The following is a 52,102-nucleotide window of genomic DNA, read 5'->3' on the forward strand; positions in this document are numbered from 1 at the left end:
ACCGATGCCTGAGAAGTTATTAACTTTGGCTGAAGCTCGGTGGTAATCAGGTAAAATAAAGTCGTGACCTAAGAAGTGAATGGCTAATCCAGTTATTACAATACTCGTTAAGAATAAATAGAATGCTATATATAACAATCCTTGAAGACGGTCATGTAAGCTATTCTTTTTAAATGGATTTGGCATGAAAACCCCCACTTTTTTAGAATAGTACACACGTAGGAGTACGAGTACACCGACAAAATAACCAACAATATAATGCCATTGGAACATTTCATTACGGATTGATTTAGCAATTGTTATAGCTTGTTGTTGTGATATGGAAATATTATCATTTTGCAATCCAGATTGAAGGATCGTTGCGATATGTGTTTTGTCCATCCACGTTGAGCGTAATACAATAGTTAATAAAATAAATAGAATAGAAAATGCTAATAACCAATGTATTAAGCGATGTAGTTTTGGGAAATGAGGTTGCTCAGTCATATAAATAACCAAAAATAAAAACATTATTTCGTAATTATACCATGGCTATAGCGAATAAATCATGAAATTGCAGGTTTATTGATTTAATATATCGTTTTTTGGCATAGAAATATCAAATTATATAAAGTAAGCCGCTAATTTCGTTGTTTTATTATGCAGGGTGAGTGCAAACTAAACAGTTAATGGCTATATGGAATAAATGTATTGATAAAATATACATCTGATTAATGATGGAATGCAAAGTATGCCATATAAGAATTAACGGTGTGATTCAGTCCAACATATCTCTTAGTAACCATGCGAAAATGATTTATCCAGATAGCCAAGCTAAAAAATACTCACCATTATGGCGCTATCGAGTAAAATTTATTCTTCGTGCAATGTACTACCATAAAGCTTTCCAGCATATCACTTCTGAAATTGATCCTTCTTTACTAGATACTTTATGTCAGCGTAATCCTCGTTTTTTAGAAAAGCCATTTCGTCCTTACGTGATTTATGGAACAAATTCTACTGAGCGGGCAAAATTTGTTGTAGAGCATTTTAAGTTTGTCTCTCAACTACCAGCCCATATTCGTGACGCTATCTATAAAGATCGTCATGGATTAACATTATGTAACTTTACTGTAGATGATGTTGATTACTGTTTTAAATTGACATTCTATGCTCGTTATCAAAAAGAGGGTGATATGAGTTTAACGCTCTTTAATGATGCGGATGAAAACTTTTATACCCTGACATTTGCGATTCGGAATGTAAAAGGGAAGCGTCAATTAGTGATTGGTGGTTTACAAGGCCCTGCGAGTAGCCCTGAAAATAACCAAAAAATAAAATTACTGACTAAAGCATTATTCGGACAACGTCCAAAAGATTTAATGATTAAAATGGTCACACTGCTCGCTAATGCTTGGCAGGTAGATACACTACTTGCTATAAAGAATAGTTCCCATACCTATTCAGCAAAGCGTTATGCTACTGGCAAAATCAAGATGGATTACGATAAGCATTGGTTAGCATTAGGTGCTGCTGAGTTCGATGAGCATTTATATCAATTAACGCTTGAAGATATTCGCCGTAATCCTGAAGATATTTCACGCCCTAAACGTGCAATGTATCGTCGACGCTATGAGTGGTTAGATAATACAAAAGTGTTGATTGAACAGAATCTAAAATAATTATATGTGTTAATTTATCTGTTACTTATTAAAAATGACACTAACAAACGGCTACCTATTTAGGTGGCCGTTTGCTGTTGTGTTTATAGATTATAGTAACAAAAGCTAAATAATGCTTAGACTAACCGCTATATAGCGCTTAGTTTTGTCTGTGAGAATGCTATTTTTACGATATATCAATATTATCAGTGGGTTCTCATATTGACATGATATATTTCGCATTATAGGTAAATTGAAATAGCACGCTATTCATAACAATAGGTTTATAAGATCATGAACAACCCAACAGATTTTTACACACTAAAGCCAGAAATCATTTCACGTCCAGAGTCAGAAGGCTCATTAGCGACTAAATCATCAATGTTTATCAAACAGACTCGCGTGTATATCCTGAACGTTCAAGAATTCGTTGATAATGACGATAAGAGTGAAAACCCATTTGGCGTTGAACGATATGCGCTTTGGCCTCGTTTAATAAAAAGTAAAAAGCGTTTAGAAGATCGTGGTTACATCTTTAATTTTTAACAATATTAAAAGATCGAGCAAAAGAAAAGAGGAAAAGATGGAAAAAGAAAAAAGATGGGACAGCCATAAAATTACGCTAGATATGACGGGTAATAAGTCCGTTATTATTTTCTGTGAATGCCTATGAGGACGATAGGGAATCTACTCACTGTGTGTAGAAATCTTAAAGAATAAAGATATGGGTGTCCTGTATTTTTTATTCTAAAAACAGCTCAGTTGATTAACCATATGAATCCGTATTTACTCGGTTTATTAACAACGGTTCCAATGGAAGGAACGGCACTATTTCGACAAGTTACTAAGGGAGATTTCAAGTTACTCGATCCTTATGAGGTACTTGAAGGGCTTAAATTACTGTTAGAAAATTTAGACCATGATAATTTGTTGATTGATAGCACGCATGGATCGAATTTATTGTCGATAAAAGGGACGTTGGGTGAGGTTAAATCGAGTACATTAGATCATATTAATCGTCATTTATTAATGAAAGATAACGATCTTATTGGCAAAGCATATCTTGGTCAGTTTTAGTTATACATAAAAAGGGCAAATGTTGCCCTTTTTACCAATTAAACAGTTACATTATTTCTTTTCTTTGTTGCCTTGAAATATCAAAGAGTAAGATATAGGTGCTCTATTTTTTTAGAGAAACAAAAGTGATCCAATATTTTGTTAAATGCCTATTGGTGAATCTTTGCTAATTTTAATTGTATTATCAATGATATTATCGTTATTAATATGAAAAGGTAATAATGGACGAATCAGTGTTTTGTCGTAACTTAGTCTCATACTCATGTCTGCATGACAAAATCCTAAATTAATTAACATTCTATTATCAGTATCAGAAAAACGATCTAATTGAGTCCCCAAGTTGCTAAGATGACGGTATTGCTTAGCTTCACTCTCAGACAGTAATGGGTTTATAGTTTTGAAGTTTTTAACCTTACTAGATATAGACCAATAGCCGCCATTATATTCACCTTCAATATAATTTCGCATCAACATCCGTTTACGTAATGCTCTTTGTTGGTTAATCATAATGTCAGTCATCCTAAGGGATAAACCAAACTTACTTTTTATCGTTTTTAGCCAACCATGCCATGGCAAAGAAAGCAATGCTCCTGCATCACAACAGAATACTGAATTATATTCCTTTTCTGCTCCGTGTTTCCATATCATTTCTAACCCCATATTATCATAGAGCCCACCATCACATAGGTTTAAGTGTTCACGAAGTTTCAATATTTGTTCAGCAGAGATATGACTATAAGGTGTGTCATTCCATGTCCAATCTTTACCACATAATCGTATTGGTGCTAAAAATGGTGGGAATCCACTGGATATAGCAATAGCTTGTGCTAAGGTAATCCCGTGATCTGAAGCTGAGCCAATTTTATAGTCTCGAATTTCACATTTTGAAATTCTGACACTAGCACCAGTATCAAGGTTGGTGCCATAAAAAATAAACTCTGGAGCTAAAGGGTTATTGGGTATATCACAAAGACGAGTTTTGCCAAACAACAAAGCTTCATATTTTTTTCTTACCTCTATTACTGCTGTTGTTGTTGGGTTTAGAGTGTGTAGAAGAATCAGAAATTTATTTGTAATTGTTTGAGAGCAAAATATAATGAGGGGGTCTGCAATGACTTCTTTAAAGTTAGTTGCACGATACCGGCCTTTACTAGCATCTATTTCCTCAAAAGTTAACTTTTCCCACTTTAGCATTAATAAACCAGCGGCAATAGAACCGCCAGAAACTGATGTGATTGTATCTAGCTCAGTCAATAAACCATCTTCATTCATGCGCCATAGAGTACCTAATGCATAGAGTGTTGCTCTAAAACCACCGCCAGATAAAGCTAAGCCTTTTTTAAATTTGTTATTCATTATCTAACACCTCATTATTAACTTTTGTCTCATTATTCACTAATAACGGTCCTACTTTATTAGTGAAAATACCACCACCTCTTTTAAGTAAAATACCAGTACTCAATATATCCATATAATTAAGTCTCTTATTATTTTATATTCTGCATAATATGTTACATTTTTTCTAAATTGAAAAAGTGATCATTCACAAAAAATGATACTGAGGCTTGCATTTGATATGGGCGTTTTGGATTAAGAAAATCAAACTATAATAACCATTGTGTTAATAATATACAGGATTAGTTTTATTGATATAGGTCAATCTTTTTTATTCTTTTTTGGGTGATTCTTGTTCTCTATGGTTGATTGGTAATCAAATGCATTTTGCATGGAGGCAAGCAATGGAAAGTATTAATTTAAATGTTAGATTTGTTTTTTTATCTATATCTTTAATCGTTTGTTTGAATTCTAATTCTTACGCGAATGAAGTTTTTAGCAGTCAAAGTTTATCTCCAGAAACTAAAACGAGTACATATTCTCTTCCTGCTTTAAATGCTATTTCTAATGCAACGTCAATATCTGGAATATCATCAGGTGCCTTTATGGCTTCTCAATTTCATGTTGCATACTCAAATGATCTTGTTGGCGTAGGGATTGTTGCTGGTGGACCATGGAATTGCGCTGCTAGCAATCCGCTTTTCCCTGCAATTGTGAATGCGACAACAACTTGTATGAATCCGTGTAAGGCTGGTATTTGCGGTCCATTTCCTGATTCAAAATTTTTATCAGCTATTGCAGAAATGGATGCTAAAAAAGGTAATATTGATCCTATTGATAATTTAAAAGATGATAATGTATATATTTTTTCTGGGTCTCAAGATAAAACTGTTATTACTAAAGTCGTTGATACTACCTTTGATTTCTATAAAAAATTAAAAGTGAAAAATATAGAATACATGAATAATTTGGATGCAGGGCATGCTTTTATTACTAATAATCCTGAGGATGCCGAATGTAATAAAACTGCTGATCCATATATTAATTATTGTAATATGTCACAAGCGAGAGATATTTTAAAACATATTTATAAAGGGTTAAAATCACCTGCAATAAAAATAAGTGGCGAATTAATTAAATTTAACCAACATGAGTTTCTTACAAAAGATCAAATAAACCGATCAAGTATGGACGACAATGCATTTGTTTATATTCCTAAGAGTTGTACAACAAATCAATGTAGAGTTCATGTCGCTTTGCATGGCTGTGCTCAAGGAGTATCAGTAATAGGGACAGAATTTATAACGGATACTGGCTATTTAGAAACAGCTGATACAAATAAGATTATAGTATTATTTCCACAAGTTAAATCATCTAATCTAAATCCAATGAATCCCAATGGTTGTTGGGATTTCTGGGGCTACAGTACTTATAATTTAAGTATTTATCATAAAAAATCAGCACCTCAAATGGAGGCTATTAAAAAAATGATTGACCGATTAATAAGTTAGAGCAATCAAAAAATAAACAAGAAAAAACATAGGACAGCCATAAAATCATGCTAAATATGACGGGTAATAAGTCCGTTATTATTTGCTGTGAATGCCTGCAAGGGCGATAGGGAATGTACTCACTGTGTGTGGAAATCTTAAAGAATAAAGATATGAGTGTCCTGTATTTCTTAATGATGATTTTATTACTTGGTTGAATACCATCAGTCTGGCATTATGCGCCCAAGAATACCGTCGTCAGTAAACGGTACCGAGAGTGTGAAGGTAGTCAGTGATAGAAAACAGCCAACAATTAAGTAACCGTTATGATGAACACGGTTACTTTGTGATTAGAAATTATTTCGATGAAGCTCAGATTTCATTGCTTAGAAAAGTGGTGCTAAAGTTCCATGAATTGTGGAAAGCAGACAACATCGAGTTTTATCATGAAGAAGCGTTTAACTCGTCTTTAATTACGGGCAGTGAATATCTACCTATCGATGATAGAACGGTACTTTTTGACTTTATCAGCTCAAAAAAGATCATGGACGTTGTTGATGCAGTGATACCTGAAAATCCTGCATTTATGAATACACAACTGTTCTTCAACCCCGTAAATCCCCAACAAAAAGACTTTTGGCATCGTGACTGTCAATATGACTATGATCTTGAAGACCAAATGAAAGTCATATTAGAAACGCAAGTGTTACATCTTCGAGTGCCTTTATTTGATGAACTTGGCATGGAAATCATCCCCGGTACACACAAGCGATGGGACAACGAAGAAGAGCACAATGTTCGCCAAGAAGAAAATGGTAAAGTCAGCAATGACAGCATCTCTGGCGGTAAACAAATTGGGTTAGCAGCGGGTGACTTGTTAGTGTTTTCTGCTGATATGATCCACCGAGGCTTATATGGCTTAGATCGTTTAGCATTGGATATTTTGATCTTTGACTCAGCGGCTGATTATGTCGATTACGTTGATGATGATTGCTTACCTCCCCAATCAATATTAAATAAGATTGCCGACCCAAGGCTATTTCTCAACACCCTACACCTAAAATCAATGGTGTGTGCTTAAAGATAAAAAGATGGGACAGCCATAAAATTTATTAGAAAAAGGCAGGACACCCATAAATTCCCAACTACCAATCTAAAAAACGGCCACCTAAAAGGCAGCCGTTAATATTATAAGTAGCAATAATCAGTCTTAACGAAGATCATCAGTAACAGCAAGCACTGCTGCTAGGGTGTCGTGACCAAAGCCAATACTACGCTCTGGAGACCAGCCGTATAGGCTATCTGGCTGATTGTTATGATCTTTAAATGGCATTTCAACAGTGTAAGACAAGCAGTTAAATTGCTCGCCAACCCAGTTTGAAGCTACTGTTAGGTTCGCTTCGCCGGGCTTATCTTTGCCGTAGCCGTGTTCGTCTTGGAATTCTGGCGTTACGGTTAATAGCGCTTGTTTGAATTTATTTTCAAGGTTTTCAAGGCGCGCATCGTATGATGGAATGCCTTCAGAACCAGCAACGAAGTTAAATGGGATCGCCTCATCGCCGTGAATATCAAGGAACATATCTACGCCAGTTGCTAGCATTTTCTCACGTACATAGAAAACTTCAGGGCTGTTTTCTAATGATGGTGTTTGCCATTCACGGTTAAGGTTCACACCAATCGCATTTAAGCGTAGATGACCACGTGCGCTACCATCTGGGTTCATGTTAGGCACAACATAGAATACCGCTTTATTTAATAGGGCACGACCAACAGTGTCAGTTTCATCTAACAAGCGTTGTACTAAGCCTTCAACAAACCATTCTGCCATGGTTTCACCTGGGTGCTGACGTGCAATAACCCAGATTTTTTTCTTTGGTGCTTCTTCGCTATCAGCGGCGTGTTCATCACCGATCACCAATAGGCTCACATCGCGATTATCAAGCGTATGACCTAATGTTTCTAGGCGACAGTTGTAATGGCTTTGTGCAAGGTGCAATAGATCTTGATGACGATCGTAGCTGTACGGTGCAAAGTAAGCGAAGTACATTGATTCATTTTCAGGAATAACAGTGAACGTTAAGTTGTCACCATCAAATTCTGAAGGGATACGGAACCACTCTTCACGATCATAAGAGGCCACAACATCATAGCCATTCCAACCTTCAGGGTAGGCTGAGTTAGCTAGATCTAATAACGTAATAGTATGCGGCTGTTGAGCTTCTGACTCTAAACGGAAGTGAAACCACTGATGAAGTTCAGATTGGTTATCGTTAGGAATACTGAGTTGAATGTCGTCTTTGCTTTCTGCTTTAACAACATTGATGCTACCACTTTCGAAGTTACTGAAAATTTTCATGAGGGTTACTCGTTATCTTTATAAGTACTGAATTAGGCTATCACAAACCACTGCAATCGATAATGATTTTTGTTCATCAAAATAAGGTTTCATTGTTAGGTTGAGTGAATAATCATCAATAGCGCAGTATGGCGTGATAAATCAGTAAAATCGTGGTGATCAGTTGATGTGTTAAATGTTGTTGGAATCTAATAATACTGCTTAAAGTAATTTAAAATAAAAATGCATAGATTTTATTAAAACAGTTATTAAAAAAACATTTATGTGATTAAGTTTGCTTTTTAAGTGATAAGTTATGCAGTAATGGTGGTGGGTCATATTTTATGTGGCTGGTGATTTTAAAAGTCGTGTGTTATTGGTAGCCGTTATTAGTTTTAAATATTTGTCTGGTAACAACACCGAATGAAAACCTTTCATCAACAGATCATTAAATACATGCGGCTGTTTCATGTGTTGCGCATTATTATCGCGTGTATCATTGCTTTTTCTATCGATATTATTTTCAAATTACCTTACGGCACATGGGCGCCAATTACTATTATTGTGGTGATGTCAGCGAAGTATTCAGGTGAAGTGTCAGATAAAGCCAGTCAACGAATACTTGGTACCACCATTGGGGCAATTTTAGGTTTGTCGTTGTATTTTTTCCCAATTGATAATGTTTATTGGCACTATGGTTTATTAGTCGTAATGCTCAGTGTGTCACTGTACTTTACTCTAGGAAAATACGCCTACAGTGCGATTTTAACTTCAGTGACATTGGTGTTGGTTGCGGGTAGTGGTCCTGGGGATTTACATATTGCATTATGGCGTACGACCAATGTGTTATGGGGTGGGTTAGTGGCGATTATTGCGAGTCAATATTTGTTTCCGGCTAAAGCGACCGATCATTTCAAATTAGTGTGTGGTGATTTTTTGCGTGTGTTTCATCAAAACTATTCTGAGCATAATGCACTGGTTAATAGTGATGATGCTTACCGCGAAATACAGTTATTCCAGTTACGCCAAACATTAAATAAAATTATATCACTAGAATCGAGTATTGGGCATGAATCACCTGAAATGAAATTGCCTGTCAAAAAAGCGATTGCCTGTCAGGTGAGAATGTTTAATTTATTTGAAAATATTATTCAGACCCAATGGCGCCATCAATATAGTAAAGAAAAAGTGCAAGAAATACGGGCTTTATCACAAGCAAAAGAACAGTTATCACTGATGTGTGAGTTATTGGGCGAGGACTTATTGTCACCTCAAAAGCCGTTAATGGTGATTAATAAAAAACAACTTGAGATTTTGGCGTTATACCCCAAATTAGCCCCAAGTGCAGATAGCCGAACCGATATTAGTTATTACGGTTATTTATGGCTTAATCGAGAATTGGCACGCCAGGTTGCAGAGCTTTCCGAATGGTTGTGCCAATTTGAAACGATTAAGAATGAGGTACTCTAACTCAAGCTGTAGTGGTTATTTCATCTCAGAATAATAAGCTGCGATATCTGCCAAATCTTGTGTGTTAAGGTTCTGTAATTGACCCTTCATCATGCTCGCCATTGGACCTGTGCGCATGTCATTAGTATACGCAAGCATTGCATCATACAGGTATTGCTGTTGTTGGCCTGCAAGGTTGGGATAATTCGGCTGTGGTGCAATACCATTACTACCATGGCAGAAACGGCAACTTGGGGTTTTAATTTCCCCTTTGCTGGCATCACCTTTTGGCATTGCGTAAGCGTTAGTGCTCATTGCGCTAATAAGCAATATAGCGGTTGTTAGGGGGCGAAAACCGTTAAATAAGTATGTCATTATAAGCCATCAGTTGTAAGGGATATGATTATCATAGTAAAACAATACCACAACTAATCAATGGCTTAACCTGTGTTTTCGTATAAAGAGTGTAACAATAAATGTCATAGAAAATTACAATCTATACCTTGGTGTTGATTATAATATTAGCTGTCAGGGTTATCACGTACTCGAATAAAGCGCGCAAAACGAGGGATCCCACGGTCGGTATAGCCGTTGTAGCGATATTGAATGGTGGTGCCTATCGCTGGTGGAGACAGCCGCTGTTGGTCGTTAAAGCCTGATCCTATTTTAAAGGTATTATTAGAGGCTGTTTTTACCCACACCGAGCCCATCATGCCTTGGTATTTACCATTGCCTTCTTCATAGCCAATAATTATCGCTTCTGCATCATGATGATTTTTGAGCTTTAACAAATGCTCTGTGCGACCAGAGGTATAGTTATTGGATTTATGGTGCAGCATTAAGCCTTCACCATCATGACTGCTAATAATATCAAGCCATTGCACTAAGATTGCTAAATTGTCGAGTGATTTATGTTCAACCCATTGTAAGTGTCTAAGGGGCTGATTATTTTGATCGCGTTGTTGCTCTATTAACGCCTGTAATTGACGGTAACGATCGCTAAAAGCTGCACTGTTATGAGGCAGATCAAATGCCATATAATTGACTTTTTTCCATGCTAAATCATCAGGTTCATTATCAAGTACAATACGTGTTAATGCTTGAAACTGGCCGCGTTCAATCCATAGCTCGCCATCTAATGGGGTACTTGGGAAGTTGGCATAAAACCATGCTGGCGCGTGAATGGTGTTTCCTGTTTTTGTTAGCAATTGCTGCCCATCCCAATAGGCTCGAATACCGTCTAATTTTTCACTGACTAAATAATCAGTAACCGTAAAAATATCGTGGATTTGATTCGCATCATTATAATATGTGGTATTTAATTGCTTATTAGGTAAGCTTTTAGCGAGCATCAATTGTGGCTGTGCGGCAGCAATTGGAAAACTCAATGAAAGGCTAATTAAGGCTGCAATAGGCGTTAAATGCTTATTAAAATATTGAAATTTAGTACTATCATGACAATGTGACAGCGGCTGATATTGTAATAAAGGCATGATATGTATTCCTAGTAAGCACAAGAGTTGTAACAGTAAATAAATGCCATCAATGGGTAAATTATAATGACCTATTTTTGGTGATGTTTGTGCTGATGTTGGAGTTATGTAGTGTGAATCAAGTTACAGTTACATGATTTATGTGTCGAAGGTGCTAAATAGTAATGAGATATGTGAGTAATAATTATGTTTAAAATGATAAAAAGTTACTTATTAACTGTGTTTATCGACAAGCTAGGGTAAAATTCTGCCACTATTGAACTCTTTATGTGGTCTTTGTTGTAATGCAGTCTTCTTTGTCGTGCTTTTTTACTCGCGTTAATCATTTTCTCGTCTCTAAAAATATTACTCTTTCTTTTCATTGTTATTTTATTCATGCAATGAGTTTTATGGCGCTAGGTCTATTTTCATCACTATTGATTGGCTCTATTTTAAATACGATTGGGATTAAATTTTCCATTCCACTATTGAGTGATGTCTTGTGGCCAATAGCAAAGCAAATGACAGGACCAGCCATTGGTGTGGCTATTGCTTATGCATTAAAAGCGCCGCCATTAGTTTTGTTTTCATCGACCATTGCAGGTGCTGCGGGGGCGGCAATGGGTGGACCTGTTGGGGCTTATGTCGCCAGTATTTGTGCTGCCGAATGCGGTAAATTGGTCGCAGGTGAAACTAAAGTTGATATTTTAGTGACGCCAGCAGTAACGGTATTAGTTGGCGTCATGGTTGGCAGTTGGATTGGTCCATTAGTGGGGGCGGTGATGACCCAGTTTGGACAATTAATTATGTCTACCACCCAATTACAACCGTTATTGATGGGCGCATTAGTCGCGGTATTGATGGGTATGGCGTTAACATTACCTATTAGTAGTGCTGCGATTGCTATTATGCTGAGTTTAAATGGTTTAGCTGCGGGGGCGGCGACAGTAGGTTGTGCTGCACAAATGGTAGGTTTTGCAGTTATGAGTTATCGCGTTAATGGTTGGGCAGGTATTTTTGCTCAAGGACTCGGTACTTCGATGCTACAAATGCCAAATATTGTTAAGAATTATAAAATTTGGATCCCTCCGATTGTGGCTTCTGCAATACTTGGTCCCATCGCGACTGTTGTATTTCATATGGAAAATACGCCACTTGGCGCTGGAATGGGAACATCAGGATTAGTCGGGCAGATTCAAACAGTAATCGCAATGGAAGAGCCAGGAGTGAGTAGTGGTTATATTTACGGATTGATTGTATTAATGCACTTTATTTTGCCTGCAGTCATCACGCTCTTTGTTGCGTATATTATGCGTCGTCAAGGTTGGATTAAAGACTCTGATCTAGTGTTAAAATTAGGCTGATAATTGTTGTTAGTTATGAGTCATACTCGTTATTGGCAATGATACTGATCATTAACGCTTAGCTAATGTTGTGATTTGTTGTTCGGCACATCGAAAAAAAGCATCGGCTTGGCGCTGACTGGCAATAAAAGTAAGAGGATTTAGTCCTTCAATGTGTAATTTTGTACGATAACTGTGAGCTTTGAATATTTTAGTAAATTGTTGCGGGCTGATATTGTTAGCATCATTGGCAATAGTCGCCGTATAAATAACGGTTTGATCGTCTATACGCTTAAATAAATTATGATCAACGATATAGTTAACTTGTTGATGCTGGTCAATGTTATCAATTGAGTGTTGGGTTAACTCACCACGAGATGGCGCTTGGAGATTGCTAAGATGATAGATTTTAACGTCATAATGATTATTTCTATTGGTCGACATGGCTAACACAATATTATCCTGTAGGCGTTGCTCTTTTACGGTGAGTGTACAATGTGTCTCGGTTTGGCTATAAGTTGAGTTTTCAAGCAAAGGTATAGAAAATGCCGACACGGTTAGAAAAAAGAGTTGTGTGATCATAAGAATACCCTTGGTTATATTGTATTAAAGTGGGTTAAATTAATCCTAGTTGAGTTGGATTGTTTTTATTGAATAATCTCACAAGATATTATGGTTGAAACACATTATTAAAATTGAGAACAGAACGGTAATTCACTCGAGTTTATTAATTATTAAGGTATTTTTTCCAGAGGCTTAACATTATTTGATAGGGAGTTAACAATTTATCATAAGCAAAGTGTTAATCTCATCAATAGTTAAATGTATTAGTTGTTCTTAATCCGAAAAATAAAATGGAGAAAGTGATTATGTCTGCTACAACAAGCAAAAAACCTTTGTTATTCTCTCTTTTAGCGCTTATTGCTGGTGGGGTCATTGGCTATGGTATCGGAATTAAAATAGAAAAAAGCACAAGTGCCCCGAATCTATTGACTTGCCAGCAGCAAGTGCAAGCTCAAACTGAACAAATTAAAAAGAGTGAACAGCAATACCAATTATTGGTAGCAAGTAATGAGAAACAAAGTCACCAATTAGAGCAGGTAACGAAAGATCTAACGGCAATGACAGAATTATTGGATAAGCAAAAAAAAGAATTTTTAGCTCAATTAGCATTGCTTGCCCAGAAAAAACAATTGTTAGTGGTGAATCAAAAAAAATTAGTGGTCAATCAACAAAAGCTAGAAGTAACGAAAAAGAAATTAGACACTGAAGTGATTAAGTTAAAAACAGCCACGACGAAGCAACAAGTGGTTATTGATAAATCCCAACAGTATTTTAAACGCCAAGCAGAAATGCAGGCCAATGTTAAAACAACTCAAGTTAGTATTGCAGAATTAAAGCAAGCAGCAAAAGGCTTTAAAAAAGCATGTGATGAGTTTAAGTCAGGTAATAGTTGGAATTGGGTATCACAAAAAGATTGCGATAATTATGATCAGCAATTGGGATTATTAAAAGAGAAGCAAGCGTTATTAAATTCTCAACAACAGGCGTTAGCTGTTATAAATGCTGAAATTAGTAAGAAATAAAGTGTATTTTGTTTAGGTTATCGATAATAAAGTAGCTGCCATGACAGCTACTTTTATTGCTGTTTTATAATTATTTTATATTGTGTCCAATAGGGCGAGCGAGTGAGGTAGGAAAACCACGCTCTGTCGCTAATTTTTCAGCATACGTTACAATATCGTGTAAGCTTAATTGTTGCGATACTGGAAATTCATTTTCACGGGTTTGCAGTGTCGGTTGTGGAATTAAACCTAAAGCCGCCAGTTGATCAACAATGGCATCAGCAACCGATAATGCAGATGACGCTTTTACAATTTCAGAGCGGGCATAACGCTGATGAGAATAAGAAACATCGGCCGCACGTAATGTTGGATCATTGCCTGGAATTTGTTGCGCTCCAAATAATGGTTTCCCGCCGACGGTTGCTTGCTTAAACTTACCTACAAACTGCGCCATATGATTAATTGCGCGTTGAGTGCGTTGTTCAATCTCTGGTTGTGACCAATGTTGCTGCAATTTTTCTTTAAAAGATGCATTCAACTGTGGTTGAGCACTGTCTTCATTAGATGACACTAATCCATTTTTAAATAGCGTAATGTCTTGTGTCATACCATGAAGTTGGAAAAAGCCATCAGGGTATGGGGTTAATTGTGCCATACCATTAGGGGTTCCCCGTTCGCCATGGAAAATGACTTCTGGCCATTGAGCATCACATTGCGACCAGTGAGTAATATAAGCAGCTTTAAATTCAACCATGCGCTGACGTGGAATATGAGCCAAGTCATCAATGGTTCCTGTACGGTAACCGCCAGCATTCACTAAATAATCAACATTGATTTGGTGTTGTTGATTTGTTGAATCTTGATAGTTAACTTGCCAACCTGTGCCTTGTTCAGCTAAAGAGATCACTTTGCTATTAGTATGTACATGGCATTGCGTCAGTTTGTCTAATGCTAAAGTCAAGGTTGCAGCAATTCTAAATACACTTAACCCATATTCCTGCACCATTATTAATGGATATTTGAACTGATCTAAATTAATCGATTTAGCGACCGGGATCATCCATTGATCGGGCGTTAGTGGATGTTCAGGATTAGCTTGTAATGCAAGAGATTCCAGTTCATGACGCTGATATAATTTAAAGTAATCTTTGGGCTCACCAAGAACACAGTTTTTAGGATCTTGTTCGACAAGTGTTTGGTAAGTTTGTTGCAATAATATTAGGCGGGGTAATAAGTCATTTGAGTTGCCTACATCATTACAGGGGATTGCAATAACGGTCGGTCTGATATTGGTGGTGTGACGGTAAACGCGTAACGTATCAATAGATTGCTTGAGTAACGTTATGCATTGTTGATCTGATATTTCACGGTAAAGATTACCACCTGCATGCAAGTGGCAAATTGGAGGACCATTAACTAAGCTTGTTCCTTCCTCAAAAAGTTGAACATTAATACCTTGTTCAGCTAATCGAAGTGCAATAGTTGATCCTGCTATACCACCACCAATAATGCCCACGGTGGTTGGTAAACCTGAATGAGACAAGGATGTCGTTTTACTTTCAATTAAATTCATCATACTTGAGCACGTAAATCAGCTAAAAACACCAAAAAGATTTATTTAATAACAACATGCGACATAAATCCTCTGAATGGATAAGATTTGTTATTTTACGTTGTAATAAGATAAAGAGAAATAGCTGCGAATTAAAATCCGATTAAAAGCCTGTATATATCTTTTTATAAAACTTATTTTTGTTGATGCTATGTTTAATTCTTTGTGGATATGCAATGATTCTTAATTTTAATGTGTCTTTTTTGTTTATTTTTGATGTGTCTATTTGTGCTTCATAATGATGATGGCCATGTTTTTAAATTTTTTTTTGAGGTTATATTGAATAAGCTCAGAAAAACTATCACAAATAAAAATGTTTATTATCAATGGTTTGTGTTTCTGGCTCGTTCTTCGTGTTTATTTTTCTGGATTTTTATTTTTCATTTTGATAGATTTGATTTTGTTTTTTGAACTTAAAGATAAAAATATGGTCATGAATTATATTTTTATGTTGAGACATCGAAAACAGCAGTAGTGGTAAATAAATATAATAAAGGATAAACAATAATGTCTAAAATTAATCTAGTAGTTTTACCTCTTGCACTTCTTGTGTCAGGTGCGGTAAACGCAGCAACAGAAAACCCATTCTATGCGGGTGCACGTGCTGGTGGTGTTCATTATTCTGATTTCGATGCGAAAACAGGTGATGCACATATTAACCCAAGCCAAGCTATCTCAATCGACAAAGATGATTTTGCTGGTGGTATTTTCATGGGTTACAACGTAACACCATGGTTTGCTGTTGAAACTGGCTACACTTGGTTAGGTGAAGTTACTCTTAAGAATGATGACCATCATGACGCTGGTAAAATTGAACAACAAGTTATTGATCTTGTTGGTAAATTCACTTACCAAGCTACAGATTCTTTAGACCTTTATACTAAAGTCGGTGGTGCATGGCAGTTCTCTCGTTACAAAGACAAGAATATTTCAGACCGTGATGATAGCTTAATTGCGACAGCTGGTCTTGGTGCTGAATACCACTTCACAGACAGCCTTTCTGCTCGTGCTGAATACCAGTACTACCACGATATGGAAGTGAAACCAACTGGCGATAACACTAAAATTAACTGGGATGCACACTACTACGGTGTGAGCCTTGTTTATGGTTGGGGTGCAGTAGCTGCACTAGCTCCTGTTATTGACGAAGTTATTGAAGCATCAACAGTTCAACTTGAGCCAGTTTCTGCTGTAATGCCATTTGCGTTTGATAGTAAACATCTATCAGAGCAAGACATTCAGCGTCTTGAGCCAGTTGCACAGCGTCTTGTGAACTACCCAAATTCACAACTTGTTGTTATTGGTCACACAGATAGCCGTGGTGCAGAAGCATACAACCAAAATCTATCTGAGCAACGTGCACTTACTGTTGCAACGTACTTAACTGAGCATTTCAACATTGATCCAAGTCGTGTATCTGCAGAAGGCCGTGGTGAGCTAGATCCAGTAGCATCTAACGATTCTTCTGAAGGTCGTGCTCAAAACCGTCGTGTTGATGTAACAAGCCCTGGTTTTGAAATTGAAAAAGCAGCAGAAGAAGCTATTGCTCAATAATATTGTTTATTCAATATTAATCGATAAATAACTGTCGATACTATTACAAAAAAGCGCCTGATGGGCGCTTTTTTTATATCTTAATATTTTGAAATATAGATACTTTATAGCAGTATTTTTATGCTTTATAATGATTATTATAAAGTATCATTTTTCTGACCTATTCTGCGAGTGGTATCATACTGGGCATATAGAAAGAATAAATATTATATAAGCGGAGAATATGATGGCGATTTGGCAACGGCCGTTTGCGTTAGCACTTTTTAATCAGACGTCTAAAAACACATTAGTTGAGCACTTAGGGATTGAATACGTCGCTGTTGATGATTCATCACTGTCTGCGACGATGCCTGTTGACTCACGCACACATCAACCATTAGGTATGTTGCATGGTGGCGCCTCTGTAGTATTAGCCGAAACGTTAGGATCATTGGCAGCAAACTTTGCCGTTAGCAGTGAATACTATTGTGTGGGCTTAGACATTAATGCGAACCATATTCGTGCGGTTCGTAGTGGTTTTGTTACCGGTAAGGCGACACCGTTGCATCTTGGCGCCACTACGCAGGTATGGCAGATTGAAATTCGTGATGAACGTCAGCATTTAGTGTGTACCAGCCGTTTAACTATGGCCGTTTTAAAACATAAAAAGCAGTAAACAAAATGATAGTCACTTTTTCTCAAGGCAAAATTATTGCAACGCAACATGAAGTTGTTATTCGTATTGATGGCAGTTGCCGAATAATGATGCAAGCACAAGTTGACGAATTAACATTAATTGGTGGTGCGAACGTGATCACAGCTGTTGGCAGTGGTTTGAATTGGTCTGTGAAGTTAGACACCGATGAACAACTGCAACAGATAGCTACTGAAATAGGTATCGCTATCACTCAATATTAAGTTGTTAGGTTATTATTTATATTAAATGAGCGAATAGTGATACTTAATGTAACAGGATGATTTTATTTATATTTATGTATGACAATGAAATGTTATTTTGGCATTATTGGCTAAGTTTGCAAATCATTGCATTCAAAGTTATTTAATATTAATCACGATAAAGTAAATAGTATGTCTAATAAATATTTTGCACTGTTACCATTGGCCGTTCTTATTTCTGGTGTTGCTCAGGCCGCACCTGCTGACCCTTACTATGTTGGTGTTCGCTTAGGTGATGCTAACTATTCACATTTTGAACAGAATGGCCATGCCTCTAATCTTGGGTTGAAGCAAAACGATTGGAGTGCGGGTATTTTTGCTGGTTATAATATTACCCCATGGTTTGCGGTTGAGACAGGTTATACAGCACTGGGTGAAGCCCATTTTTCATCCCAAAAAATAAAATTACATGCGTTTGATTTAACTGGTAAAGTAACATGGCATCTTAATAATAGCTGGGGCTTATTTGCTAAAGCTGGCGGCAGTTATATGCTGACTGATTACCATAGCCGTGATAATCGTATTAAAGATATTGATGATCATCTTGTTGGCACTGTCGGCGCGGGTATTGAATATCAATTAACTGATCACCTTTCTACTCGGCTTGAATATCAGTTCTATCATGATCTAGCATCAAAACCCCGTGGTACTGATTTAAGCTATAAGTTTGATACTAATTTTTATGGTTTAAGTTTGGTTTACAATTGGGGAGCAAAGCCGGTAGTTGATACGATTGCGCCTGCAATGGCACAAACGATGACGATTGAGCCTTCAACATTATCATTAGATTATGGTGTTAATCAGTATCAATTAACACCAGCAAATAAGAGAGCGCTACAGCCAATGGCTAAACGCTTAACTCGTTACCCAAGCGCAATGATTGTTGTAACCGGCTATACTTCTAATACGGGCACAGCAGCTTATAACCAAACATTGTCTGAAAAGCGTGCTCATGCTGTGGCATCTGAGTTAGAAAAATACGTAACAAACCCAGCTCAAGTGACGGCACAAGGCATGGGTGAACAGCACCCAATCGCAACCAATGCAACAGCAGAAGGTCGCGCACAAAACCGCCGCGTAGAAATTACATCGCCAGCATTAAAAATCGCAACAGAAGCCGCTTCTGAGCGTTAATCTATGACATTAAAACATACTGTTATTGAAGAGCCTGTTATTTAATAAAAATCACGGGAATAAAAAAGTAGAAATAAAAAGGTCAGCCTGTTGGAATAAACATAGCTGACCTTTTTTATTTGATAATTTGAGCGTTAATAGATTTATTTACATGGTGCACAAATAGATTTTTTACGCAGACAGAGTGACATGATCATGCCAAATATAGCTCCTTGCGTAATAATAGCTGAGCCACCATAACTAAAGAAAGGCAGTGGACTTCCCATTACTGGTAACACGCCACTTACCATACCGATATTAATAAAGCTATAAAGAAAGAAGCTTAATGCGAAAGCTGCACTGACTAAACGCGCAAAAGGTGATTCTGATTGATTTGCTAACCAAATCACTCTAAATGTCATAAAGGCGTAGATCCCCAATAGTAATACACTGCCCCAATACCCCCATTCTTCAGCAAAGGTTGAGAAAATAAAGTCAGTGTGACTTTCTGGAATAAAACCTAAATTACCTTGAGTTGCATCTGTCCAACCTTTACCGAGAATACCGCCAGAACCAATAGCAATTTTTGATTGAATGATCTGATAACCAGAACCAAGAGGATCAGATTCAGGGTCAAGAAACTGTAATACACGTTTTTTTTGATAGGTTTCCATTACGAAATACCAAGCTAGCGGTATGGTTACACCAATAATGCCTAATACTGTCGAAATTAATCTCCAACTCATACCTGCATAGTAAAGTACAAACAAAGCATACAAAATAGTAAAAATGGCACCATCAAGGTCGGGCTGGATAAAAATAAGCCCTGCAGGAATAGCGGTGATCATCAGGCAAAACAGTACTTTTTTCAGTGGTGGACGTCCTGCTTCTGCAATTAATACCCATGCAATCATTAATGGAACGGCAATTTTAACCAATTCTGAGGGCTGAAAACGAATAGGACCAAGGGCTAACCAGCGTCGAGAACCATTGGTGCTGTCGCCACTAACAAACACACCAAGTAAAAAAATAACGGTAATAACAAACAAATAAGGGGCATAGCGTTGGTAGGTGGCCGGAGGAATAGCCGACATTAAAATTAATATACCAATTGCTAATATACCTCGAATGAGGTGACGCTCAATAATCGGTACACTAAAGCTACTAGCACTCCATACAGTTAATGAGCTAAAGGTAATCAAAAGGAGAATTGATATACAGAGTGGTACATCAAGATAAGGACGGTATTTATTCATTAAGTACTACTGTAAACCACGCGAAGTCGCGCATCGATGATAAGTACCGTTACTTTAAAATATTATCGCGTTGCGACAAGAGATATTTTGCAAGAAAATGTATTTCTGTCGCAATGGACAAATAAATACACAAATTATCATCTTAAAGACTACTGCTAATCACGGCTATTGGGTGTTTTTTCGACAACGCCTCAGTCTTTAATACTATGCTTCACGTATAATCACGGAAAATAATACAATCGCAGTGGAGTAGAAATGGATCGTTATTACTGGGGTGTTGATTTAGGCGGTACTAAAATTGAATGCGCCATTATTGAGCGTAGCACCGATAAATGTGTAGTAAGAGAGCGCATAGCAACAGAAAGCGATCAAGGTTATGCCCATATTTTAAATCAGATTAAATTACTGATTGATCGATGCGCTGAACAATTAGGCCAACGACCTTTAGCGATTGGTTTTGGTACGCCAGGGACGTTAGATCCTCATCATGGCGTAATGAAAAATTGTAATTCAACCGCGCTTAATGGCAAACCGCTTGATAAAGATCTTTCGCTGTTATTAGATGCACAAGTTATATTAGCGAATGACGCGAATTGTTTTGCCTTAGCCGAAGCGCATTTTGGTGCGGCTAAACGTGTAAAACCAAATGCAGAAGTTGTGTTTGGTATCATCATGGGCACCGGTGTTGGATCGGGTATCGTTGTCAATGGCAAAGGTTTATATGGTTGCCATGGCATTGCAGGTGAGTGGGGGCATAATGTTATTGAGCCTAATGGCGCCCTTTGTTATTGCGGTCAATCAGGGTGTTTAGAAACCGTTATTTCAGGTAAAGGCTTAGAACGGTTCTACTTTGAACAATCTAGTGTTGAACTATCATTACCAGAAATAGTGGAGCGCGCCGCTGGAAATGATCTTCACGCTCAAGCAACATTGGCCAGAATGTCACATTACTTTGGTATTGCTGCTGCACAGATTATCAATGTGCTTGATCCTGATGTAATAGTTATTGGCGGCGGTGTGGGTAACATCGATGCTTTATACCAACAAGCACAGCAAGCCATATTGCCACATTTATTTAATGGTGAATTAAACACTCAGATTGTGAAGCCAGATTTAGGTGATAGTGCAGGTGTCTTTGGTGCTGCGGCATTGGTAAAATAAGATCAACCAAACTAATTAACAAACATAACAAAAAGGGCACAACGGTATTAACCATTGTGCCCTTTTTTACGCATACTGTGTATCAGCTTGCCAATACTTGAGGCTTGCGTTGTAAACTTGCAAATAGCATATAAATAGCGGTTGCTAGTAGCACGATAAAGAAGAAATTCATCAAACCATTTTGTTTCGCCATAAAGCTATTCGCACCAATAGGACCTAATGCTGAACCAATACTGTAACTAAATAGCATTACTTGGGTGGCAGCAACAATGTAAGACGAATCTAAATTATCACATGCTAGCGTAATCGCAATTGGGTACAACGCAAATGCTGACATACCTAACAACGCTAATGCACTAACTAGCATGATGTAATCTGACGACAAATAGGTTAAACCCATTGCAAACACGCCAAGTAATGACATTAACGCAAGTAATAACGTCTTGCTCATTACAATAGAAAGCTTGCTAATAATTGGCTGAATAACCATGCCGCCAAGAATAATCGCCGCCATTAATACACCCACTTGATTGGTAGAAAGTGAGCTGGCTTTAAGCGCTAATGGCATCAAACCATAAATACTTCCCATCACCACACCTGATGTGATGCAACCAATAATTGCTGGCTTACTTAAACGTGAAATTTGTTTAAGTGAAAGCACTTGGTGTCCGTGGCTATCTGGCTGACCTTGCTTAATAAACAAGGGAGGCAAAATAGCAATCAATAATAGGACTAATATCACGATAAAAGGTACAAAACCTTGTACACCAAAGTAACCCACAGCAAGCTGACCGATAGTTGTACCGCCGTACAATGACGTCATGTAAAACCCAAGACGTTTAGCTCGCTCTTTTGCGCTGTCGCCAATCAATAACCATGATTCAACAACAACAAAAATACCAGCTACAGCCATACCTGCAATTAAACGTGAAAATAGCCATAGTTCTTTATGTGGAAACAAAGGTAATACAGCAACCGTTGACGCTAATAATGTAAGAAAGCTAATAAAGGCAATGCGGTGACCTATTTTAGCAATAATAGGTTCGATCATTAATGACCCTATTAATAAGCCAAGATAATAGATACTCGCTAACCAACTGGCATAACTACTATCAATATTAAAATTTGCTAATGATAGTGGGATCAAGCTCATTAAGTAGCCTGAAGCGATTGCAAATACCGTTAGTCCCGCAACGGGCACAAGCATGCCGTTACTTTTATGACAAGTAGTGGTTTGTTGCACTACCGTACTCTCCACATTAAATTCGGTTTAGATAATCTGTCTCTTTATATAAAGGAATAACCCTGTAAAGAGTAGCCAAAAACCCGCCGACCGAAAAAGGCAGGAGGGAGGAAGAGACAGTGCTGTTTAAGTTTGCTTCCGACTGAAAGCGAAGCGATTATTCACGTAACGGTGACGTGAGTAAAATGAGAAAAACTAATCCGAAATGATGCTTTTATTTATAATCTTATCTGTATAGAAAAAATGCTTAGAGGTGAATTTAATCACATACTTTCAATAGAATAATGAATCAATAAAAGAACTTATTATTGAATGGGTTAGATTTATTTATTGCGTGAATAAATCAATGAGTAACAATAAAATCATTAGTGTTGTAATTGAGTTTGAAGCGTCGTAATTTCAGATTTCATACGAAAAAAATTAATGCTGACCAATAAAAATTTTTCTTTTATATCTGGGTTTATTAAAAGCATAAAAAAAGTCACTCTATCAGATATAAATTAATAAACAGATAGAAGTGACTATTAAAACTTGTGTAAAAAAATATTGTTTTATTACTTAGCGTTTATTTTTAAGGTAACGCTTGCGACGCTCTTCTTTTTTCTTAATCTTTTCTTCTATTTTACGTTCAGATGCAATCGCAACATTGATCAATTCTTCAGTGATCATGTCTGGATGTTCAAGTGTGATGTTACCTAAGGTGCCATTACGTAATTCATTAATCAAAATAACAGAGGCTTTGTGTAAATCAACACGACCCCCGCCTTTTAAACAACCACGCTTACGACCGATCTCCTCGATTAATTCAATTGCAGATTCAGGTAAGTCATCATCAAGGTTGTAACGTGCTTTGATCAAATCAGGGTAGGCTTGAATTAAGTATTCAATAGCAAAGAAGCCAACATCGATATAATCCATGGCAGTATCTTTAATCGCACCGGTTGCCGCTAAACGGAAACCACTGTGCGGGTTTTCTACTTTTGGCCACAAAATCCCAGGAGTATCAGACAGTAAAATACCATTATCTAAATTAATACGTTGCTGCTGGCGCGTTACGGCAGGTTGGTTACCTGTAATTGCAACAGTACGACCCGCAAGGGCATTAATGATGGTTGATTTACCCACATTAGGAATACCCATGATCATCGTACGAATTTTCTTACCCGCTTCTTCACGCTGTGGCGCAAGCTTACGGCAGAGATCCATAATTTGATTCACTTCGTTTAAGTTTTCCGTCGTAATAGCAATTGCCTTTACGCCTTGTTCTTTTTCAAGGTGATTAATCCAAAGTTGGGTCATTTCAGGATCAGCTAAATCACGCTTGTTAAGTACTTTAACAACCGGTTTGCCATCATTAGTTTCACGGAATGATTTGATCAGCGGGTTTTCACTACTAAAAGGAATACGGGCATCTAGCACTTCGATGATCACATCGACTTTCGGCATTGCCTCTTCAATTTCTTTACGGGCTTTGTGCATATGGCCCGGGAACCACTGAATTGTTTGACTACTCATTTGATTTTTATACTCTTTATTTTTGCTAGTAGCCCCATGGGGTACATCAGGGGGTACTAAAAACTTTTGTAAAAGATAGCAGTGGACATCATTTTCTATCCACACTGGTAATGCTGCTATCGCTTACATACAAATACTTATCACTGAGTTTACCATAACTGCTAGGGGATGCTTGCCCGTTAATGTATTTAGACGTTACAGCGCGGTAAGCATGATTAGTTATTGTTCGGATTTTTCTAATACTTGATCTGTTGTCATAGGAGTATGAACAACATAGTCGTTTGGTTTGTGCATAGCCTTGATTTCTTATGCTTAATGGGTTTCTACACAAGGATGATATGTGTTTGAAAATTTTTGATTCTGGATTTATGAGGGTAGTGAGTTAAGGCAGAGTAACGAAGGCTGGTGGGCATAATCAAAAAATACGGATTCCGCCAATTTGATGAATGAAACAACGTAAAGGAATTCATCATGAGATTCATCCGCTTAAAAGAAGTCATGCACGTAACAGGTTTAGGTCGTTTTAGTATCTATAACTACATGGCAGAAGGGCGCTTTCCTATAGGTGGTAGAGCCATGGGTTGAGAGTGATCTATGGATGGCATAGAAAGTTGCTGTCAGGAATGTATAAATTAGATTTATCTGCTGTGATTTAATACCTAGGCTAAGAACCAGATCGTTATTTATTCGTTATCGGTTGAATAGTAGTATAAATTTGTTTACCTTTTATTTAAATAAACAATATAAACATGTGATTTTTTTGATTAAAGTCACGTTATTTATATTTTTGATATTAAATGTTTTTTATATGATTTATTGAAGTATACAACATTGATCTGATTATTTTATCATTACACCATATGACATTCTTGAGACGTTTAAATAGGAAAATATTTTTATTGCGTCTTTCTCATGGGGTAAAATTTTTTGATAAATTTTCTAACTGCGCTCAGTGTGATGGATAAATCATCACCTTATGCTGTATCTACGGAGCGAAATATTGCATTATCTATTGATTTAGATGAAGTTAAAAAACATCTTTATGTAAAAACTGATATTGAAGAGGATTTTGAAAAACAATTAATTGGATTATCCGCTACGGATAAAAAACTTATCTTTTTATGCGGCTGTAGTGGTGATGGTAAATCTGAAATTCTTACCAAGTTTAATAAAGACTATGACAATAGAGCTAATTTTCATCTTGATGCTACTCATAGTTTTCATCCGAATGATACTGCTATTCAAACACTAGATAAATTGTTCACTGATTTTGAAACATTAGGAAAAACATTAGTTGTCGGTATTAATACTGGCATGTTAGGTAATTATGCACAAGAAGGAGCGGTAGTAGAAATTACTGCGTCTATTAATGCATTTCTAGATAAGGATAAGAAGTCGATACCAGAAAATCATATATATTTAGACTTTGAAGATTATCCTAAGTTCACCTTGGAAACAAATGGTAATACATCTAAATTTGCCAAAGATCTACTTCATAAAATCACTGCAAAAGATAACAACTTAATCCGTCAGTATTTTGATGCAGAGTGTAAAAAACAAAAAGTAGATAAAAAACTATGTGCGAATTATCAATTATTAGAGCGTGAAGAAATTCAAGACGTTATCATTGATCTATTGTTTAAAGCTCGTTTAATGAAAGATCAATTTTTGACGGCTCGCGCATTATTAGACTTTATTTTTCACTTGCTTGCTGGCCCCGGATATTTATTTGATAATTTATTTAAAAAATGTGATAACGAGTTAATAAATATCATTTCAGATTTTGATCCGTCGATTAAACGTACAAAAAAAATTGATAAGTTTATTTTGTCTCATTCATTACAGTTACCTGATATCGACTTCGAGGATTATAAAACCGAATTAACCGATCTTGGTATACGGCGAGGTCAAAATGCAGAATCTTATTTACGATTGTTCTACGTGTTACGAAAATCAGATTATGGCAATGAATACCATAAGCAATTCGCTCATGATTTTGATGAAGATCTAATAGAAAATTATTCAGAAGTTTGGCACTTGCATACTGGTTTCGATAATTCGCCAGAGCAAAAAGAGAAGTTACGTCAGTTTTATCGTCAAATAGCAATTACAGCTATTTATAAATATATCAATCGTAATGCACCTAAATTAGCTAAAGGTGAGTTCTTTATCTCTGAGCATAATGGCTATGTTTTAGCTTCATCACTTGAGTTTAAAGCGGATATAAAAGCCATAAAAACCCGCTATAACAATAGTATCTCATTTTTTACTGCTTATTTTCGAGTTGGTGATAAAACCTTATCTTTGAAGGTAAATATTAACCTGTTGCATTTAATGCAACGTATTGTTGCAGGTTACCGACCAAACAAACATGACAAAAACACCATTGTATTGCTGGATGAATTGGTCGATGACATTAAGGATATTGCAAATAGTTCGGATATTCTTTACATCGTTGGAAAAGGTAATAAGCGATACAAAATAACTAATGTAGATGATGAAGACTTTGAAGTGAGTGGGTTATGAGTTTAATATTGAAAGCTAATTTACCTCAGGTTAAAGATGAAGTAAAAAATAATACGTTAACAACTTATTTTCCAATTAATACCAAAGATAGAATTAATACTAAAGATAGAAAAGATATTTTTAATTGGGATAGTGTATTGGGTTATGTTGTTAAAACATCATTTCGTAAAGAGTTATATCTTGAAAAGCTAACAGATGAAGAGAAATTAGCCGTTAAAGAGGGCTATATGACAGAATCTGAAATTGCACTGGAAAAGTTCAAAAAAAGCTGTGAGAAAATTTTTAAAAATAAATTAGATGAAAGTGATTTCTGGCCAATTTTAGAAAAGATGTATTTTAAAAATGGCCAGATTTATAAACTAGCGCCAGAATTTTTACTGTTTAAAACTATTAAACAAAAAGGCAGTGCGAGAAATGAAAGCTTAGGTGGCATGTTTACAAATCAGCTACAGAATTTCTTTTTTGGTGAAAAACCCAATAACAAATTTAATTTCTTAGAGGGGCTGCTTTATTCTGAACTGTTACAGCTAATGAAACCTAGTAAAGAGATGAAAGAAGGTAAACTTCTATTATCTAAACCAAGTGAAGCTCCGTATCTGCCATTTATGGCAAAACAGTTACAACAAGATCTGTATTTTTTAGGTAAAAGGCCTAAATATTTGCTTTCAATATTCAAAGAGTTTTTACGTCTGTATGCGCATGTTTATACAGCGCAGTTAGCATTAAACTTAAATGGCTGGCAGAAAGGAGAGCCGCAAGCACAGTATTGTTATTATATTTTAGATAGCGAAAAGGCCAGTAATGAACGTTATTTAATAAAAGATTATGGCTTTAAGCAATTATCTGAGGCGCTATGGAATATCTTTCCATACTTATCTATGAATGAAAGCTTGCAATCAAAAAAGATTGATAATGTTATAAATACTATCCAACCTCTATGGGTACTAGCTGAAAACATACAGCAAACCCCTCAATCCGTGACTTTGCTTAAAAAATATGCTCAGGCATTTAAAGAAAATCGTGAATTAGACCTACCATTGAGTGAAAGTGAAGCCCCTCAAGATGTATTGGCAGACCTACTTAAACTTAGCCAAATGCAGTTTGGTGTAAAAGAAACCAGACATGAGATAAATAAACTCTATGTTAAAGCGACGGAGTCTGAATTCTGCAGTCATTTTACACAGTCTCGTGGTCGAGCTGGACGTGTACTGGTATTTAACCAAGATTACCTATTGCTATTAACCAACTTAGCAATTGGTGAGCAAGATAAACTTCGTTTTCATGAGCTAATCAAAGCCTTTGAATCAAGAGGTATATTTTTTGATAAACAGAGCCAACAAGCCTTAATCAAATTTTTCGAACGTATAGGTAATGTTGAACGTATGAGTGATAGTGGAGATGCCATCTATGTTAGAAAAACAATTTGAGTACTTTTTAACTGAGCAATTTTTAAAAATAAACGAGACAAAATTACAGCATGGGTACAGATATCAGTTCCAATCGCCTGATAACCAAAATAGTCAACGTTTATACGATGCTTTTATTGCAAAAAGTGATGATAAAATAGCCATAAAAAATACTGTAATTAATGTATTAAATTGTGGGAATACAAAGTTATTACCTGTTTTACATAGTGAAAATGGTAACGGTTATTCAGAGAACTTTATTTCTCACTTACGTGATGAAGTAGCGGGTCAACAAGGTAATTTTAAAGGTTGTGCTCTGTTAGTTATTCATAACAGTATGCTTGATACATTGATAAATTCTGCAGAAGATATCGCACAAGAGAATAGTGTTTGGCACCCTGAAAAAATCAAAGATGCGTTAAAAGCTTTGATCGAGCCACATGCAAAAGATCGCAAAGTTTCCGAATGTTTGTTAGATCACCGTTTTGCACAAATTGTGGAAGATGAGGCTACCATGTTTGGTTTTGAGGAGCTTTACAAGGCTATTTTAGATGGCGATTTACAGTTTCATGAATTAGGTTTATTAAACGATCCTGAGGTTCTCAATTGGAGTGGTAAACCTGAACAGATAAATAAACGTTTAGAAGAGAATAAAAAGCTGTTTGATCGTATTAATACGGTAATCGAACGTTTTTCAACTGAGCTTGAAGAGAAGTTTGCAGAGAATGATTTTAGTGGCAAGTTTGTCGTTAAACATTTTTCTGATGAAAAGTTAGAAAATTGGAAAACAGAACTAACATTTGCTGATTGCCTAGATGAGAAGAAACGCAATATTAGTAATGTACTGGTGCTAGAATCGATTCACTCGCAGCAAACAGATAAACCAGCTAAGAAGAGCAAATCAGACAGTCTAGCAGGTAAACGTGATCAACATATAATTTTGCCTTTGCAATTGGGACAACATAGCTTTGATTTATCATTAACCTTCTTGGGTGGAAAGATAGAGAAAAATCAACTGAAACTACAGCATACAAAAGATTCGAGTATTGAAATTCTGCAACCAAATAATAGTGGTGGCAAACGCAGTAAAGTAACAATAACAGGGGCTTTCTCCGGCGAGCCAACCTACTTTAGTTTGGAATTAAAAAGAGATAAAACAGCTGAGTGTTATAAGTTTCGTGTATTGATATTAACAGCTGACAGTTTTTATCTACCCGCGTTCGAGAATATCTTTTTAATCGAGCCAAATAAAAAACGTATAACACTGCAAACTGAAGATAATAGCTTTGTGATTGCCGAGCAAGGCAATAAAGTGGAATTAGAGAAAACGGGTCAGGTGTTTGATAATAGAGAGACTAAAACGATCAACTTTGACGTGCTAGCTAATGAATCAAACGATATAATTTTTGAGGTGATTAGCCCAACAGGTAGCTTAATTTTTAATGTTGAAGGAGCTGTAGCATCAGATTCACTTTCGTTACCGTTGATGTTAGATACCGACCGTTTTGTTCAGTTATTCAAAAATGATTACTTTGCATGCTTTAACCGTAACAAAAGTAAAGTGTTGTTAGATAATAAAGAAGTTTCACCTAAAGGACGGCGTTTAACCCTATTACAGCGTGAAGCTGACTTTTTAGATAGACAGTTATTAAATCTACATGTTGACCTTCAAAATAGCGTAAAGCTAAAAGCCATTGAAGCTGACTATCCAGAGCTCTACTTTACATATATCCAATTATTTGAATACTGTATAGCTAATAAAACACTGCCAAGTTTATTAAGCTGGGGTGATGAATTCCGAGAGATAGTTTCTGAGTTAGTTATTGCATATAACCAAGCTATAGCAGCCATTGGTTATGATGTTATGCTAACAAAATCGGAAAAACTACTCGTTAATATCGGCTATGCAGAATACCAAGAAAATGAAGAGTGCCGTGAATATATTACGCCATTTCATCCACTTGTTTTGGCTTATTATTTGAGCTTAGCAACGGCGATAAGCAATGATAAAAATAATGATAACGACAGTTTTAAAACACTTCCTAAAGTGACTTTAGAGCGTTTAAATGTCCGAGGTTTATTACCTTTTGTGTATCATCCTAAACATGAGTTTTCTTTTGCTAAGTTAGAAAAAGATAACTGTATGTGGTTAGAGTTAGTTCCTCATCAAGAAACAAGTTACAGCTACGTGCGAAAACTAGTGAAAGATAAAGTAACTGAGTTTAAAGATGCCTTTAGCTCGCTGTTCACTGTTGGTAGTAAAGCTACATTAATTATTAACTCTGTAAATAACCATAAAAATGTAGAACTGTTTATGGGGCTGGTGGATTACGTTAAAACACAAAAAGATAAAGTCTGCCATATTCATGTCAACCTATACGATGACAAAGAAACATGTTGTGAATTTGATCGCTTTGCAGAAACGGCTAGCTATGACGAGTTGAAATCGCTATATGGGTTAGATAAAGGGACTATCCGTGAACAAGCCGATGCTATTATCGACCTGCTACGCACACGCTTAACCTATAGTAAGTTCCGTAATTCTGATTGTGAAACTCAATCTCAAGCTTATGCCCACCTAAGTTTCTTTAGAAATAATCATAAAGTAGAGCCAAGTGATGTAAATGTAACAGAAGAGCTCAGTGGTGTGGCTTGTCATGGTTTATTATCAGGGGAAGCTGCTGCCAGTAAAGAGGAAAGCTATTTCACTGCTTTTGGTTTAAAGAATGTTGATACGGACAACAACGTACATTTATACATGGCACAACGGTTAAATGGTTTGATTAAACCGGCTAGAAAAACCAACGTGCAACATGGCCGCTCTAACTCATTAGCATTAGCGGTGAGTGATGATTTTAAAATGCTGCTTCAACGCTCTTACGATAACTCCATTTGGACCACTATTATTGACCCTAAGGTTACCTTAGACTTTTTTGATAGTGCTAAAGATATGGTGCTTATCCATTACTCAGATAACTACACTAACTCCACCAACTATGATGCCATTACCGTGACTAAAGAAACAGATCTGTACAAAAAGGTATTGGAACAGGATGAGGGTGGCATTATTGAAGAGTTTAATGCCTTTAATGGTGAATGGTTACTGAAAATGATCACAGCCAACAGTAATGAGCGGAAAGAGAAAAAAGGTATTATTGGTGCCTATAAATACATTAATTGCTTATTAGCTAAATCAGATATTACTTGGGTGCCGTTGTCTGTCGCAGAGATGTTGCGTGTGGCGGGTAATATCGGTTTAAAAATGAATGACAGTGATTTCTCGCGTAATGTGCATGGTTACAAGTCAGGTGCAATTTCAGATGATGTGCTGTTTGTTGGCTTTAAAGATAATCAACTTTATCTATTACCACTTGAAGTAAAAGCAGGGCTTAAACAAACTCATAAAAAAGGGGTAGAGCAAGCTAAAGAATTAAAACGTTATTTAGAGCAGGATATTTTAGGGCGTGATGATTTAGCAGGACATCTATACCGTGGTTTGTTTATACGTCAGATTCTGATGCAGATAGATAAATACAAACTTTATAATTTATACCAAGATAACTACTTTGAACCATTGTTAAAACAGCGTGAATGGTGGTTGCAGGGAGATTATCACTTGGCTGAATTGCAAGATTACCCAGAAGGATTTTTAGTTGCGATGGTTGAGAATGATACTTTCTTTGAAGCAAGCTTTGAAGAGGTTCAAAATATTCTTAAAATTCAGCTACCCAGTGCCAATTTAAATTATTTAGTCAGTACGCCATTAACAGAATTAATGGTAGGTGCTTGTTCTGATACTTTAAGTAAAATACCTGAGCAATACTTGTTAAAAGAAACTACTTGCGTAAAAGTGGAAACAAGCAGTAATAAAGAAGGTATCAATGCTAAATCAGAGTTAGGAGATGGCGCAATTAAAAATGACAACTCTCAAATAACTGATCCTGTACTAGAGAATGAGTTAGATAAAACCTTAGACTTAAAGTCTGAATATGATCCTAACGATAATTTAAAGGTGTTGTTAGGCCATAATGTGCGTAACGAACAACCAGTTTTTTGGGAGCCTACTAATACAGCTAAATTCATGAATACCAACTCAGGTATTATCGGCACCATGGGCACAGGCAAAACGCAGTGTACAAAAGCGGTAGTGACACAGCTTTATCGTGACCAACATAAAAATATAGATGGTAGTCCAATTGGTATTCTGATTTTTGATTATAAATCAGATTATGTGGATGACAAGTTCATTCATGCGACTAAAGCGAAGAAATTTGATTTAGATTGCTTACCATATAACCCATTAAGCTTATTTGGAAATAAGGCAAAACTCCCTGTCCATACAGCAAGCGCATTTGCGAATACGATGACACAAGCATTTGGGTTGGGACCTAAACAACAAATGCGTTTGAAGAATCTAGTTCTTGAAGCTTATGATCTTAAAGGGATAGATCGCTCAAATAAAAATACATGGTCTATTCCTGCACCTACATTAAGTGATGTGTGGGATGTGTATATGGATCAAGATAAAGTTGAACAAGATTCTTTATACGCAGCTCTTGATAGCTTGGTATCTTTCGAAATTTTCGAGTCTGACGCGACTAAAGTAAAAAGCCTGTATGACTTGATTGAAGGTGTTACAGTTATTGAACTTGCAGGTTATGACTCAAGTATTCAAAATCTAGTGGTTGCGTTAACTTTAGATCTCTTTTATTCACAAATGCAGAATAATGGTAAACCTGAAGTTCAGGGGGATTATCGTCAAGTGACTAAGTTGGTACTGGTGGATGAAGCCGATAACTTTATGTCGCAGAATTTCCCAAGTTTACGTAAAATTTTAAAAGAGGGGCGAGAGTACGGAGTCGGAGTGATTTTATCAACGCAAGATATTACCCACTTTAAAACCAGTGAAAATGATTATTCTGCGTATGTTTTAAGCTGGATCGTACATCGTGTTTCACAAATTAAGAATCAGGATATTAAATCGATTTTTAATAAAGATGATAAAAACGAACAAGAAAACTTAATGAAATCTATCCGAGAACTGGAAAAACATTATAGCTTGTACGTGGATGGGGATAAGAAGATTACAAAAATGAAAGATAAAGCATTCTGGGAATTATTAGAGTAATATTATGATCTTAAACGCCCTTTTAGGGCGTTTTTTATTATATCATTAGCGATATATTACTTTGTTTGTATAATTTCTGTGTCTTAATTTTTGGATGTTGATAGTGGAATTAGTAGATAAAATTAATGCAATTTCACAGTGGCGACGTGGTGATGAGCGAGCGCCTCACAAGCCATTAATGCTGCTTTATGTACTATCTGAATACAAGAAAGGACATGAGCGTTTATTTCATTATGCCCAAGAGGTGGATAGGCCAGTAAAAGCACTACTAATGCGATATGGGCCAGCCAGAAGCACCTATAACCCGCATTACCCATTTTGGTGATTAGCTAATGAAGCTGATCCGTTTTGGGAAATTGAGAACGGTGAAAAGTGCCAGCTTTCAAATAGTGGTGATCCGTTTAAAAAAGACCTTATCGCATATGATGTAAGGGCTGGTTTTGATGTCAATTCGCATCAAACTGTGCTATCGAAGCCCCGCTTGATTGATGACATCGCTTCCAAGCTGATTCAGGACAACTTTCCTGAATCACTGCAAGAAGATCTGTTTGTACGTTTTGGGTTTGAATTGGATTCATCACTAGAGATGCGAAATTAAAAAATCAGGAAAATACACTGGGAGCTTAAAATTATCAATATAGGTTGTTTGTATTGGATGTTAATTGAGAAAAAAGAAGTTTTATAAGGCTAAAGGTTAGTTTTTATGACAATAATAAGTGCAATAAGTCGTACCTTGAAAGAAATTGGGAGGCCAGCTACATATAATGAAATTCATCAATATATAGTGGATAATAATTATTTCAAGTTTGGTGCAAAGTCACCTGTTTCTGTTGTACGTGTTAAGTTAAGACTGCATAGTGTTAATGTCGATATAAAAAGCGGTTATGGAAAGGAGAAGTTTTTTCGTTCCGAAGGTGGTTCTGGGGTAGATGAAAAATTTAGCTTATTAGAGGCTCCTATTCGGATAAATAATAAAGAGGTTAAAAAAAGTAACAAAGGCATAAATAATGCTTCTGTCATAAAAGATGATAGCATTTATGACTCAGTAAAAAAATGGTATAAAAAGCTAGACTTTTCTATTCATAAATCCGCATGTATTGAGTGTTTTTGGATGCTTTGTGGGTCATTCCTACCAATATTAATTGATTCTTTCTTGCGTAAGTCCCTTTTGAATATTGGTTTTTTTGATGCTGTGAAGCAAAACCTCAAATCTGGAGAAGTATTTCTTTTAACGTCAGCTTTGATAATGCCATTTTTCTTTATTTTAATCAATTACATGCGCAGTGATGACGAACATAAAAGGGTTAATAAGTTACCATACTTTGGTTGGATGTTTTTCTTGACAATAGTTTCATTATTATCAGGGATATTTACTTTCGTTTATTATCGTATTGGGCAGTTGGTATGGAAAAAAGCAGAGAGTGAAGTAGTTAAAGCGATGTTTGGTTTTGATTTTAGCAATTGGGCAATGTTCATATTTATTATTTCATTGTTTGTATGGTATTACTCGAGTTATATGAATCATAGAACTACTGATACGTTCAAAAAAATAAGAAGCAAACAACAAAAAGAACTTGAAAATAAATTTAATGCTGTTCATGACCAACAGGTAATATAGTATGAAAGAAATCAAAATAGATGCTTTTGAAGTCAAACAACCTATTGGTAGTTTTTACTGTGGAGTTATTGATGCTTCAAAGTTAAAAGATATAACATTTTCAGATATAAGAAGGTTAGAAGAAAATGAAAGCAGAGAGTTAGATGATTTCATTGGTATTCAACGACCACTATCAGAGATAAGAACTAAAGCGATTGAGAAATATATATCTGGTCCTGAAGCAACATTTCCAAACTCAATAATAATATCTATCAATGAGAAAAACATTGATTGGAACAGTGAGTCCAAACAACTTGTCATTAAATATAAGGATAATTCAGAGAAGCATAAAATAGCAAAAATTCTTGATGGCCAACATAGAATTTCTGGTTTTAATGATGGAAACACATCATTTGTCGATGATGATGATAATCAACAGTCTTTTGGATTAATTGTTACTATATTTATAGAGGCAGATATTTCAACCCAAGCTAATATTTTTGCTACTGTTAATTTGGCACAAACTAAAGTAAATCGTTCACTTGTTTATGATTTAGAGTCATTGGCTAAATCTAGAAGTCCTGAGAAAACTAGCCATGACATCGCAGTATTGCTTAATCGAGAGAAAGGACCATTTTATAAGCGAATTAAGCGATTAGGGGTTGCGACAAAAGGGGTTAAAAATGAACTGCTAACTCAAGCATCATTTGTTCAAAACATTCTAAAGCTTATGACTCATGATGCGACATCAGATAGAAACTATTACTTGGCCAAAGAAAAAGGTGGCGATAAGTCTAATAAATATAAGCTTGAGAAGACAAACTATGATGATGCAATTCGGTATCCTTTTCGAGCTAGTTTTTTAAATGAAAAAGACAGTGTAATCGCTAGTAATATTAGCAATTTTTTTAGTGCTGTAGAAAAACTATGGCCTAGAGCATGGGATAAGAGCAATAAAGCTTCTTCGTTGAATAAAACGATAGGTTTTATTGCGTTAGTTAGAATATTAAAGCTCATTTTACAGATGTTCTCAGAACAAGAAGGCGTAGATGAAGAACGTATAATTGATGTTGATGAATTCTTAGGGATTCTTGATGGTGGTGTATTATCTGATGATGATTTTGAAGCATTGGTTGCAACATCGAAAACGACAAAAGTTATTTATGACATAATTTACGATAATCTACTTATTGATGAAGATGAATAGAATTAGTTTATAGTGATAAAATAAGCACTACTCTGCTAGAGTAGTGCTTTATAAAGTTAAAATATTAGCTTCCTCATAGGCTACTTGCAAAATCAAGCAGATTCTTATGATTCCTCAATGCCGCAATCCCATCTTCAACATGAGATGCCCAAGCGGCCATGGTTTCTTTATCATCAAGCTCTGGGTAGATCTGCTTCAAAACTAACTCAGTCACAAGTTGGGTATCACCCAGCCACGTTACTTTATCAAGCACTAGATTACCATCGAGCTTTTTGGCTGTTTCTACCGAGTATGTAAAGCCTGATTCCACCGAGCGGAAGAAAGCAATACGTGAAGACACGTTTGGCGAAATACCTGTTCGTTGCTTAAGTAGCTTTAGCTGATCTTCAGTTGTTTTTGATAAATTCATTCTATTTGGCAGCATACTAATTTACCTCTGCAACTGTTTTTGATTTTTGTTCCCAGAAATAGCCTTCTTTTAGCTTTGATGATTGAGTCACACCATCAAATTTAATTTCATAGGCATGTGAAATACCGTATTTGAAATCAGCACAATTAAAGTATTTTTCATCAATTTCAGTATCAGTCGATAAAATAATCACCTGATGGCTTGCTTCTGGAAAATAATTGCTTATTAGTTTATCTCTGTGTTTAGAATCAAGACGACCTAGAGGAGTATCAATAATTATTGGTAGCTGTTTACCTGAGGTCTTTCCTAATGCTTCTAAAATAGCAATGGCATAGATTTGTTTTTCACCCGCAGATAATGCCTTGCGATTGATAGTTTGTTGTTTATCATCGATAAGTTCAACATCAAATGTTTTAGTGTTAATACGAGCTGAAAGCTTAAGATCTTCTTTACGAGCAAGATTCTTGTAGCTTTTAATAAATTCCGCTTCTAATTGTTTAACACGGATATCAGTAAGTTTTTCACTGAATTCAGCTAACATGAGATGTGCATTTTGAGCATTTAATAAAGAGGCTTCTGCATTATGGGCAACTTTATGTTTATCATGAAGCTTTTGTATTTTTCTTGCATTTTCAATTGCTTCTCGATATTTACGTTTTGCTGATTCTGCTGTTTCTTTAAGTTTTAATATAGCATTTGTGCGTTTATTATTTAGTGTTTTTATTATATCAAGCTGAGATTGCAATTGCTCTTGCTCTGGAGCTCTTGCAATATTAGATGAAAGATTCGCTATTTGTTCTTCAACTTGTGCTAATTGTTGCTTTACTACATTAAAGGTAGAAGATGATTTTTTAGCTTGAATATTCGCTTGAGAATAAACTGTATTGTATTCACGATCAGAAATATCAAGTAATAAGTCTGTTGAATTTTGATTGATATTTCGTTCATTTAAACAATCTTTTATCGTATCTAACGCTGTTTTTGCATCCGTTAATCGAAAACTTAATGCTTTGCTAAGTTCTGTCATAAAAGAGTCTAATTCAGTATTAAAAGACTGGGATTGTTTAGCAGATTTTTCATTATCTAGTTGCTCAAAGAGTTTTGATAATGTATTTGGAGATAACGATAAAGGAAGACTACCTTCTATCTCTGTACGTAATGTTTTTTCGAGATCTTTACGCTCATTTTCTAGTGTATTTTGCTTTTCTATTTCTTGTTCGCGACTTTGTGCCCAAGCACCACCACGTTGTGATAAAGCAGCTTCTGCTTTACCAATATCATCTGTAATAAGTTGGACTCGTGCTTTACATAATACAGCTTCATTCGCTTCAGCTTTTGCTTCTTGTGAAGCTTTTTGCTGTTCTGTTTCTAATTTTTCAATTTGTGTCTTGATGTTTGTAGGCATCGCTGACGCATCATGTCGTTTTAGAAATATAGCAAGGTCATTACGTAGGCGTTCAACAACATCAATACCGAGTAGACGTCTAACAGCCGTTTGAAGAACTTCACCTGATTCATCTTCTGCAAGTTCGGCGATTTTTTCACCATCAAAGAAGAATAAGTCGGCAATACCTGATGGAATTAGTTCGTTCAAGAAGCTTTGGCATTGCTCGTAGTTTAATTCGATTTTTTTAGAGTCTTGCTCAAGAACGAGTTTATCTTTTTGACCTTTTGACCAACCGCGAATCACCTTGTACTCGCTTTCTAGACCGTTTTGGCTATGGCTAAAGACTAATTCAATTGAACATTTACCTTCACTAAGGTCTGTGCCTTTATGGATAAGTGCATCAAGTTGGTCTTGGTATTCTGCAGAAGACATACCTCGGCCAAAAGCTGCTCGACCATATAAAGCAACACGTACAGCAGTAAGAATTGATGTTTTACCTGCGCCATTTAAACCACCAAATAAAATGATAGGAGCGGCGGTTTCGTGATAGTCTTTTTGTTTTCTTGGTGCTAGATCAATTTCATGTACTCCTCTGAATACACGGAAATTATTGACAATAAGATTTTTAATTATCATGTTATAGTTCCACCTTTGAAATGCGATCTAGCTGTGCAATTTCGTCTTCATATTTGTTTATTTGATTTTTATGTACGTCTAAGTCAGCTTTACTTTGTAATTGAGCATGTTTTTCTTTGATGTCTTCGAGTGAGCCCCAATCTCTTTTAAGTAAGCTGCCTATCTTATCAAAGACACCAGTACGTCGACTTAAGCCTTCTAATGATATTTCTAAGTCGAGTAGCTTTTGGATCATTTCTGGGGCAACATCGTAATCATTTCCTAGCTGTTGGAGTATTTGTGCTTCCACTTCACCAAAACTATTATTGTCATTCATCACCCAATCAAGATCTGTACCGTGAATGTCACGGTAAATACCTGGTAAAGAGTCAGCCCAATCTGGTTCATTCGGATCATTTAGCCATTCTTGGCGAATAGCATGCAATTCTGGCTTGGTGATTAATGTAACTTGGTAGCCTGACTCATTAAATGCTTTTTCTTGTATTAAAAGTTGTTTGACCCATTGCTTACGGAATTTAAGCATATAAGGACCTGGAACATGTTCACGATCTGCCGTTAGTTCTTGACCATCTTTTACGCGCTGATAGCTTACTTTGCCAGTACGACGTTTAAAGTTACGATAAAGAGGTTTATTTTCAGGTACGTTGGTATCAGCTAACATATTCCGAAAATCAAGTAATGGACGCATCCATTCTTCACCATTTTGAATCAAACTTTCCATAGCTCGGTCTTTGGTGACGACAGTACAAGTCCAACAGCCAAAGCGAGAGTTACCACACGAAGGAGTGCTATCATCAATAACCATTGGACATTCTCCTTGGTCTGATGAATCTTTATAGAGGTTCCATAATGTGAGATTCTTACCACCCCATGGATTTTCCCATTCAAGGCCATAATCATTAGACCATTTTTTACCAATACCCATTGGTGAAATAGTAACTTCTAGGCTACATGCTCGTAGTATTTTCCATACATCATCCATACTCCATGTATCTATAGGAGTGTAGATAAACGCATTCGCGAGTGTGGTATGACGGGCTAGACGGGTATTTTCAATTTTATGTTTGGCAATAACCTGCGCACGTGAAGCACTTTCTTGGCTACGAGAACCGAGTACAACAATCACTTCATCATGTTTGGCAACTTTATCTGTAATAAAGTCACTAACAGGATCTATTTTCATACGTTCAGTACACCAGCGGAAACTTTTTGTTGGCGCGGGATAACCTTTACCTAATAAACAAGACCAAAATGTTTCATTTGGTTTAGGTAAAACTTTATGAGTACTAATTGGTAATCCATCACGACGAGCATTGTTGCCAATAGATTCTAATGATTTATTTACATGATCAACAACAAGTGGTGTTTCAACCAAGGTGTCTGATGCAACGATATAAACATGTTTAGTACGTTTGTCTTCGTTTAATGCTTGTAAGGCAAGATATACGAGCGTAACAACAGCTGATGAGTCTTTACCACCACTATAACCAATAACCCAGGGGCGGTTATCTGCACAATAAACGGTTTGAATATCATCAATAAAATGCTTAAGTGTAAAGCCTTCAGTATTTTTTTGTTCGCGTAATAATTCACGACATAGAGTTGTGCTACTAACATTACGCAGTTCTTCATCTAATGAAGCATAATGTTCTAATTTTTCAGGTAAAGAATCGTGGTTACTATAGCGTTTGAAGCCTGCAAAAAACTCATTTTCGATATAGTCAATCTGTTCTTCGTCCAGAGCATCGGCTGTAAAAAACTTAGCCATGGGTTGCCTCTCTACTTGTAATGTATTGATTTTCTAACGCTCTTTCATCGGGTGTTAATGGTAGGGCGAGAGCATGTTTTAGTGCATTTGTTGTTAATATAATGTTGGTCGAAGCCTTACTTAACTTGCCATGTAGCATACTTCTATTTGCCCATAGTGGATTTGATTTTTTCCAATCAACATTTTTAAGTTTTTTGATAGTTTCATGCCAGTCGTTTGGCTGTGCTGTAATAAGAGCACAACCTAATGTGCCAAGTGCATGTAAACCAACACCATGAGCATTGATATATTCTTGTCTAAATGCTGATGGTGACAATTCTTTTTTTAGTATCATTTGCCATTCAGGAGTCGATTCAAAAACAGCCTGCCAATAATTACTTGCTAATTTTTTTTCATCTTCTGTAAAGCCGTCTTTGGTTCCTTTACCTAAAAGAGCTTTATTAGCTTGTTTGATGCTACTGAGAGTAAATAATTTGCCACTTTTAGAGCTAATACTAGATTTTTCCATTTCAGTAAAACCTTTAAAAGGTTCAATAGTATCGGCCAAATAACGAGCTAATTCAGAGCTAATATCTCGATGGTCATAAAGTGTACCAAGTGAAGGACTTGGTTTTACCGCGTATTTATTTAGATCTGCAAACATTTGTTGACTACGTTTTAAGCCTTCATCAACAAAAAATAAGACAGGAATATTATCATGAGCCAAGTCTGGGTTTTCTTTTAATGCTGCTTCAATTGCTGCTCGTCGATGCTGCCCGTCATTGATTAATATCTGAGCATCCATCGGTATTTTAAGTGTGCCGAGATTTGGAGTGTTTATTTCACTGTTCTCAATAAATGATACGCTTGATGCAACAGAAACAGTTAATGCTGAAAAAACATAATCATTTGGATTTTCAACAAGATACTTCACCATTTCGGGAATTCGAGATTTATTTAATGTTCGTTGAGCTCTTAGTTCTGGCGGAACTTCATCTTCATCGAAAACAAAAATTTTAGGAATTGTATTGAGTGGACAGGTGGCAATATAGAAGGGTTTGCCAGCTTGTAGTCCTCTTACTGCGGGAAAAGAAAAGCAGTAACCATCTTGTGTTTTATTCATAGCTCATCCGAACGTTAAGTTTTACGTCACTTAACTATAGCTAACGTTATTCGATAACGTTAGTTTCAATGATTAACGTATTATCATTGACGTTGTGACGTGTATTTTAATTTAGATGAATATGAATTGCACGTTTCATTTGGGTATACAGTAATAAATTAGTCTTATTGGCTTAAAAAGTATTCAATTTCTGTGATTGTTATTGAAAAAACATACCTTTTTATCATTTGATAACGCATTTCGAAATTGTGACGAAGTAAAGGGTTATTAATAAATTAAATGGAAAATAATTTTAATAATCAATATAATGCATACTATCTCCTAAAAATGAATATTAGGGAGCATATGATGAGAATATATTTTTGTTCCTGATAATTTTATTAATTTAGAGTCTGAGGTTTGAATGACTACGTTTAATAGTATCAAAACTGAAGTTGAAAAAGTTGGTTTTTGTGTCAAATATTGGTCTGATATTGAAACAAATAATAATATAGATATTTTGACTTCATTTGGATTAGAAATGTTATTAGATGAAATTCAGGCATTAGATTTAGATATATTACCTAAAATTGTTAAGTCCTCAAAAGGATATTCTGTTGCTAGTTTTGATAAAAGTTTAATAGAGCAACCACTTGTTTTTTTTAGGAAGCATTTGCCTCTAAATAGGAATAACCGATACTTTAAACAAGCAATAACAACTGCTCGTATTGCTGCTTTAATGATTAAAACTGATGGAGTAATTAGAGATTCTGAGTTAATAGCTCTGCGAAAATTACTTTATTCATTATCTTTCCTTTCTGAATCTGATAAATATGCTTTATTTATTCGCTCAGTGTATTTTTTATATCAAAAGATGAACCAAGATGAACTTATTGGTGATTTTAATTATTTTAACGATAAAGTTAAAATACAAATTATTAGAATCGCTAAGAGTTTAGCTATAGCTGATGGGAGAATCGAAAATAATGAAAGAATTTTGCTTCGCAATCTTTATAGAAATTCAGGAATTCCGACAAATACTGTTGTTAGAGATTTAAAAAAATATGCTATAGATTCTGGTATCTTGATTGAAAATCGAGATAAGCAAGAATTAAAATTTCAGCATAAATATGACATTTTAGATGAAACGCTTGACTCAGTATTAGATGATTTAATAGAAGATTTTACGGGATTTTAAAATGACATTGAATTCAGTTGATTTACCATTAAGTATCACAACAGGTTATCAAAATCCAAATGCGGATTTCTTTTCTCCGGTATTAGCATGTTCATGCCAGTTTGATGTTGCCGTTGGATTTTTCACTTCAGGATGGTTAAAAGATGTGCTTGGAGGAATGCATCAACTTGCTTTAAATGGTGGACGTTGTCGTTTTATTGTGTCTCCACAGCTTGATCCGTTGGATATGGAAGTAATATTAAAAGTACGTGAACCATTACTCAACGAAAACGGATTAAATTGTATAGAACAGTTGTTATTTGAACAGTTTACTCAGATTAATCCTGATAAACGAGAAGTACTCAGTAACCTTATTTCTGCTGGTATCTGCGAGTTCAAGATTGCTGTACCTAAAAGAAAGGGGGCTAACTTGTTCCATGCAAAAATAGGTATTGCAATTGATAAGAATGGTGACAGGCTTGCTTTCAATGGATCATTTAACTTTACAGCAAATGCAAAGGATAATTGGGAATATATTGATATCTATCGGCAAGATTCAGAAAGAGATCAACAGCGAATCATTATAATACAAGACCGTTTTGATTGTTTGTGGAACGAGGAAGATGTTTTTTATGATGTTACTGTACCCACTAAGGCTCTAAAATTAAATATTGATAAATATTCTTCTAACTACAAAGCAATATATCCCTTGGTGAAAATTAGGTCACCAATAACGCTTCGCCCTTATCAACAGCAAGCCATTGATGCTTGGGGAAAAAATAGAGGTAAGGGAATGTTTGTTATGGCAACAGGTTCAGGAAAAACTATCACGGCATTATCTGCAGTAGAACGTGTCATAACTAAGCTTAAAGATCAAAATAAGCCTATTACTATTGTTTTTGTACTCCCATTAAAGCATCTTCTTGACCAATGGCATGAAGAAGCCCAAATATTTGGGCTTGATGCTATTAAATGTTACGAGACGAGCTCTGTTTGGAGAGAGCAATTATCTGAAAGTCTTTCACACCAAGCTTTACATGGGGAAGGTATCGTTACAGTAATGGTAACCAACGCGACACTTTCTTCGAAAAACTTTCAACGAGTTATCAATGGGATTAAGACCCCTTTAATGTTGGTCGCGGATGAGGTTCATAATCTCGGTTCGTCAACATATCTGAATAGTCTTCCTAAACATGCTGTTTTCCGATTAGGTTTAACTGCTACGCCTGAAAGATATAACGACCCTCTGGGCACAAAAGCTTTAGTCGAATATTTTGATAAGGTTGTTTTTGAATTCACTTTAGAAGATGCCATAAAAGCAGGTTTTCTCGTTAATTATAATTACTACCCGTTTATCTGTGAATTTAATTATGAAGAGTTTTATGAGTATAAAACCATCATGTCTAAGCTAGAATCTGAGCAAACATCTCTGATTAAAACTGAATCTGAGCTTGAATTGATCACAAGTGGTGCAAGTAACAAATTGGTAATTTTGAGGAGAGAACTTGAGAAGCTTGTTGCGAATAATCAACTTAAACATACTCTTGTTTACTGTGGCTCTTATCGTGATGATGAAGGTTCTCGTCAGATTGAAAAAGTTTTAAAAATGCTTGGAACTGAGTTGGGAGTTAAAGCCCGTAAGTTTACAGCTGACGAGAGTGTTATGGAGCGGCACGAAATTCTTGAACAATTTGCTGTGACTGATTTGGAAGTGATTGTTGCTATTAAATGTTTAGATGAGGGGGTTGATGTTCCAGCGACAAAGCAAGCGTTTATACTTACATCGACTTCAAATCCAAGAGAATTTATTCAACGAAGAGGTCGTGTTTTACGGCGTAGCGTAGGTAAAGAGGTAGCTAATATTTATGACTTTATTATGGTGCCACCCTCAGGTGAATTTAATTCTTACTTAGTCGCAAAAGAAGTGAGACGAGGAATTGAGTACAACTCATTAGCAATAAATGCACAAGATAATATAGCAATCTTTGATGATCTTATTTTTACTCACGATGTGGAACTAGCAAAATGACCCAAAAAGAAATTATAGAGGTATTAACTAAAGAAGAGCAAGATGTACTTCAAGCAGTATTAAATTTAGAACAAACTAAGTTAAATATAGTTGATTTAAAAGCTAATAGCTCGGAAGAAAAAACACTAGTTCAAGATATCTACTTCATTATTGAGGGGAAGATAACACAATGAAATTGAAATCTATTTCTATAATTAATTTCCGTCAGTTTTGGAATGAAGTAAAAATTAATTTTTCGGTTGATTCACACAAGAACGTAACCGTTATTCATGGGGCTAATGGGTCAGGGAAAACATCACTTCTGAATGCATTTAAATGGTGTTTTTACGGTAAGACTGATTTTGATACTAATACTGACAATATTCTCAACGAATCAGCTATTCAATCCGTTGAAATTGGTCAAGATATTGTACTAAAGGTAACTGTAGTTTTCGAAGAGTTAGGATGTACTTATGAGGTGACACGTACTGCAAAATATCGAAAGAATGGCGATATGAGTATTGAAAACCTAAATTTTATTGAGTTTTCGATCATAAAAATTGATGAAACAGGTAGTGCTAAACTCGTTTCGGCTCCGAAGTCAGAAATTAATCGAGTTTTACCAGAGACGCTTCAACCTTATTTCTTTTTTAATGGTGAACGAATTGAAAAATTAGCAGGAGTAAATGAAAGTTCTCAAATTAAAGAAGCTATAAAAAAACTAATGGGTCTTAAACAAGTTGAACGTGCGCAGCGTCATTTAGAAAAAGTATCTAAGATTTATCGTGCAGAAGTTGCAAAACAACAAGATACTCAGAGTCAGGATTTAGTTAAACGTATAGAGTTGTTTGAAAGTGAGCTAGATGAAAAAAAAGCATTACAAAAAAGAGAGCAGCAAACACTGAGGTTAGTTGAAACACGTATTGCGGAAGTAGATAAAAAGCTTGAAGAATTTAAAGAAATCAAATTTATGCAAAGGCGCCGTAAAGAACTGGATGAGTTAAATAAACAAATTGAGCAAGATCTGTATGCAGTTATGCAAGATCGAAAATGTCTTCTCGATAACTACCGAGCGGTACTGTTAGCAAAGCCTATTATTGAACAGTGCCATAAGCTAGTAGATGAGAATAGAAAAAAAGGTATTTTACCTTATAAAGTTCGAGCTCCTTTCATTGATGATCTGATTGCTAAATGTGAGTGTATTTGTGGCCGTCAGATTGATGAAGAAAGTAAAAAAGTGTTAGAGAAAGCGAAGAAGAAAGCGGGAGATGATGATCTTGATGCCGCCTATATGTCTGTAGATGCCTTTTTGAGATCTTTTGAGAGTAGTATTAAACATTATACGGATTCGGCAAAATCTCTCACTGAACGCCATAAAGAGCTATCTAAAAGACGCTCAGAAAATAGCATAGAGCTTTCAGAAATTTCAGTACAACTTCAAAACTCTCAAGATATTCAAGTTTCAGAATATGAGCAACAACGGAGAGAACTTGATAATAAAAGAACCATTTATTTAATTAATATTGATAAAATTAATAATGATATTCCTATAATAACTAAAGAACTTGATGAGTTGAAAAAACGATGGAATAAATTTCAAAAACAAGCTCAGAATTATAGCCTTTCCAAAAAACGTCTGGAATCGACAGAAAAAGTACATGAAGTTTTGGTTAAGCTGAATTCATTTTTTACTGAAAATGTTAGAGAAAACCTTTCGCAACGTGTTAGCGATACATTTGACGGTATTATTCGCAAAAATATGCGAGCTTATATTGATGACGATTTTTTATTAAGAGTAGAAAAAAAGTCGGTGAGTGGTGTCTATGATGCAAAAGAACAATCGACAGGCGAAAAACAAGTAACAAGTTTATCATTTATCGGTAGTATTATTTCGCTAGCCAAAGAAAAACATGCATTAGGAGGTAAATTCTTCAAAGGTGGTCTTTATCCATTAGTTATGGATTCACCATTTGGTGCGCTAGATGATGATTATCGACTGAAGGTTGCCGCGAATATATCCTCATTGGCTGACCAAGTTGTTATTTTTGTTTCAAACTCCCAGTGGAATGGCAATGTAAAGAATGCATGTGAAAATAAGGTTGGTTATTGTTATAAATTAGTTCATTACACAAACTCTTCAGCAGCTAAGCTTTCTGAACATAGTGATTATTTGCGTTATACAGAAGAGTTGGGTGAGTTCTCAATAATTGAAGAGGTCATGATCCAATGAGAAATTTAGATTCTATTCGAGTAAGACGGCCTGAGTTGTATGATGTTCTGCTAAATAAGTTAGTTCGTGAGGATAAGATCTTTTCAACTCTTGCTAATGCTTTGGTATTTGCGGCATCTGTGGGCTTTAAAAAGCAGCTAAAGCTAGTTTTTACTGATTCTGGTGAGCCTATTAGATTATCCGTTTTTGATTGGGATCAAGATATACCGTTTATGTATGCATTGGCACTTGCTCATAGCAATCAAATTGAAATGATGCGTGAGGATTATTTTGAACAGGTTGTTAGTATTTTTGAAGAGTATGCAAATGGTGGGTTATCGTTTATTGAGTCTGTTTATGATTCCGCTTCACCAGTACAATCTCTGGAGCAGTTAGTAAGTGAAAGTTATCGCACTGATGACGTATCTAATATTTTTGATGATTGGTAATAATAAATATTTATCATATTAAGTTAAGCTCGCTTATAACTGAGCGAGCTTATAGCCCATAATTTTCTTTCCAGTCAGCTTAAGAAGTAAATCGTATTGAGATCTGGTTAATAATGTTTCTTTGCTTACACTCGTGTTTAGATGTTTAGATAGCCGCTTATCAAAACTAAGTTGCTTTTTATATACCTCACTATGTTGTGAAAGGTAGAGGTGTTTGTTCAATAGAGGCGGTCTACGGCTCTCATCAACATAATCAAAGAAGTCGATATCTTGCTCTGCCATTTTTATCTTAATGCGTTCAACTAGAAAGGGCACTGATTTATTAAAATCATCATAAGCGGTAAGAGTTAACTTTCCTGAACGAATATGTATTTTAATTAGATCGATATCGTCATCAAGTTCACCATACATCTGTAATGCTGCACCAACATAAACACGCAATAATAGTGGTAGTTCATCAATAAAATCACGATGAAAGATTAGAGAATGACTGTCGTTTAATAAGCTAGCAGACATAGTTTTATGTGCTTTTTCACATTGGGTGTAGATCAATTCAGTATCAGCAATCGCGAATAAAAGATCTGTTGCTAGATTAATAGCGGTATTGTATTCACCAAACAGTGCTTTGATATCTCTTTTTAATGCTTCAGATTGTTGTGTGTAAGGTTTACGCTTTTCAAATAACCCCATTGCAAAGTAGAGTAACAAATCCTCTTTGCGGTTTTTTTCTGCTTGTTCGAACTCTTCAGTGTTAAACATATCTTGTAGTAGATTGAATACCTTTTTGTGTGAGCCAATGAGTTCTCTGATTTTTCCAGATTGTTCAAATTCTTCATTAGCTGGAATACGCCCCAATTCTAAGCAGGTATGCCAGAAATCATCAAAGAGCTGTTGATGCTGCGCGACGAGTAATTTAGCTTTATCTTTAGCGTCTACTGGTTGGGGAGATGTGAGTTGTTGCCATGTATGATGACGTTTATATTTTTGCTGAAGATAACTTTGCTCTGCTAGTTTATCTTTGAAGATATAAAAAATACCGGGGGCAACAGCTATTGCTTCTTCTTGTAAATTCCGTTCAATGTATGCCTTGATTTCTGATTGAGCATAATATTTTTGGAATGTATTACGAGAAGTAATAACACCATCTTTGTATGATTTAAATTGTGCAATGTAGCTATCATTAGCAAGCATTACAGATACTACAAGTAAGTTAGTAGCTAAATCCCAAGCGCCAAGTAATGCTTCTAAACGTTCATCTTGATCTTCAATAACATTAAGTACAAAGCCTAAGTTAACAATATCAGACGGTGTTTTATCGTTATCTGGCTGAAAGTTAGGGTCCCAGCCTATAGCATCTAGCCCATGCGCTTCAAGCTCTCTGAGATCATCGCCTCGACCGCAACCATAGTCAAAAATAGAATATTCACCGTTTAAATAACCATTCTTAACTAACGTTTTCATCGGTGCTGAAAGGTCGTGCCGTACAATCGCTGTTTTATGTCTATCTATAGTTGGATCGTCAGTTGATGGATTAATAGCAGAGGATCTGAATAATCTCCCGTCTACTAACTCATAACCGTGCCTTTCTATAATATTGTGCCAAGAACGTTTGAAACCAATAATACGAGTATTTTCGTATAATCCTGCATTTTCGCCTTCTTGGGTAATATTTTTAAAATGTTCAAAGTGTGGGTTATTCGGTGTGATCATGTTTTCTTTGCGGTGCAGAATCGGTGGGTTATCGGAGTTACTGTAATCGGTTACCTTATGTGTAAGCTTAACTAAATCGATATTTACACTTTGTTGCAGGGCGGGGTAAGATTCTGAATAAAAAGTAGGGTAACTTAACAGCGATAGTCGAAATTCTTTCTTATAAAGCTTCACAAGATCCCATTCGTTAACTTTAACAGCTTGAGCAACGGCCGGAATAAAATTCAGTAATGATTCAGATGCTTCAATAAGGGCATCTTTATGAAGATATACTGCATCAGGCAATTGTTTGCCTACTTTTAGTTGTGATATGAGCTCTTTAAATAGCGTTGCATTCATCTTTCATCCTTAAATTCTGCAGTTAAGTAGTTATCTTTATTATATCTTTTTCCTGGATAACGTAAGCCTGTTTTTGGTGATGGCAACATGTATTGAATAAATTGACTATTGTCTGGACCAATGCTGACATGAAGTGGTTTATTATTGCCATAGAAGTAAATACGATCAAAAGGTAAGTTCTGTACGATATATTTTGCAATGATGCCCATGTTTTCTTCAAATCCCTCGACGATAAAATCACAAGCTAAACCACCACGTTTGCAGATAAGATTTCCTCGACTATTCACTTCATGACTTGTGTGTTGATCTAAAGTTGGTGCGGTATGTTGAGGGGATGATTTTTGTACTTTTTTATATAGCTCAAAAGATGTGAAGCCATAGGTAATAGTAGTTAGTCCAAAATATTGTTCAATAGGTATTAGGATTTGTGTTTTATAATCATCAATCGCTCTTTTGGTTTCGTTAGCAATTGGATCATTGTTATTATCTAATTGCCAATCAGGATGTCTCTGCTGATACCAGTTTAGAATGTTTGATGTATTTATATTATTCATGGGGTCTTATTCTAAATAAAGTTAAGTATTTTTCATCTTTGGTATTAGTACTTAGGTTAGCTGTAAATTATGTTTTTAATCCCAATTTTAGATATGCAATAATATGATTTTTATCATGTCGTTAAAATAACATAAAGCCGCAGTGCGATTTACGATCAGCGTCATACTAAAACCATTTTAAGATTAGAGACTATATGACAGCAGCAGATCGTATTTCTTAAAAAATAAAACGTTCTAGACGTTATGTTTTTGAACATATAGATTTAAAATAGACTCCTCATCTTTACAAAATTTTACTGGTGAAAGCACTCAAATACCATCTTCAGTAAATTACTCGTGGAACAAAAAACAATTTAATCGGCGATTGGTTATTGGTCGTTGAGTACTTCATTCTCCAAGCTGATATGAAAAACTATTCTTTATTTATGAAGAAGCTGCCTTGTGCCGCTTCTTCTATATATGTACTCCACCAGCTCATAATCTCTTTACGCTGTTCTAAATAAGTAATTTGCTCTTACTTCATTTTGATCGGCATGTGATAAGCACGCTTCATATTTTCAGCTGGAATTGCTCACTCTCGATTTTCTAAGTCAATATCAGCCCAACGAGTTGTAGTTGCTTCATTTGGGCTTGTCATCATGTTCAATTACCACAGAATGAGTAATTTGATTTTAGTTTGAACTCTTGCGCATGCGTTTAAATGTTCTAAAAAGTCAGGCAGTTGTTCTGGGCGTATTCAGCGATGCTTAAAATGTTTGCGAGTTTCTAGCTTTTTGGTTTGCTCAAATTACTTTGAGTTTATGGTGCGCTTACACATTACAAAGTAATTTATATTTTTATCATTCAAGGTTAGTGCTGCGTTGGTAGATAAATATAGATGTTGTGAATAATTAAGTTGACTGATTAATGTACCATTTCGCAGGTAGGAAAATGTAACTCTACATGAAATATTAAACTTTATAGTCATAGACATGAAATAACTAAGGAAGGTTTTTTAATGAGGATGATGAATTTCCTCTTACTATTATTAGTTTTTGTAACATCTCATTCAACTAACGCTGGAAAAGATGATTTGCTTTGGCCTGCTACTAACTTTAGTGGATATATATTTAACGACTTTAACTCTGGGTCGGGTAATAGTCAGAGGGGATTGGCTGTAGGTGGGAATCTTGATATAGGTGGATATTCTATTGGTTCTGGCTTACCCCAAGACTATAGTGATTTTGGCTTACTTGTTGAAGGGGATGCTAACTTTAGATTAGGTCGGCTTTATAAAGGGAAGATTCGTATTGAGGGTGACGCTAGCGGAGTAAGTAGCTCAGTTATTACCGGCTTTCCTGTTGGTGTTAGTATTGAAAACATAGCTCTTGAAAACTCTATTTCTTCGTCGAAAGAATACTATCAAGAAGTATCAAAGCAACTTGCTGAAGCTGAAGTAACAGGCGAGTCAAAATATCAGTGGGGTGGGTTATACCTCGAAGGTGATTGTGTTTCTCCGGTTCAAGTCTTTAATATTGATGGTGTACAATTTCAATTCGCTCATACTTTTGAGTTTAGCTGCCTTCCTCCAGAAGCGACCATTATCATTAATATGCTTGGGGATAGCACGAAATTTAATAGTGTACAGAGTAAAAGTATGTCATCTCTTGCTGTTCATAGAGAAAGAGTACTTTTTAACTTTCCTGATTCCAGTAAGCTGAACTTTGCAGGAATAAGAATTGAAGGTCATGTCTTGGCGCCGAATGCAAATATTACCGCACCACATGGCGATTTGATGGGAACAGTGATAGCGAACCAATGGGTTGGATCTATGCATTTGGGCGGGGAGCTCTTTAAAGGAGATTTGTCCACCTTAGTAAGCTTCAATGAACGTCCTTTTATTGAGTCAACACCTGTCACTCAAGTTACTTGGCCCGATGAATATCAATATGTTGTTGTGGCAACTGACCCTGATCAGGATCCGATTACGTATTCATTGACGCAGTCACCCAATGGTATGATGATCAATCCAATCACCGGGGAGATTTCTTGGGTTACAACCAACATAACCGCTTCTTCTTTTGGTGAGTTTCCAATCGAGGTGATTGCGACTGATGATAAAAAGGAGTTTGACAGTCAGTTTTTTGTTGTGAGATTAGATGCTCCGTCTAATTACGCTCCTGAAATCACGTCGACGCCAATTACAGAAAGCACCATAGATACTCTGTATAGCTACACGGTCTCCGCTATAGATTTAGATGGGGATGAGCTTTCATTCCGTTTGGATAATGCGCCACAAAACATGTTAATCGATGCTGAAACAGGATTGATTACATGGCATATTTCTAACGGGGATACAGGTAGCCATCTTGTTAAAGTCGTTGTTGAACGAAGCCGCTACGCGGCAGAGTAAAGCAGACAGCGATTAAGCTACCT

The 52,102-nt window shown here is 36.0% G+C and carries 41 protein-coding genes and 2 pseudogenes; 26 read left to right on the forward strand and 17 right to left on the reverse strand.

Annotation, left to right across the window (positions count from 1 at the left end):
- Positions 1-486: cytochrome b/b6 domain-containing protein (locus Q0V26_RS11320; protein WP_297481777.1), on the reverse strand; the 486-nt coding region annotated here is incomplete at its 3' end.
- A gap of 305 nt (positions 487-791) precedes the next feature.
- On the opposite strand from Q0V26_RS11320, the gene Q0V26_RS11325 reads away from it, so the two are divergent.
- The 3 genes from Q0V26_RS11325 (at position 792) to Q0V26_RS11335 (ending at position 2,717) form a co-directional block, all read left to right on the forward strand.
- Positions 792-1,661 carry a VirK/YbjX family protein gene (locus Q0V26_RS11325; protein ID WP_297481778.1) on the forward strand — a complete coding sequence of 290 codons (870 nt, stop codon included), beginning with the start codon at positions 792-794 and terminating at the stop codon, positions 1,659-1,661.
- 273 nt (positions 1,662-1,934) lie between these two features.
- A complete protein-coding gene (locus Q0V26_RS11330; RefSeq protein WP_297481779.1) occupies positions 1,935-2,186 on the forward strand; it encodes a hypothetical protein in 252 nt (83 codons plus the stop codon).
- Between the two features lie 228 nt (positions 2,187-2,414).
- The gene (locus Q0V26_RS11335) at positions 2,415-2,717 is read left to right on the forward strand and encodes a hypothetical protein (protein WP_297481780.1); all 303 of its coding nucleotides are present in this window, start codon (positions 2,415-2,417) and stop codon (positions 2,715-2,717) included.
- A gap of 141 nt (positions 2,718-2,858) precedes the next feature.
- On the opposite strand, the gene Q0V26_RS11340 is transcribed toward Q0V26_RS11335, so the two are convergent.
- Both Q0V26_RS11340 and Q0V26_RS11345 read right to left on the reverse strand, forming a co-directional pair.
- A complete protein-coding gene (locus Q0V26_RS11340) occupies positions 2,859-4,073 on the reverse strand; it encodes a patatin-like phospholipase family protein (protein WP_297481781.1) in 1,215 nt (404 codons plus the stop codon).
- Positions 4,066-4,188 (reverse strand): hypothetical protein, encoded by a 123-nt coding sequence (locus Q0V26_RS11345; protein ID WP_297481782.1) that lies wholly within the window; start codon positions 4,186-4,188, stop codon positions 4,066-4,068. Before Q0V26_RS11345 ends, Q0V26_RS11340 begins: the two co-directional genes overlap by 8 nt.
- Before the next feature lie 268 nt (positions 4,189-4,456).
- On the opposite strand from Q0V26_RS11345, the gene Q0V26_RS11350 reads away from it, so the two are divergent.
- Together Q0V26_RS11350 and Q0V26_RS11355 are read left to right on the forward strand one after the other, a co-directional pair.
- Complete coding sequence (locus tag Q0V26_RS11350; protein WP_297481783.1) at positions 4,457-5,563, forward strand: poly(3-hydroxybutyrate) depolymerase; 1,107 nt, start codon at positions 4,457-4,459, stop codon at positions 5,561-5,563.
- 271 nt (positions 5,564-5,834) lie between these two features.
- Complete coding sequence (locus Q0V26_RS11355) at positions 5,835-6,623, forward strand: phytanoyl-CoA dioxygenase family protein (RefSeq protein ID WP_045037698.1); 789 nt, start codon at positions 5,835-5,837, stop codon at positions 6,621-6,623.
- 129 nt (positions 6,624-6,752) lie between these two features.
- Here the strand turns inward: Q0V26_RS11355 and Q0V26_RS11360 are convergent, their stop codons facing one another.
- Positions 6,753-7,898 (reverse strand): M14-type cytosolic carboxypeptidase, encoded by a 1,146-nt coding sequence (locus Q0V26_RS11360; protein ID WP_107277132.1) that lies wholly within the window; start codon positions 7,896-7,898, stop codon positions 6,753-6,755.
- 402 nt (positions 7,899-8,300) lie between these two features.
- Here Q0V26_RS11360 and Q0V26_RS11365 point away from each other — a divergent pair, with 402 nt between their 5' ends.
- Positions 8,301-9,347 carry an FUSC family protein gene (locus Q0V26_RS11365; protein ID WP_297481784.1) on the forward strand — a complete coding sequence of 349 codons (1,047 nt, stop codon included), beginning with the start codon at positions 8,301-8,303 and terminating at the stop codon, positions 9,345-9,347.
- Positions 9,348-9,362: 15 nt separating this feature from the next.
- Here Q0V26_RS11365 and Q0V26_RS11370 read toward each other — a convergent pair whose 3' ends face one another.
- Both Q0V26_RS11370 and Q0V26_RS11375 read right to left on the reverse strand, forming a co-directional pair.
- Positions 9,363-9,701, reverse strand: a complete 339-nt coding sequence (locus tag Q0V26_RS11370; protein WP_297481785.1) for a cytochrome c — start codon at positions 9,699-9,701, stop codon at positions 9,363-9,365.
- A 146-nt stretch (positions 9,702-9,847) separates the two neighbouring features.
- Positions 9,848-10,819, reverse strand: coding sequence for a DNA ligase (locus tag Q0V26_RS11375; RefSeq protein WP_297481786.1), 972 nt, complete (start codon positions 10,817-10,819; stop codon positions 9,848-9,850).
- A gap of 284 nt (positions 10,820-11,103) precedes the next feature.
- Here Q0V26_RS11375 and Q0V26_RS11380 point away from each other — a divergent pair, with 284 nt between their 5' ends.
- Complete coding sequence (locus tag Q0V26_RS11380; protein WP_297481787.1) at positions 11,104-12,162, forward strand: PTS sugar transporter subunit IIC; 1,059 nt, start codon at positions 11,104-11,106, stop codon at positions 12,160-12,162.
- A gap of 51 nt (positions 12,163-12,213) precedes the next feature.
- Here Q0V26_RS11380 and Q0V26_RS11385 read toward each other — a convergent pair whose 3' ends face one another.
- Positions 12,214-12,723 carry a hypothetical protein gene (locus Q0V26_RS11385; protein WP_297481788.1) on the reverse strand — a complete coding sequence of 170 codons (510 nt, stop codon included), beginning with the start codon at positions 12,721-12,723 and terminating at the stop codon, positions 12,214-12,216.
- Between the two features lie 287 nt (positions 12,724-13,010).
- Here Q0V26_RS11385 and Q0V26_RS11390 point away from each other — a divergent pair, with 287 nt between their 5' ends.
- The gene (locus Q0V26_RS11390; protein WP_297481789.1) at positions 13,011-13,727 is read left to right on the forward strand and encodes a hypothetical protein; all 717 of its coding nucleotides are present in this window, start codon (positions 13,011-13,013) and stop codon (positions 13,725-13,727) included.
- A gap of 70 nt (positions 13,728-13,797) precedes the next feature.
- On the opposite strand, the gene Q0V26_RS11395 is transcribed toward Q0V26_RS11390, so the two are convergent.
- Positions 13,798-15,279 (reverse strand): FAD-dependent oxidoreductase, encoded by a 1,482-nt coding sequence (locus Q0V26_RS11395; RefSeq protein WP_297481814.1) that lies wholly within the window; start codon positions 15,277-15,279, stop codon positions 13,798-13,800.
- A 546-nt stretch (positions 15,280-15,825) separates the two neighbouring features.
- Here Q0V26_RS11395 and Q0V26_RS11400 point away from each other — a divergent pair.
- The 4 genes from Q0V26_RS11400 (at position 15,826) to Q0V26_RS11415 (ending at position 18,942) form a co-directional block, all read left to right on the forward strand.
- Complete coding sequence (locus tag Q0V26_RS11400) at positions 15,826-16,872, forward strand: OmpA family protein (RefSeq protein WP_297481790.1); 1,047 nt, start codon at positions 15,826-15,828, stop codon at positions 16,870-16,872.
- 226 nt (positions 16,873-17,098) lie between these two features.
- Entirely contained in the window at positions 17,099-17,527 is a 429-nt protein-coding gene (locus tag Q0V26_RS11405; protein WP_297481791.1) for a hotdog fold thioesterase, read from the forward strand.
- A gap of 5 nt (positions 17,528-17,532) precedes the next feature.
- Positions 17,533-17,769, forward strand: coding sequence for a DUF3389 domain-containing protein (locus tag Q0V26_RS11410; RefSeq protein WP_297481792.1), 237 nt, complete (start codon positions 17,533-17,535; stop codon positions 17,767-17,769).
- 171 nt (positions 17,770-17,940) lie between these two features.
- A complete protein-coding gene (locus tag Q0V26_RS11415; protein ID WP_297481793.1) occupies positions 17,941-18,942 on the forward strand; it encodes an OmpA family protein in 1,002 nt (333 codons plus the stop codon).
- 143 nt (positions 18,943-19,085) lie between these two features.
- Here the strand turns inward: Q0V26_RS11415 and rodA are convergent, their stop codons facing one another.
- Positions 19,086-20,177 carry a rod shape-determining protein RodA gene (gene rodA / locus Q0V26_RS11420; RefSeq protein ID WP_297481794.1) on the reverse strand — a complete coding sequence of 364 codons (1,092 nt, stop codon included), beginning with the start codon at positions 20,175-20,177 and terminating at the stop codon, positions 19,086-19,088.
- Positions 20,178-20,432: 255 nt separating this feature from the next.
- Between rodA and Q0V26_RS11425 the strand changes: the two genes are divergently transcribed.
- Positions 20,433-21,338, forward strand: coding sequence for an ROK family protein (locus Q0V26_RS11425; RefSeq protein ID WP_297481795.1), 906 nt, complete (start codon positions 20,433-20,435; stop codon positions 21,336-21,338).
- 82 nt (positions 21,339-21,420) lie between these two features.
- On the opposite strand, the gene Q0V26_RS11430 is transcribed toward Q0V26_RS11425, so the two are convergent.
- A complete protein-coding gene (locus Q0V26_RS11430) occupies positions 21,421-22,581 on the reverse strand; it encodes an MFS transporter (RefSeq protein WP_197076365.1) in 1,161 nt (386 codons plus the stop codon).
- A gap of 558 nt (positions 22,582-23,139) precedes the next feature.
- Complete coding sequence (gene ylqF / locus Q0V26_RS11435) at positions 23,140-24,096, reverse strand: ribosome biogenesis GTPase YlqF (RefSeq protein ID WP_297481796.1); 957 nt, start codon at positions 24,094-24,096, stop codon at positions 23,140-23,142.
- 471 nt (positions 24,097-24,567) lie between these two features.
- Here ylqF and Q0V26_RS11440 point away from each other — a divergent pair.
- The 7 genes and pseudogenes from Q0V26_RS11440 to Q0V26_RS11465 all read left to right on the forward strand — a co-directional run bounded on the left by Q0V26_RS11440 (position 24,568) and on the right by Q0V26_RS11465 (position 35,960).
- Positions 24,568-24,703 (forward strand): annotated as a pseudogene (locus Q0V26_RS11440) (AlpA family phage regulatory protein).
- A 350-nt stretch (positions 24,704-25,053) separates the two neighbouring features.
- Positions 25,054-26,622: a DNA phosphorothioation-dependent restriction protein DptF gene (dptF, locus tag Q0V26_RS11445; protein ID WP_297481797.1), complete on the forward strand. Its 1,569-nt coding sequence runs from the start codon at positions 25,054-25,056 to the stop codon at positions 26,620-26,622.
- Positions 26,619-28,049 (forward strand): DNA phosphorothioation-dependent restriction protein DptG, encoded by a 1,431-nt coding sequence (dptG, locus tag Q0V26_RS11450; protein WP_297481798.1) that lies wholly within the window; start codon positions 26,619-26,621, stop codon positions 28,047-28,049. Before dptF ends, dptG begins: the two co-directional genes overlap by 4 nt.
- Positions 28,030-33,156 (forward strand): DNA phosphorothioation-dependent restriction protein DptH, encoded by a 5,127-nt coding sequence (gene dptH, locus Q0V26_RS11455; RefSeq protein ID WP_297481799.1) that lies wholly within the window; start codon positions 28,030-28,032, stop codon positions 33,154-33,156. The genes dptG and dptH overlap by 20 nt, the downstream gene beginning before the upstream one ends.
- A 103-nt stretch (positions 33,157-33,259) precedes the next feature.
- Positions 33,260-33,751: pseudogene (locus Q0V26_RS17900) on the forward strand (restriction endonuclease); the annotation flags it as partial.
- A gap of 108 nt (positions 33,752-33,859) precedes the next feature.
- Positions 33,860-34,774, forward strand: a complete 915-nt coding sequence (locus Q0V26_RS11460; RefSeq protein ID WP_297481800.1) for a hypothetical protein — start codon at positions 33,860-33,862, stop codon at positions 34,772-34,774.
- Between the two features lies 1 nt (position 34,775).
- Positions 34,776-35,960 (forward strand): DGQHR domain-containing protein, encoded by a 1,185-nt coding sequence (locus tag Q0V26_RS11465; protein ID WP_297481801.1) that lies wholly within the window; start codon positions 34,776-34,778, stop codon positions 35,958-35,960.
- A gap of 73 nt (positions 35,961-36,033) precedes the next feature.
- Here the strand turns inward: Q0V26_RS11465 and dndE are convergent, their stop codons facing one another.
- From dndE to dndB, 4 genes are read right to left on the reverse strand one after another with little or no spacing between them, the layout of a single operon-like run.
- Entirely contained in the window at positions 36,034-36,384 is a 351-nt protein-coding gene (gene dndE / locus Q0V26_RS11470; RefSeq protein ID WP_297481802.1) for a DNA sulfur modification protein DndE, read from the reverse strand.
- 1 nt (position 36,385) lies between these two features.
- Positions 36,386-38,392 carry a DNA sulfur modification protein DndD gene (gene dndD, locus Q0V26_RS11475; RefSeq protein ID WP_297481803.1) on the reverse strand — a complete coding sequence of 669 codons (2,007 nt, stop codon included), beginning with the start codon at positions 38,390-38,392 and terminating at the stop codon, positions 36,386-36,388.
- A gap of 1 nt (position 38,393) precedes the next feature.
- A complete protein-coding gene (locus tag Q0V26_RS11480; RefSeq protein WP_297481804.1) occupies positions 38,394-40,160 on the reverse strand; it encodes a DNA phosphorothioation system sulfurtransferase DndC in 1,767 nt (588 codons plus the stop codon).
- The gene (dndB, locus tag Q0V26_RS11485) at positions 40,153-41,262 is read right to left on the reverse strand and encodes a DNA sulfur modification protein DndB (RefSeq protein ID WP_297481805.1); all 1,110 of its coding nucleotides are present in this window, start codon (positions 41,260-41,262) and stop codon (positions 40,153-40,155) included. Before dndB ends, Q0V26_RS11480 begins: the two co-directional genes overlap by 8 nt.
- Positions 41,263-41,665: 403 nt before the next feature.
- Here dndB and Q0V26_RS11490 point away from each other — a divergent pair, with 403 nt between their 5' ends.
- From Q0V26_RS11490 to Q0V26_RS11510, 5 genes are read left to right on the forward strand one after another with little or no spacing between them, the layout of a single operon-like run.
- A complete protein-coding gene (locus Q0V26_RS11490; RefSeq protein WP_297481806.1) occupies positions 41,666-42,439 on the forward strand; it encodes a TerB family tellurite resistance protein in 774 nt (257 codons plus the stop codon).
- Between the two features lies 1 nt (position 42,440).
- On the forward strand, positions 42,441-44,447 hold the full coding sequence (locus tag Q0V26_RS11495) for a DEAD/DEAH box helicase family protein (protein ID WP_297481807.1): 2,007 nt from the start codon (positions 42,441-42,443) through the stop codon (positions 44,445-44,447).
- Complete coding sequence (locus Q0V26_RS11500; RefSeq protein ID WP_297481808.1) at positions 44,444-44,620, forward strand: hypothetical protein; 177 nt, start codon at positions 44,444-44,446, stop codon at positions 44,618-44,620. The genes Q0V26_RS11495 and Q0V26_RS11500 overlap by 4 nt, the downstream gene beginning before the upstream one ends.
- Positions 44,617-46,656 (forward strand): AAA family ATPase, encoded by a 2,040-nt coding sequence (locus tag Q0V26_RS11505; protein WP_297481809.1) that lies wholly within the window; start codon positions 44,617-44,619, stop codon positions 46,654-46,656. Before Q0V26_RS11500 ends, Q0V26_RS11505 begins: the two co-directional genes overlap by 4 nt.
- Entirely contained in the window at positions 46,653-47,084 is a 432-nt protein-coding gene (locus tag Q0V26_RS11510; RefSeq protein WP_297481810.1) for a DNA phosphorothioation-associated protein 4, read from the forward strand. The genes Q0V26_RS11505 and Q0V26_RS11510 overlap by 4 nt, the downstream gene beginning before the upstream one ends.
- A 33-nt stretch (positions 47,085-47,117) precedes the next feature.
- On the opposite strand, the gene Q0V26_RS11515 is transcribed toward Q0V26_RS11510, so the two are convergent.
- Together Q0V26_RS11515 and Q0V26_RS11520 are read right to left on the reverse strand one after the other, a co-directional pair.
- Positions 47,118-49,133 carry a DNA phosphorothioation-associated putative methyltransferase gene (locus Q0V26_RS11515; RefSeq protein ID WP_297481811.1) on the reverse strand — a complete coding sequence of 672 codons (2,016 nt, stop codon included), beginning with the start codon at positions 49,131-49,133 and terminating at the stop codon, positions 47,118-47,120.
- Positions 49,130-49,687 (reverse strand): hypothetical protein, encoded by a 558-nt coding sequence (locus Q0V26_RS11520; RefSeq protein ID WP_297481812.1) that lies wholly within the window; start codon positions 49,685-49,687, stop codon positions 49,130-49,132. The genes Q0V26_RS11515 and Q0V26_RS11520 overlap by 4 nt, the downstream gene beginning before the upstream one ends.
- Positions 49,688-50,690: 1,003 nt before the next feature.
- Here Q0V26_RS11520 and Q0V26_RS11525 point away from each other — a divergent pair.
- A complete protein-coding gene (locus Q0V26_RS11525) occupies positions 50,691-52,079 on the forward strand; it encodes a choice-of-anchor A family protein (RefSeq protein WP_297481813.1) in 1,389 nt (462 codons plus the stop codon).
- Positions 52,080-52,102 lie beyond the last annotated feature (23 nt).

Source organism: uncultured Photobacterium sp., assembly GCF_947039875.1.
GTDB lineage: Bacteria > Pseudomonadota > Gammaproteobacteria > Enterobacterales > Vibrionaceae > Photobacterium.

Bases quoted from the DNA above. Each gene is read 5' to 3' on its own strand.
- Q0V26_RS11460 (WP_297481800.1), top strand. From the start codon at position 33,860: ATGACAATAATAAGTGCAATAAGTCGTACCTTGAAAGAAATTGGGAGG.
- Q0V26_RS11350 (WP_297481783.1), top strand. From the start codon at position 4,457: ATGGAAAGTATTAATTTAAATGTTAGATTTGTTTTTTTATCTATATCT.
- Q0V26_RS11425 (WP_297481795.1), top strand. From the start codon at position 20,433: ATGGATCGTTATTACTGGGGTGTTGATTTAGGCGGTACTAAAATTGAA.
- ylqF (WP_297481796.1), bottom strand. From the start codon at position 24,096: ATGAGTAGTCAAACAATTCAGTGGTTCCCGGGCCATATGCACAAAGCC.
- Q0V26_RS11500 (WP_297481808.1), top strand. From the start codon at position 44,444: ATGACCCAAAAAGAAATTATAGAGGTATTAACTAAAGAAGAGCAAGAT.
- Q0V26_RS11370 (WP_297481785.1), bottom strand. From the start codon at position 9,701: ATGACATACTTATTTAACGGTTTTCGCCCCCTAACAACCGCTATATTG.
- Q0V26_RS11380 (WP_297481787.1), top strand. From the start codon at position 11,104: ATGCAGTCTTCTTTGTCGTGCTTTTTTACTCGCGTTAATCATTTTCTC.
- dndD (WP_297481803.1), bottom strand. From the start codon at position 38,392: ATGATAATTAAAAATCTTATTGTCAATAATTTCCGTGTATTCAGAGGA.
- Q0V26_RS11510 (WP_297481810.1), top strand. From the start codon at position 46,653: ATGAGAAATTTAGATTCTATTCGAGTAAGACGGCCTGAGTTGTATGAT.
- Q0V26_RS11520 (WP_297481812.1), bottom strand. From the start codon at position 49,687: ATGAATAATATAAATACATCAAACATTCTAAACTGGTATCAGCAGAGA.
- Q0V26_RS11405 (WP_297481791.1), top strand. From the start codon at position 17,099: ATGGCGATTTGGCAACGGCCGTTTGCGTTAGCACTTTTTAATCAGACG.
- dptF (WP_297481797.1), top strand. From the start codon at position 25,054: ATGGATAAATCATCACCTTATGCTGTATCTACGGAGCGAAATATTGCA.
- Q0V26_RS11365 (WP_297481784.1), top strand. From the start codon at position 8,301: ATGAAAACCTTTCATCAACAGATCATTAAATACATGCGGCTGTTTCAT.
- Q0V26_RS11395 (WP_297481814.1), bottom strand. From the start codon at position 15,279: ATGAATTTAATTGAAAGTAAAACGACATCCTTGTCTCATTCAGGTTTA.
- Q0V26_RS11375 (WP_297481786.1), bottom strand. From the start codon at position 10,819: ATGCCTTTATTACAATATCAGCCGCTGTCACATTGTCATGATAGTACT.
- Q0V26_RS11385 (WP_297481788.1), bottom strand. From the start codon at position 12,723: ATGATCACACAACTCTTTTTTCTAACCGTGTCGGCATTTTCTATACCT.
- dptH (WP_297481799.1), top strand. From the start codon at position 28,030: ATGTTAGAAAAACAATTTGAGTACTTTTTAACTGAGCAATTTTTAAAA.
- Q0V26_RS11465 (WP_297481801.1), top strand. From the start codon at position 34,776: ATGAAAGAAATCAAAATAGATGCTTTTGAAGTCAAACAACCTATTGGT.
- Q0V26_RS11495 (WP_297481807.1), top strand. From the start codon at position 42,441: ATGACATTGAATTCAGTTGATTTACCATTAAGTATCACAACAGGTTAT.
- Q0V26_RS11480 (WP_297481804.1), bottom strand. From the start codon at position 40,160: ATGGCTAAGTTTTTTACAGCCGATGCTCTGGACGAAGAACAGATTGAC.
- Q0V26_RS11330 (WP_297481779.1), top strand. From the start codon at position 1,935: ATGAACAACCCAACAGATTTTTACACACTAAAGCCAGAAATCATTTCA.
- dndE (WP_297481802.1), bottom strand. From the start codon at position 36,384: ATGCTGCCAAATAGAATGAATTTATCAAAAACAACTGAAGATCAGCTA.
- dndB (WP_297481805.1), bottom strand. From the start codon at position 41,262: ATGAATAAAACACAAGATGGTTACTGCTTTTCTTTTCCCGCAGTAAGA.
- Q0V26_RS11335 (WP_297481780.1), top strand. From the start codon at position 2,415: ATGAATCCGTATTTACTCGGTTTATTAACAACGGTTCCAATGGAAGGA.
- Q0V26_RS11400 (WP_297481790.1), top strand. From the start codon at position 15,826: ATGTCTAAAATTAATCTAGTAGTTTTACCTCTTGCACTTCTTGTGTCA.
- Q0V26_RS11415 (WP_297481793.1), top strand. From the start codon at position 17,941: ATGTCTAATAAATATTTTGCACTGTTACCATTGGCCGTTCTTATTTCT.
- Q0V26_RS11525 (WP_297481813.1), top strand. From the start codon at position 50,691: ATGATGAATTTCCTCTTACTATTATTAGTTTTTGTAACATCTCATTCA.
- Q0V26_RS11345 (WP_297481782.1), bottom strand. From the start codon at position 4,188: ATGGATATATTGAGTACTGGTATTTTACTTAAAAGAGGTGGTGGTATT.
- dptG (WP_297481798.1), top strand. From the start codon at position 26,619: ATGAGTTTAATATTGAAAGCTAATTTACCTCAGGTTAAAGATGAAGTA.
- Q0V26_RS11505 (WP_297481809.1), top strand. From the start codon at position 44,617: ATGAAATTGAAATCTATTTCTATAATTAATTTCCGTCAGTTTTGGAAT.
- Q0V26_RS11390 (WP_297481789.1), top strand. From the start codon at position 13,011: ATGTCTGCTACAACAAGCAAAAAACCTTTGTTATTCTCTCTTTTAGCG.
- Q0V26_RS11340 (WP_297481781.1), bottom strand. From the start codon at position 4,073: ATGAATAACAAATTTAAAAAAGGCTTAGCTTTATCTGGCGGTGGTTTT.
- Q0V26_RS11515 (WP_297481811.1), bottom strand. From the start codon at position 49,133: ATGAATGCAACGCTATTTAAAGAGCTCATATCACAACTAAAAGTAGGC.
- rodA (WP_297481794.1), bottom strand. From the start codon at position 20,177: ATGAATAAATACCGTCCTTATCTTGATGTACCACTCTGTATATCAATT.
- Q0V26_RS11410 (WP_297481792.1), top strand. From the start codon at position 17,533: ATGATAGTCACTTTTTCTCAAGGCAAAATTATTGCAACGCAACATGAA.
- Q0V26_RS11360 (WP_107277132.1), bottom strand. From the start codon at position 7,898: ATGAAAATTTTCAGTAACTTCGAAAGTGGTAGCATCAATGTTGTTAAA.
- Q0V26_RS11490 (WP_297481806.1), top strand. From the start codon at position 41,666: ATGACTACGTTTAATAGTATCAAAACTGAAGTTGAAAAAGTTGGTTTT.
- Q0V26_RS11325 (WP_297481778.1), top strand. From the start codon at position 792: ATGATTTATCCAGATAGCCAAGCTAAAAAATACTCACCATTATGGCGC.